Annotated in this window: 42 protein-coding genes and 1 riboswitch (1 of these 43 cut by a window edge); of the genes, 32 read left to right on the top strand and 10 right to left on the bottom strand. The window is 46.1% G+C overall.

Annotated elements, in window-relative coordinates:
- Positions 1-151: 151 nt before the first annotated feature.
- Together ACWYU8_RS19085 and ACWYU8_RS19080 are read right to left on the bottom strand one after the other, a co-directional pair.
- Positions 152-313: a transposase gene (locus ACWYU8_RS19085; RefSeq protein WP_457521350.1), complete on the bottom strand. Its 162-nt coding sequence runs from the start codon at positions 311-313 to the stop codon at positions 152-154.
- Between the two features lie 239 nt (positions 314-552).
- Positions 553-1,911, bottom strand: coding sequence for a cation:proton antiporter (locus ACWYU8_RS19080; protein ID WP_457521348.1), 1,359 nt, complete (start codon positions 1,909-1,911; stop codon positions 553-555).
- A 192-nt stretch (positions 1,912-2,103) separates the two neighbouring features.
- Between ACWYU8_RS19080 and metH the strand changes: the two genes are divergently transcribed.
- Complete coding sequence (gene metH, locus ACWYU8_RS19075) at positions 2,104-5,784, top strand: methionine synthase (RefSeq protein ID WP_457521347.1); 3,681 nt, start codon at positions 2,104-2,106, stop codon at positions 5,782-5,784.
- 67 nt (positions 5,785-5,851) lie between these two features.
- Here the strand turns inward: metH and lysC are convergent, their stop codons facing one another.
- Positions 5,852-7,204 carry a lysine-sensitive aspartokinase 3 gene (gene lysC, locus ACWYU8_RS19070; protein WP_457521346.1) on the bottom strand — a complete coding sequence of 451 codons (1,353 nt, stop codon included), beginning with the start codon at positions 7,202-7,204 and terminating at the stop codon, positions 5,852-5,854.
- A 99-nt stretch (positions 7,205-7,303) separates the two neighbouring features.
- Positions 7,304-7,482: riboswitch (Lysine riboswitch) on the bottom strand.
- 227 nt (positions 7,483-7,709) lie between these two features.
- On the opposite strand from lysC, the gene ACWYU8_RS19065 reads away from it, so the two are divergent.
- A complete protein-coding gene (locus tag ACWYU8_RS19065; protein ID WP_457521345.1) occupies positions 7,710-8,831 on the top strand; it encodes a pyridoxal-phosphate-dependent aminotransferase family protein in 1,122 nt (373 codons plus the stop codon).
- 55 nt (positions 8,832-8,886) lie between these two features.
- Here the strand turns inward: ACWYU8_RS19065 and ACWYU8_RS19060 are convergent, their stop codons facing one another.
- The 4 genes from ACWYU8_RS19060 to ACWYU8_RS19045 all read right to left on the bottom strand — a co-directional run bounded on the left by ACWYU8_RS19060 (position 8,887) and on the right by ACWYU8_RS19045 (position 15,389).
- A complete protein-coding gene (locus ACWYU8_RS19060; protein ID WP_457521343.1) occupies positions 8,887-10,665 on the bottom strand; it encodes a PglL family O-oligosaccharyltransferase in 1,779 nt (592 codons plus the stop codon).
- Between the two features lie 67 nt (positions 10,666-10,732).
- Positions 10,733-13,555: an excinuclease ABC subunit UvrA gene (uvrA, locus tag ACWYU8_RS19055; protein ID WP_457521341.1), complete on the bottom strand. Its 2,823-nt coding sequence runs from the start codon at positions 13,553-13,555 to the stop codon at positions 10,733-10,735.
- Positions 13,556-13,703: 148 nt separating this feature from the next.
- Positions 13,704-14,576, bottom strand: coding sequence for a UTP--glucose-1-phosphate uridylyltransferase GalU (gene galU, locus ACWYU8_RS19050; protein ID WP_457521339.1), 873 nt, complete (start codon positions 14,574-14,576; stop codon positions 13,704-13,706).
- 168 nt (positions 14,577-14,744) lie between these two features.
- Entirely contained in the window at positions 14,745-15,389 is a 645-nt protein-coding gene (locus ACWYU8_RS19045; protein ID WP_457521337.1) for a LuxR C-terminal-related transcriptional regulator, read from the bottom strand.
- A gap of 276 nt (positions 15,390-15,665) precedes the next feature.
- Here ACWYU8_RS19045 and ACWYU8_RS19040 point away from each other — a divergent pair, with 276 nt between their 5' ends.
- The 26 genes from ACWYU8_RS19040 (at position 15,666) to tldD (ending at position 46,709) form a co-directional block, all read left to right on the top strand.
- Positions 15,666-16,196, top strand: coding sequence for a single-stranded DNA-binding protein (locus ACWYU8_RS19040; RefSeq protein ID WP_457521336.1), 531 nt, complete (start codon positions 15,666-15,668; stop codon positions 16,194-16,196).
- A 238-nt stretch (positions 16,197-16,434) separates the two neighbouring features.
- Positions 16,435-18,444, top strand: coding sequence for an RNase E specificity factor CsrD (csrD, locus tag ACWYU8_RS19035; RefSeq protein WP_457521334.1), 2,010 nt, complete (start codon positions 16,435-16,437; stop codon positions 18,442-18,444).
- Positions 18,445-18,465: 21 nt separating this feature from the next.
- Positions 18,466-19,911 carry an MSHA biogenesis protein MshI gene (locus tag ACWYU8_RS19030; RefSeq protein WP_457521332.1) on the top strand — a complete coding sequence of 482 codons (1,446 nt, stop codon included), beginning with the start codon at positions 18,466-18,468 and terminating at the stop codon, positions 19,909-19,911.
- Positions 19,908-20,558, top strand: coding sequence for a type II secretion system protein GspM (gspM, locus tag ACWYU8_RS19025; RefSeq protein ID WP_457521330.1), 651 nt, complete (start codon positions 19,908-19,910; stop codon positions 20,556-20,558). The genes ACWYU8_RS19030 and gspM overlap by 4 nt, the downstream gene beginning before the upstream one ends.
- Entirely contained in the window at positions 20,551-20,883 is a 333-nt protein-coding gene (locus ACWYU8_RS19020) for an MSHA biogenesis protein MshK (RefSeq protein WP_457521328.1), read from the top strand. The genes gspM and ACWYU8_RS19020 overlap by 8 nt, the downstream gene beginning before the upstream one ends.
- Before the next feature lie 22 nt (positions 20,884-20,905).
- A complete protein-coding gene (mshL, locus tag ACWYU8_RS19015; protein WP_457521326.1) occupies positions 20,906-22,540 on the top strand; it encodes a pilus (MSHA type) biogenesis protein MshL in 1,635 nt (544 codons plus the stop codon).
- A 44-nt stretch (positions 22,541-22,584) separates the two neighbouring features.
- Positions 22,585-23,430: an ExeA family protein gene (locus ACWYU8_RS19010; protein ID WP_457521324.1), complete on the top strand. Its 846-nt coding sequence runs from the start codon at positions 22,585-22,587 to the stop codon at positions 23,428-23,430.
- On the top strand, positions 23,427-24,506 hold the full coding sequence (locus ACWYU8_RS19005; protein ID WP_457521322.1) for a tetratricopeptide repeat protein: 1,080 nt from the start codon (positions 23,427-23,429) through the stop codon (positions 24,504-24,506). The genes ACWYU8_RS19010 and ACWYU8_RS19005 overlap by 4 nt, the downstream gene beginning before the upstream one ends.
- Entirely contained in the window at positions 24,503-26,227 is a 1,725-nt protein-coding gene (locus ACWYU8_RS19000) for a GspE/PulE family protein (protein ID WP_457521320.1), read from the top strand. The genes ACWYU8_RS19005 and ACWYU8_RS19000 overlap by 4 nt, the downstream gene beginning before the upstream one ends.
- An 8-nt stretch (positions 26,228-26,235) precedes the next feature.
- Positions 26,236-27,459, top strand: a complete 1,224-nt coding sequence (locus ACWYU8_RS18995; protein ID WP_457521319.1) for a type II secretion system F family protein — start codon at positions 26,236-26,238, stop codon at positions 27,457-27,459.
- 3 nt (positions 27,460-27,462) lie between these two features.
- Complete coding sequence (locus tag ACWYU8_RS18990; protein WP_457521317.1) at positions 27,463-27,921, top strand: MSHA biogenesis protein MshF; 459 nt, start codon at positions 27,463-27,465, stop codon at positions 27,919-27,921.
- Between the two features lie 246 nt (positions 27,922-28,167).
- Positions 28,168-28,677, top strand: a complete 510-nt coding sequence (locus ACWYU8_RS18985) for a type II secretion system protein (RefSeq protein WP_457521315.1) — start codon at positions 28,168-28,170, stop codon at positions 28,675-28,677.
- Positions 28,678-28,749: 72 nt separating this feature from the next.
- Positions 28,750-28,983 carry a type II secretion system protein gene (locus tag ACWYU8_RS18980; protein WP_457521313.1) on the top strand — a complete coding sequence of 78 codons (234 nt, stop codon included), beginning with the start codon at positions 28,750-28,752 and terminating at the stop codon, positions 28,981-28,983.
- A gap of 107 nt (positions 28,984-29,090) precedes the next feature.
- The gene (locus ACWYU8_RS18975; RefSeq protein WP_457521311.1) at positions 29,091-29,591 is read left to right on the top strand and encodes a pilus assembly FimT family protein; all 501 of its coding nucleotides are present in this window, start codon (positions 29,091-29,093) and stop codon (positions 29,589-29,591) included.
- Entirely contained in the window at positions 29,588-30,154 is a 567-nt protein-coding gene (locus ACWYU8_RS18970) for a type IV pilus modification PilV family protein (RefSeq protein WP_457521310.1), read from the top strand. Before ACWYU8_RS18975 ends, ACWYU8_RS18970 begins: the two co-directional genes overlap by 4 nt.
- Positions 30,154-30,867 (top strand): PilW family protein, encoded by a 714-nt coding sequence (locus ACWYU8_RS18965; protein WP_457521308.1) that lies wholly within the window; start codon positions 30,154-30,156, stop codon positions 30,865-30,867. Before ACWYU8_RS18970 ends, ACWYU8_RS18965 begins: the two co-directional genes overlap by 1 nt.
- Positions 30,857-31,291 carry an MSHA biogenesis protein MshP gene (locus ACWYU8_RS18960; RefSeq protein ID WP_457521306.1) on the top strand — a complete coding sequence of 145 codons (435 nt, stop codon included), beginning with the start codon at positions 30,857-30,859 and terminating at the stop codon, positions 31,289-31,291. Before ACWYU8_RS18965 ends, ACWYU8_RS18960 begins: the two co-directional genes overlap by 11 nt.
- 7 nt (positions 31,292-31,298) lie before the next feature.
- Positions 31,299-35,717: a DUF6701 domain-containing protein gene (locus ACWYU8_RS18955; protein WP_457521304.1), complete on the top strand. Its 4,419-nt coding sequence runs from the start codon at positions 31,299-31,301 to the stop codon at positions 35,715-35,717.
- A gap of 152 nt (positions 35,718-35,869) precedes the next feature.
- The gene (locus ACWYU8_RS18950) at positions 35,870-36,913 is read left to right on the top strand and encodes a rod shape-determining protein (protein ID WP_014233099.1); all 1,044 of its coding nucleotides are present in this window, start codon (positions 35,870-35,872) and stop codon (positions 36,911-36,913) included.
- A gap of 147 nt (positions 36,914-37,060) precedes the next feature.
- Positions 37,061-37,963, top strand: a complete 903-nt coding sequence (gene mreC, locus ACWYU8_RS18945; protein ID WP_457521302.1) for a rod shape-determining protein MreC — start codon at positions 37,061-37,063, stop codon at positions 37,961-37,963.
- Positions 37,953-38,441 carry a rod shape-determining protein MreD gene (mreD, locus tag ACWYU8_RS18940; protein ID WP_457521300.1) on the top strand — a complete coding sequence of 163 codons (489 nt, stop codon included), beginning with the start codon at positions 37,953-37,955 and terminating at the stop codon, positions 38,439-38,441. The genes mreC and mreD overlap by 11 nt, the downstream gene beginning before the upstream one ends.
- A gap of 4 nt (positions 38,442-38,445) precedes the next feature.
- Complete coding sequence (locus ACWYU8_RS18935; RefSeq protein ID WP_457521298.1) at positions 38,446-39,015, top strand: Maf family protein; 570 nt, start codon at positions 38,446-38,448, stop codon at positions 39,013-39,015.
- Positions 39,016-39,033: 18 nt separating this feature from the next.
- Positions 39,034-40,503 (top strand): ribonuclease G, encoded by a 1,470-nt coding sequence (rng, locus tag ACWYU8_RS18930; RefSeq protein ID WP_457521296.1) that lies wholly within the window; start codon positions 39,034-39,036, stop codon positions 40,501-40,503.
- A gap of 11 nt (positions 40,504-40,514) precedes the next feature.
- The gene (locus ACWYU8_RS18925; RefSeq protein WP_457521294.1) at positions 40,515-44,393 is read left to right on the top strand and encodes a YhdP family protein; all 3,879 of its coding nucleotides are present in this window, start codon (positions 40,515-40,517) and stop codon (positions 44,391-44,393) included.
- A gap of 37 nt (positions 44,394-44,430) precedes the next feature.
- Positions 44,431-45,252, top strand: coding sequence for a carbon-nitrogen hydrolase family protein (locus ACWYU8_RS18920; RefSeq protein WP_457521293.1), 822 nt, complete (start codon positions 44,431-44,433; stop codon positions 45,250-45,252).
- Between the two features lie 11 nt (positions 45,253-45,263).
- Entirely contained in the window at positions 45,264-46,709 is a 1,446-nt protein-coding gene (tldD, locus tag ACWYU8_RS18915) for a metalloprotease TldD (protein ID WP_457521291.1), read from the top strand.
- Between the two features lie 292 nt (positions 46,710-47,001).
- On the opposite strand, the gene ACWYU8_RS18910 is transcribed toward tldD, so the two are convergent.
- Positions 47,002-48,378 (bottom strand): PhoH family protein, encoded by a 1,377-nt coding sequence (locus tag ACWYU8_RS18910; RefSeq protein ID WP_457521289.1) that lies wholly within the window; start codon positions 48,376-48,378, stop codon positions 47,002-47,004.
- 565 nt (positions 48,379-48,943) lie between these two features.
- Here ACWYU8_RS18910 and rapA point away from each other — a divergent pair.
- The gene (rapA, locus tag ACWYU8_RS18905) at positions 48,944-51,853 is read left to right on the top strand and encodes an RNA polymerase-associated protein RapA (RefSeq protein ID WP_457521288.1); all 2,910 of its coding nucleotides are present in this window, start codon (positions 48,944-48,946) and stop codon (positions 51,851-51,853) included.
- Positions 51,854-51,930: 77 nt separating this feature from the next.
- Here the strand turns inward: rapA and ACWYU8_RS18900 are convergent, their stop codons facing one another.
- Positions 51,931-53,199 (bottom strand): NRAMP family divalent metal transporter, encoded by a 1,269-nt coding sequence (locus ACWYU8_RS18900; protein WP_457521286.1) that lies wholly within the window; start codon positions 53,197-53,199, stop codon positions 51,931-51,933.
- Between the two features lie 389 nt (positions 53,200-53,588).
- Here ACWYU8_RS18900 and rluA point away from each other — a divergent pair, with 389 nt between their 5' ends.
- Positions 53,589-54,341 (top strand): bifunctional tRNA pseudouridine(32) synthase/23S rRNA pseudouridine(746) synthase RluA, encoded by a 753-nt coding sequence (gene rluA, locus ACWYU8_RS18895; protein ID WP_457521284.1) that lies wholly within the window; start codon positions 53,589-53,591, stop codon positions 54,339-54,341.
- 33 nt (positions 54,342-54,374) lie between these two features.
- Entirely contained in the window at positions 54,375-55,337 is a 963-nt protein-coding gene (locus ACWYU8_RS18890) for a D-2-hydroxyacid dehydrogenase (RefSeq protein ID WP_457521282.1), read from the top strand.
- A 56-nt stretch (positions 55,338-55,393) separates the two neighbouring features.
- Here ACWYU8_RS18890 and yjgA read toward each other — a convergent pair whose 3' ends face one another.
- Positions 55,394-55,921, bottom strand: coding sequence for a ribosome biogenesis factor YjgA (yjgA, locus tag ACWYU8_RS18885; protein WP_457521281.1), 528 nt, complete (start codon positions 55,919-55,921; stop codon positions 55,394-55,396).
- Between the two features lie 110 nt (positions 55,922-56,031).
- On the opposite strand from yjgA, the gene pmbA reads away from it, so the two are divergent.
- Positions 56,032-57,229: the 5' portion of a metalloprotease PmbA gene (gene pmbA, locus ACWYU8_RS18880; RefSeq protein ID WP_457521280.1), read on the top strand. 146 nt of this gene lie beyond the right edge of the window; the window shows 1,198 of its 1,344 coding nt (coding positions 1-1,198); the start codon lies at positions 56,032-56,034; its stop codon lies beyond the right edge, outside the window.

The raw sequence follows: 57,229 nt of genomic DNA, 5'->3' as shown, positions 1-57,229 counted from the left end.
GGAGAATAAAAGCAGAGTTATCTCACTCTGCTTTAGGGACTGGACAAGATTGACCACTTAATTAATGTAATTGGTATAATACCAATCTGGAAAATTAACTGGTCAGGTCTATCCATCTTCTCGAACACATCTTGGTGACTCTGATGGAACATTAAGCCCTACATACTTTGGAGATAATGTCTTCGTGATCCGCAAAAGACTGATTCGCCAGATAGTGTTGTCTTAACCAACTCCATACTTGTTCTATTGGATTCAACTCTGGGGAATAGGACGGTAGTGTGATAACACTGAGGTTCTGAAAGTCATTGGCAATATCTTCTGTCTGCCATCCATAATTATGACGGCATGGTATCCTTTTTCAGTGGTCGCCGATATTTTCTTTAAGTGCTTGATTATGATGTCTTTATTGACCAGCGGGACAACGATATCCTCACCAATTCCCCTACTCGGGACAAGACTTTCAAGGTTGATTCAATATCCCGCTTAAAAGTTTAGGGAATTTTACGTATAAAAAAAGCAGCCAATTTGGCTGCTTTCTAAAGAACTAAATAATTAAGACTCAAGCTGTTCTTTTTGCTCGTGAGGCTCATTCTGCTCTTTTATTTCGGAGGAAGATAAAGCGTTACGCTCTTCTTCCATCTTTTTTTCTTCTGCTTTAGCTTTTTCAATCATTGGAGTAATTGTTGAGCCTTGAATCAAAATAGAGAATACAACGACCGCGTAAGTCATCACCAGGATGATCTCTTTTACATCAATGAGCTTGTCCTGAACAACCCAAATTCCAGATGGAATGGAAAGTGCCATTGCCAGCGCAAGACCTCCACGAAGGCCACCCCAAGTTAGGATTTTCACTGACCAACGGTTATATTTTCTGTAACGCTTAAAGCCGATGTAGGAGATAAATACACTTAGGTAACGAGATGCAAGTACCAGTGGTACCGCTATTGCCATCATCATCCAGTCTTCTGGGTGGAATTTAAATAGCAGCATCGACATACCAATTAACAGGAATAGTACGCCATTCAGGAACTCATCGACCAACTCCCAAAAGTGGTCCAGGTGATCTTCACTCTCTTTAGAGAAGCCGATAAAGCGTGTCCAGTTGCCAATCATAATTCCAGAAACAACCATCGCTAATGGACCTGATACGTGAATGTACTCTGCAAATGCGTAACCAGCGGTAGGTACGCCAATGGTAAGCAGTAGCTCCATTGAGTGATCATCCGTTGCACTAATTAAGTAGTGGAAGAGCAGGCCAAGTAAGAAACCGTAGAAAATACCGCCAATCGCTTCTTGTATAAATAACATGGTTACGCTTCCTACTGTAGGAGCTTCCGTACCAAACGCGATGGTGAATAAGGTGACAAAAATAACCAGACCGAAGCCATCATTGAACAACGATTCGCCTTCGATTTGTGTCGAGATACGTTTTGGAGCGTTTAACTTTTTAACAATAGCAAGCACTGCTATCGGGTCAGTTGGCGAAATTAATGCGCCAAATAACAAGCAGTAAACTAAGTCAAATTGAATGCCGATCAACGAGCAGATTCCGTAAAGGACAAAGCCGATAAAGAAAGTCGAAAATAGAGTGGCTCCAAGTGCTAATACCGTAATTTCCCACTTTTGATCTTTAAGGTTTGGGAGTTTAATACCCAGGCCACCGGCAAAAAGCAGAAATCCCAGAATACCTTTGAGCAAGAAGTTTTCGAAGTTGATGCTGGTTACTGTCTCTGTGGCTATTTCTGTGAGATGAAACCAGTTATTTTGACCTGCAATTAGAATGAGGAGTGAAAGTACCATTGAGCCAGCGGTAATGGCGATGGTGGTTTGCATCTTCCCGATCTTACTGTTTACAAAGGCTATTAGCATCGCAGCAGCGGAGAGAAAACATAAAGTATGATAGACCGACATTAGAACACTCTGTTTGTAACATTTTATGAATGGAATTTTCGGCTGATGCTGCTCAAATAGCAAACATTTTTTCGCGATTATTTGATAAGTTAAGAGGTCGATAAAATAATCATGATTTCCATATTTAGACGTCTAGACTCCTGAAGTTTGTGTGATAGGATGGACTCATAGTTAAAGGAACGAGGCTGTGCTGTGGGAAGTAATGTAAGACAACAGATTGAAGCTCAATTGAAGCAACGTATTCTTCTGATCGATGGTGGTATGGGAACCATGATCCAGGGATACAAACTTGAAGAGCAAGATTATCGAGGAGAACGCTTTGCAGATTGGCAATGCGATCTAAAGGGTAATAACGACTTGTTGGTGTTGAGTCAGCCTCAATTGATAAAGGAAATACATGGCGCTTATCTTGAAGCTGGTGCGGATATTCTAGAAACCAACACCTTTAATGCAACGACTATTGCGATGGCTGACTATGAGATGGAAAGCCTTAGCGAAGAGATAAATTTTGCCGCTGCCAAGTTGGCACGTGAAGTCGCCGATGAATGGACGGCAAAAACGCCAGATAAGCCACGTTATGTAGCTGGCGTACTTGGACCGACAAACCGTACCTGTTCAATCTCTCCAGATGTAAATGACCCTGGTTACCGCAACGTCAGTTTTGATCAGTTGGTTGAAGCCTACTCAGAGTCGACTCGAGCTCTGATTAAAGGTGGTTCAGACCTTATCCTCATCGAAACTATTTTTGATACCTTAAACGCTAAAGCGTGTGCTTTCGCAGTTGATTCGGTCTTTGAAGAACTGGGTATCGCTCTACCTGTCATGATCTCTGGCACCATCACTGATGCTTCTGGCCGTACTTTGTCAGGACAAACAACCGAAGCGTTCTACAACTCATTGCGTCATGTGAAGCCCATTTCTTTTGGCCTGAACTGTGCTCTCGGTCCAGACGAACTACGACCATATGTTGAGGAATTGTCCCGCATATCAGAATCTTTTGTATCTGCTCACCCTAATGCTGGGTTACCGAATGCATTTGGTGAATATGATTTGTCCCCTGAGGATATGGCTAAGCATGTAAAAGAGTGGGCTGAAAGTGGTTTCTTGAACCTGATCGGTGGCTGTTGTGGTACCACGCCTGATCACATTCGTCATATGGCAAAGGTAGTTGCAGAGGTGAAACCTCGTGAGTTACCTGATTTACCAGTCGCTTGTCGCTTGTCTGGCCTCGAGCCACTGACTATCGATAAAGATTCGTTATTTATTAACGTTGGTGAACGTACAAACGTCACTGGTTCTGCTCGCTTTAAGCGCTTAATCAAAGAAGAGCTATACGATGAAGCGCTCGATGTTGCCCGTCAGCAAGTTGAAAGCGGCGCTCAAATCATCGATATCAACATGGATGAAGGCATGCTTGATGCTCAGGCATGTATGGTTCGCTTCTTGAACCTGTGTGCTTCTGAGCCTGAAATCTCCAAAGTGCCGATCATGGTGGACTCTTCCAAGTGGGAAGTCATTGAAGCTGGCCTGAAGTGTATTCAGGGCAAAGGCATCGTGAACTCGATTTCTCTCAAAGAAGGGAAAGAGAAGTTTGTTGAGCAGGCTAAACTGATTCGCCGTTATGGTGCTGCGGTTATCGTCATGGCATTCGACGAAGTTGGTCAGGCGGATACCCGTGAGCGCAAAATTGAAATTTGTACCAATGCTTACCGTATTTTGGTTGATGAAGTAGGCTTCCCGCCAGAAGACGTTATTTTCGACCCGAATATCTTTGCGATTGCTACCGGTATCGAAGAGCATAACAACTATGCTGTTGACTTTATTGATGCGGTTGGTGACATCAAACGTAACTTACCACACGCGATGATATCGGGCGGTGTTTCTAACGTTTCCTTCTCTTTCCGTGGCAATAACTACGTTCGTGAAGCGATTCATGCTGTATTCCTTTACCACTGTTTTAAAAATGGTATGGATATGGGGATCGTCAACGCTGGGCAGCTGGAAATCTATGACAACGTACCTGAAAAGTTGCGTGAAGCGGTTGAAGATGTCGTACTGAACCGTCGTGATGATGGCACAGAAAGGCTGTTGGATATCGCAGCGGAGTATGCAGATAAAGGCGTTGGTAAAGAAGAAGATGCCGCAGCACTTGAATGGCGTACATGGCCGGTTGCAAAGCGTTTAGAACACGCGTTAGTCAAAGGGATTACCGAGTTTATCGTTGAAGATACAGAAGAAGCTCGCGTTAATGCCTCTAAACCACTAGAAGTGATTGAAGGTCCGTTAATGGACGGTATGAACGTGGTCGGCGACTTGTTTGGGGAAGGGAAAATGTTCCTGCCTCAAGTGGTTAAGTCAGCGCGCGTTATGAAACAAGCTGTGGCCCATTTAGAACCATTTATCGATGCTGAAAAACAGGTCGGTCAGACAAACGGTAAGATCTTACTCGCAACGGTGAAAGGCGATGTACACGATATCGGGAAAAATATCGTCGGTGTCGTTCTGCAATGTAACAACTACGAGATCATCGATCTTGGTGTTATGGTGCCGTGTGAAAAGATCCTAAAAGTCGCCAAAGAAGAGAACGTCGACATTATTGGTCTGTCGGGTTTGATTACCCCATCTTTGGATGAAATGGTTCATGTGGCTAAAGAGATGGAGCGTCTTGATTTTAATCTTCCGCTTCTGATCGGTGGCGCTACCACTTCGAAAGCGCATACTGCAGTTAAGATCGAACAGAATTATAAACATCCGGTTGTTTACGTGAACAACGCGTCACGAGCGGTAGGTGTTTGTACCTCCCTGTTGTCTGATGAACGCCGTCCTGCTTTCGTCGAAAAGTTGGATGAGGATTATGAGCGAGTACGTGATCAGCACAATCGTAAAAAGCCTAGAACCAAGCCGGTCACTCTTGAGGAAGCTCGTGCCAATAAAGTAGCTATCGATTGGGATACGTATACTCCTCCTGCTCCAAAGCAGCCGGGGATTCATATCTTTGATGATTTTGATGTCGCGACTTTACGTGAGTACATCGACTGGACGCCATTCTTTATGACCTGGTCACTGGTTGGTAAATATCCAACGATTTTCAAGCATGAAGAAGTTGGTGAAGAGGCTCAACGTTTGTTCCATGATGCGAATGAGCTACTTGATCGTGTCGAGAGTGAAGGTTTGATGCAAGCGCGAGGCATGTGTGGTCTGTTCCCTGCTGCGAGTGTGGGTGATGACATCGAAGTGTACACAGATGAATCGCGCACTGAAGTTGCTAAAGTTCTGCGTAACCTTCGTCAACAGACAGAAAAACCGAAAGGCTTTAACTACTGCCTGTCCGATTACATTGCACCAAAGGAATCCGGTAAGCTTGACTGGGTTGGCGCGTTTGCAGTAACAGGTGGTATTGGTGAGCGTGAACTGGCAGATGAGTACAAGGCTAAAGGTGATGATTACAACGCGATTATGATCCAAGCTGTGGCTGATCGTCTGGCGGAAGCGTTTGCAGAATATCTGCACCAGCATGTACGTAAAGAGATCTGGGGTTATGCTGAGGATGAGAACTTATCCAACGATGACCTTATCCGTGAAAAGTACCAAGGTATTAGACCTGCACCAGGCTACCCGGCATGTCCTGAGCATACGGAAAAAGGGCCGTTATGGGAGCTTCTCAATGTCGAAGAGAACATTGGCATGTCATTAACTTCTAGTTACGCGATGTATCCAGGAGCTTCTGTATCGGGTTGGTATTTCTCTCATCCGGATTCTCGTTACTTTGCGATCGCACAGATTCAGGAAGATCAGCTCGAAAGCTATGCTCAGCGTAAAGGCTGGGATAGGCTAGAAGCAGAAAAATGGTTAGGCCCGAACATTAACGGCTAAACCATCGAAAACAAAGGGCTGCCATTTTGGCAGCCCTTTGTTTTTCTGTATGTCGATAAAATCGATATTATCGCTCAAACAATTCTTCGTGCAGCTTTTGAATCGCTTGTTGTGATTCTGATTTATGCAGAAGGAAACACAAGTTATGTGGGCTAGCTCCGTAGCAAATCATTCGCAGGTTAAAGTCTTCCAGCGTGCCGAAGACTTGCTTCGCATAGCCTTTCGTACCACTCATGTTGTTACCGATAAGAGCGACTAAACATAGGTCGTGCTCGACTTCTACTTTACACAGCTCCTCCAGCTCTTCTCGAGCCGCTTGAGGTAATTTTGGTGCGCCACCAGCGGTATCGGTTTGATCTAGAGTTAACGAGACACTGATCTCTGACGTAGTAATCAGGTCGACCGAAATTTTGTGTTTAGCCAGAATTTCGAACACTTTAGCCAGAAAGCCGTAGGCGTGGAACATGTTTGCACTACGCAGAGTGACCATCGTTTGGTTGCAACGCAAAGCGAGAGCGCGGTAAAGCGGAGAGCTTTCCACTTTATGGCGTATCCAGGTGCCACCTGCTTCTGGATCTTTTGAGGATCCCACAAAGACCGGGATATCATGACGCAGTGCCGGAACCAATGTCGAAGGATGGAGGATCTTAGCACCAAAGTTCGCCATTTCTGACGCTTCGCTAAAGCTGATTTCAGGGATTGGAGACGCTTTCGGCGCAATACGCGGATCAGTCGTGTAGATGCCAGGGACATCCGTCCAAATCTCTAAGCCAGAAGCTTTAACACCTTCAGCAATAAGCGCAGCACTGTAGTCACTACCACCACGACCCAATGTGGTTGTATTACCTTCCTCATCCGAACCGATAAAGCCCTGAGTCACAACCACAGACTGTTTACATACCGGAACGAGTTTCTCTTGAGCTAGCTGATAGATAGCTTCGACATCAGGTTCTGCTCGGCCGAAGTTGTTATCGGTTCTCAGCACTTCACGAATATCGAAACGCACCGCATTAATGCCTCGTTCTCTCATAAGCTGAGCCAGAATATGGGTAGACATTAGTTCACCACATGCTACCAAGTGGTCAGTCAGCTTAGTGCTTGCTTGAATTGATGCCGCTTCAGCAAGGCTGGTTACGGTATCCAGAATCGCGTATACCTCAGCGGTAGCTTCGGCAGCATCTCTTAACTGATCTAAGATGGCATCATGAATTTCTGCTAACTTTCGTAGCAACTCGGCACGCTGCTCCTGATCCTGAACACCATTGGCAAGTTCTACCAATAGATTTGTTACACCAGAACAAGCGCTGCTAACGACAAGACGAGTATTTGGGTTGTTTTCAATAATGGCGGCACAACGGCTCATTGCCTCGAAATTGGCAACACTGGTTCCACCGAATTTTGCTACGTTAAGTGCGCTCACTGCGTTCTCCCACGACTTCCTAAAAAAAATATATCCGATATTTAGTGAGGAAAGGAACAGAGCAAAAAGAGAGGTATTTGAAATGTACTTGAAATATGTACCCTCAGAAGCTCTTCATCAGACAGTGCTGATGACAGTTGATGGGACTCAACCCAGGTCAACCGACAAGCCAAAACCTGCAATTTTGACTTACCTCGGCACTACTCCCCCTCAATAATTTGTTTTGGAATTGCGGTTCCACAAATCATCTACCTGGGTAGTGCTCCTCTTCCACATAAAGCACGAACATTGAACGGGTTTGAGGCCTCAATGTCAATCAATATTTAAGCTAATCTTATATTTTTTATTAACGAATTTGTGATAGTGGTTCGAACTCAATACTTACCGCTAATTGCCGGGGAGTACAAAATCCATTAGTGTGAGTTCTCCAATTCCCGAGACTTAATCCAAATTCTAAAAATAATCATCCTCGCTCGGGTGAAATAACGTTAAACAAGGAGCTGTCATGCCGATCCAAAGTTTTATCCCACCTCACCGTATCCTCATGGGACCTGGTCCTTCAGATATTTACCCTCAAGTACTGCAAGCCTTGAGCCGCCCAACCGTTGGTCACCTGGACCCTCTGTTTATCGCCATGATGGATGAGCTGAAACAGTTGTTGAAATACGCATTCCAGACAGAAAATGACTTTACTATCGCGGTTTCTGCCCCAGGCAGTGCTGGGATGGAAGCGTGTTTTGTAAACCTGATTGAAAAAGGGGACAAAGTCATCGTATGCCGAAATGGTGTTTTTGGTGAGCGTATGCGTGAAAACGTCGTCCGTGCTGGTGGTGAAGCCGTGGTTGTTGACGATGAGTGGGGAACGCCAGTTTCTGTCGATAAAGTTGAGCAAGCCCTGCAACAGCATCCAGATACCAAAATTTTAGCTTTCGTTCACGCAGAAACGTCAACCGGTGCCGTCAGCGACGCTCAAGCTCTGGGTAAATTAGCGAAACAGTACAACGCGTTATCCATTGTAGATGCGGTTACATCATTAGGCGGCGTGCCGCTAAAAGTCGATGAGTGGCAATTGGATGCAGTGTACTCTGGCAGTCAGAAATGTTTGTCTTGTGTACCTGGCTTGTCTCCAGTCACGTTTTCACAGGCGGCGATTGATCGAATTCAATCCAGAACCACGCCAGTGCAAAGCTGGTTCCTAGACCAGAGCTTAGTTTTAGGTTACTGGAGTGGAGAAGGAAAGCGCAGTTATCACCATACCGCACCAGTAAATAGCCTGTATTCTCTGCATGAAGCATTATTGATTCTGAAAAATGAAGGCCTGGAAAATGCGTGGGCTCGTCACCAACTTATGCATGAAAAACTAAAAGAGGGCCTACAAAAACTTGGTTTTGAGTTTGTCGTTGAAGAAGCGTACCGCCTACCTCAATTAAATGCGGTTTATGTACCAGAAGGTATTGATGAAGCGAAAGTTCGCGCGCATCTATTAGAAACGTATAACCTGGAAATTGGTGCTGGGCTTGGCGCATTGGCTGGAAAGGCGTGGCGTATTGGCTTGATGGGTTACGGTGCTCGTCCTGAAAATGTTGCTCTTTGTCTGAAAGCACTGGAAGAATCGCTGACCGAATAGTGTAGTCAGAAACTACAGTGAAAAAGCGAAGGATATCCTTCGCTTTTTTGTTTGATTATTCTGCTTCTGGCAGTGCAGATGACGCGGGTTGTGCTCTTGATGGCGGCTGATAATTCACTTGAGTAAAATCTATCCGAGGGAATAAGAACTGCGCTTCGGCACGGATTTGCTCTGCTTTACTGCTGTCATCTAACCCCTGATAGGCAAGGATCAAATTATTATAGAAAGCCGGACGCGGCTTATCTTTAATAATTTTCAGCGACCAGTCGATGTAAGGTTGAATTAAGCTTGGATCCTGTTTATGTAAGCCTATATTCAGGAAGTTGCTATATACATCCCAGTCAAACCTGTCTTGCCACGCCACTGGGTTACTGACTTGATTCAGTATGTCCGGGTTACTTGGGCGTGTTGTTTCAAATTTCGTCAGTATGTAGTTGGTATGTAAGGCACTCAGCATATAAAACGTAAATACAGCAGGCAGAGCTAAGCTAGTAACACGTAGTAAGCTTTTCGTGATCTTCGTAAAACCGACTTGGCGGTAACGCGCGACTCTTTGATCTACCCAATAAAGTAGAATGATAAAAATTATCCAGTGCACTAAAGAGTGGTAAAACGGATATTCAAGCTGAGAATGCAAGACGATAGGGATAAACAAGGCCAGCAAAGCTAAACGTGTCCCACGCTTTGCCTGATAGAGTCTGCGCAGCACTAATATCATGGCTAAAATGATACCTAAGACAGGCAACAGTCCACCTTCGACGCCCCAATACAACAACTCATTGTGAGGGTGATCCATTGCTGGTAATCCAGCTGGATACTTTTCGTTTAATGCATGCTGACGAGCGGTATAGAGGATGTATTCAGACTCAAACTTTCCGTATCCATATCCCGTGAATGGCTTTTCAATCACCATATCTAAGGCTTGAGGAAAAGTGTAAGCGCGAGGAGACTCCATATTCACTTTCTCGGCTGCTAAGCCATTACCATCAGGAAAAGCGATGAACATGACAACGACAGAAAGCACCAGTCCTGTTGCCAGAGAAATCACCCAGTGAATAAAGCGTTTTCTGGTGTTGTAGCGGTACATATATGGGATCACCAACAGTACTGCAAACAGAGAGGCTAGCCAGCCTGTGCGAGAAGCAAGCGCGACGATTAAAGGCAAGGTCAATACAGGCACGGCATAGAGTAAATATATGTCACTCAGTTTTCGATGGTATTTATAGGGCTGACGCGCCAGCAAGTAGCTGGCAATCACAAGCCCAGTCGCGAGAAAACTGGCCATTACATTGGGTTGTTGGAATATGCCATAAGGGCTGTTGGCAATTGTGTTGTAACCGAAAGGGTTATCAGGCTTCAGATAGAGGTATTGTATCAGACCGAAAATAGATTCTATAACCACTGCCAAGACAATAAACCACAAGATTCTTTGACGGTGCTTATTACTAAAATGGAATTGTTGCAGGACAACGAAAAACAGCAAGCCACACCAGAGCCCAATCAGTTTATTAGCGGCCAGGCTAGTATTCGCATTGGGATAAAATACCGGTACGGTCATGATGCCGACGCAGATAAACAGCCCGATGGTTAGTTTGGAGTACCTCAAGGCTTGATTACGCGCGATCTGATAGCAACCAATCCCGAGCGCAAAGCTGAAGGCTATCCACGTTGTCGCATTGAATGACAGAGCTAATCCTGAACCACCTGGATTGGGCATAAAAAAGTGCATCGCCAGTACAAATAGTACAGCCAACGCGATAAGAAACTTGCGATTGAGAGGAACCTGAACTTTTTCCGGTGAAAGCTTAGTTCCACTTACATGTATAGTAGCCATAGACATTGCTTTGTTTTGAATGAAAAAAGACCAGCAATGGCTGGTCTTGGTACTTTACCTGTTTTTTTTACTTCAACATAGAACTAAGGAAGCGTGCTGTGTGTGATCCTTCGATCTGGGACACATCTTCAGGTGTGCCCTGAGCGATTATCTCACCTCCACCTTGTCCGCCTTCCGGACCTAAATCGATAACCCAGTCTGCCGTTTTTATGACATCCAGATTGTGTTCGATGACGACAACAGTATTGCCGTGATCACGCAGACGATGTAAGACCGTCAGTAATTGTTGAATATCATGGAAGTGCAGACCCGTGGTTGGTTCATCCAAAATATAGAGCGTTTTACCTGTATCGCGCTTTGACAGTTCTCTTGCTAATTTCACCCGCTGCGCTTCGCCTCCAGACAAGGTTGTCGCGGCCTGCCCAAGGCGAATGTAAGACAAACCCACATCCATTAATGTTTGCAATTTACGCGCAATGGCTGGTACGGGCTCAAAGAACTCGCGCGAGTCTTCCACCGTCATTTCCAGTACTTCATCAATGGTCTTGCCTTTGTAACGCACTTCCAATGTTTCACGGTTATAACGCTTGCCTTTACACACATCACACGGAACATAAACATCGGGTAAGAAATGCATTTCAACTTTAATGACACCATCACCCTGACACGCTTCGCAGCGACCACCACGCACGTTGAAACTGAAACGTCCCGGTTTGTAACCGCGTGAACGCGACTCCTGTGTGCCAGAAAACAATTCACGGATCGGAGTAAAGATACCAGTGTATGTGGCAGGATTAGAGCGAGGTGTTCTGCCGATTGGACTTTGATCGATGTCGATGACTTTATCAAAGTGCTCTAAGCCTTTGATCGACTTATAAGGCGATGGATGCGCTGTTGTGGCGCCATTCAGCTGGGTATGAGCAATTTTGAAGAAAGTATCATTAATCAGGGTCGACTTACCCGAGCCAGAAACGCCGGTAATGCAACTAAACAGGCCAACAGGAACGGACAAGTTGACGTTTTTCAGGTTGTTACCCGTTGCGCCGATAAGCTCGACGGTTTTCTTTGGATCGCGCGGAGTACGCTCTTTTGGCACCGCTATCTCTTTGGCGCCACTTAAGTACTGACCCGTCAGAGAATTTGGGTTCGCAATGATCTCTGCCATTGTGCCTTCCGCTACGACGTTACCGCCGTGCACACCAGCGCCTGGGCCAATATCAATTACATGGTCTGCACAACGAATCGCATCTTCATCATGTTCGACGACCAACACGGTATTACCCAGATCACGCAGGTGAGTCAGGGTTTTCAGCAGGCGCTCATTATCACGCTGGTGGAGTCCAATAGAAGGCTCATCCAGCACATACATCACTCCGACCAGACCCGCGCCAATTTGGCTTGCCAAGCGGATACGTTGTGCCTCACCACCAGACAAGGTTTCTGCACTGCGGGATAAGTTAAGGTAGTTCAATCCCACGTTTACAAGGAACTGCAGACGGTCGTTGATTTCTTTCATCACCTTTTCTGCAATTTGTGCCCGCTGACCTTCCAGTTTTAGCGTATCAAAGAAGGCGAGGGCATCGGCGATGCTGAGCTCTACAATTTCAGGTAAGGTGGTGTCAGCGATAAACACGTTACGCGCTTCGAGACGCAGACGTGTACCACTGCAACTTGAGCAGGATTTGGTCGAAATATATTTGGCGAGTTCTTCGCGAACAGAGTTTGATTCGGTATCCCGATAGCGACGCTCAAGCGTGTTCAGTATCCCTTCAAATGGGTGACGTTTAACGCGAATATCACCGCGATCATTGATGTATTTAAACTCAATTTCTGTGCGGCCGGATCCTTTTAATATGACTTCTTGTGTTTTTTTCGGCAGAGAATTAAACGGTACATGAAGATCAAAGCCATAATGCTCAGCCAAAGAAGTGAGCATTTGGAAGTAATAATAGTTCTTTTGATCCCAGCCACGAATCGCCCCTTGAGCCAGACTGAGTGAATCGTCCTGAATGACCCGGCTTGGATCAAAATATTGTTGTACACCGAGTCCATCACAGGTGCCACACGCGCCTGCCGGATTATTGAATGAGAACAGTCTAGGTTCCAACTCTTGCATACTGTAGCCACACTTAGGGCACGCAAAATTGGCTGAAAAGATAATTTCTTCGCCGTCACTGTCCATTGGCGCTATGACGGCAATGCCACCTGAAAGCTCCAGAGTCGTCTCGAAAGATTCCGCTAAGCGTTGCTGTAGATCCGGGCGAACTTTAAAACGATCAACGACGACTTCAATGGTGTGTTTTTTGTGTAATTCTAGTGTTGGTGGATCAGAAAGATCGCAGGTTTCGCCGTCAATACGAGCACGGATAAAGCCTTGAGCAGCAAGATTTTCTAAGGTCTTTACGTGTTCGCCTTTACGCTCCTTAACGATGGGTGCCAGTAGCATCATCTTACTGCCTTCTGGCAACTCCAGAACTTTGTCCACCATCTGGCTTATCGTTTGAGCAGCAAGAGGAGTATGGTGGGTAGGGCAGCGAGGTTCCCCGACGCGGGCGTAAAGCAGACGCAGGTAGTCGTAGACTTCAGTAATTGTCCCTACCGTTGAACGTGGGTTATGAGAAGTCGACTTTTGTTCGATAGAGATCGCTGGAGATAAACCCTCGATATGATCGACATCGGGCTTTTCCATAAGAGACAAAAACTGACGCGCGTAAGCGGAGAGAGACTCAACATAGCGTCGTTGGCCTTCTGCATACAAAGTGTCGAAAGCGAGAGAAGACTTACCAGAACCACTTAATCCAGTAATGACCGTCAGTTTATCGCGAGGGATGGTAAGGTTAATGTTTTTAAGGTTATGGGTTCGGGCACCGCGAACTTCTATTTTATCCATCGTTTTTGCTCTATGTATAACCAAGTTCGGCAAGTATTACATAGTGTGAGAAATGTGCAAACAAATACTGGACAAAAAAACAGTAAACAAAAGCCCGACTTGCGACCGGGCCATATATAGTTATGACTAATCAATGAGTTTGAAAAGTTTAGACTTCTCTTTTTGTTGCGTGCTTACCTAGTTCAGACTTTTTCTCATCTTTGAGGTATAGGTTTTCGAAACAGTAATTCGTGGCTTCGATGTAACCTTCTACGCTACCGCAGTCAAAACGTTTGCCTTTAAATTTGTATGCGAGCACGCAACCCGCTTTGGCTTGCTTCAACAGGGCATCGGTAATTTGGATCTCGCCACCTTTACCAGGCTCTGTGTTTTCGATTAATTCAAAAATATCTGGAGTAAGAATGTAGCGGCCAATGATAGCTAGATTGCTTGGAGCAGTACCTGGCTCAGGCTTTTCCACCATGTCATCAACACGGTAGATATTATCTTTGATCATTTCGCCAGAAATAACACCGTATTTGTGGGTTTCTTCTACTGGGACTTCTTGCACTGCCACGATTGAACAGCGGAACTGCTTGAACAGAGCGACCATTTGCGCCAAAACGCCGTCGCCTTCACTTACACACAAGTCGTCAGCCAAAACCACGGCAAATGGTTCGTCACCAATCAGTTCACGGCCAGTCAGAATCGCGTGTCCAAGTCCTTTCATTTCTCGTTGACGAATGTAGGTAAAGTTCGCTGATTCAATGATTTCACGAATGTCTACTAGCAGCTCTTCTTTGTTGGTGCCGCTGATTTGGTGTTCCAGTTCGTAGTTTTTGTCAAAGTGATCCATGATTGAGTGTTTGCCACGACCTGTCACAATACACATGCCGTTCATTCCGGCCTGGATTGCTTCTTCAACACCGTACTCAATCAAAGGCTTATTCACTACTGGCATCATCTCTTTTGGCATAGACTTGGTCGCAGGTAGGAAGCGCGTACCATAGCCCGCAGCAGGGAACAGACATTTTTTTATCATTGGGGAAATTTCCTTTCTCGTCAGTATCATCAAGAGTTTGCGCATCACTTTAACACGAGAGATGTGTATGAATCATGATTAAAGTAGGAAAAAGTGTGAGCTGAAGAGTTGAAAAAGACTGAGCCACCAGGATTTAGGGGCATTTGCGGCACATGACGTTGTGATGAATTAAGACATCAAGTTCTGATCGGCCCACGCAATGGCTTGTACCCGGTTCTTCACGGAAAGCTTTTTGAATATTTGGTAGAGATGCGACTTAATCGTAAATTCGCTAACAAACAACTCCTCTGCCATTTGACTGTTCGATGCCCCATTCTGAAGACAGCGTAACACTTGCAGCTCCCGAATAGTAAGATCAACCGTGGCTGGAGCGGTATGGGTGTTGATCACATTCCGGTAATAGTGCAAAAGCTGACTAGATACATTTCGTGGCAGCCAGCTTTGCCCATTAATAATATTTTTTAGCCCTTCGCCAACTTGTCTCAGTGAATCTTCGGCATAAAACACGCCTTTGAGTTGGCCAAAAGAGAGTAGCTCATCGGTGGTAAGGCGCTTTGGAACATTAAAAATAACAGTTTCAAAATTTTTCCATATCAAAGGTAAATTCTTAATAGATTGAACAAGTGATTTATGTTCCATGAAATCAATGATTAGGATCTTATTGCGATGTTCAGGCTTGGACTCCATTAAAGCATCCGTCGAGATCACGGGAATATTCATATCGATGTACTTTTCCAGTGCGATTACCTTCTTCGCTGCGTTCTCTTCCATGCTAATCAGGAATAGCTTTCGGGTGTAGGCTGATTTTTTCACTAGCTCCAATCTCTCTAACTTCACTGAAGGCGGTAAATTGGCATTAAAGGCGCGTTAGAGCTATATGTTTGGTGAAGAAATGCGTTCAGATTCAAAGGAAGCCCGATTTTGTCTGCAATACGAATCAAAAATGCTACACCGAGAAGTTGAATAGATATTTTGGTTCTAGACAAGGGCTAGATAGAACACAATAGTATTAGACTTTAATCAGATCATTAAAGCGTGCTATTCTAGTGCGCTAAAATTTTATATATCCAGAGTGAAACGGAGCAGATCATGGCCAGCCGTGGAATTAACAAAGTTATTTTGGTGGGGAATCTAGGTAACGACCCTGAAATTCGTTATATGCCGAACGGCGGTGCAGTAGCAAACATCACTATTGCGACCTCTGATTCATGGCGTGATAAAGCGACTGGCGAACAGCGCGAAAAAACTGAGTGGCACCGAGTTGTGCTGTTTGGCAAACTTGCTGAAGTCGCTGGTGAGTACCTGCGCAAAGGTTCTCAGGTTTACATTGAAGGGCAGCTTCAAACCCGTAAATGGCAAAATCAGCAGGGTCAGGATCAGTACACTACCGAGGTTGTCGTTCAGGGCTTTAATGGCGTAATGCAAATGCTAGGTGGCCGAGCTCAAGGTGGCGCTGGCGCTCCTGCAATGGGTGGCCAACAGCAGCCACAGCAAGGCGGTTGGGGTCAACCTCAGCAACCTGCTCAGCCGCAACAATACAGTGCACCTAAGCAACAGCAGGCTCCTCAGCAGCAGTATAATGAGCCACCAATGGATTTTGACGACGACATTCCGTTTTGACGGTTACCTGATGGACACCAAAAGGCCGCGAACATCGCGGCTTTTTTCGTTCTTAAATTTGATTTGAAAAAGCTCGAGTTTTTTTATTTGTGGCCGATAACTAACACTTTAGTAGCGCAAGTAATGATGACATACTCGTGCTTCTCACAATCTGACTAATCAGATTGTTTCTTAAACACGGTTCAAGTATAAAGATTTCAATAAGGTATATAGTGAATAGAAAAGGAATTCAGCATTCATGAGGTATACCCCAACTCTGAAGTTAAGCACTCGGCTGGTGGCCTTTGTCACCATGATCGTCATATGCGCAATGTTTATCTTATTTGTCGGCGCAACCCTTTCCTTTAAAAAACTTGGGCAGGAATACCTTACCCATTATTTAGAAGGGATCGTTGAGGTGGTCGACAAGGAGATGGAAGATCCTGATGCGGCATACTCAATGCAACGCTGGATGCCAAAGATGCTGCAGGCCAGCAACATTGTTGAAATGACATTAACGACCAATAATGCGGTCGTATATCGTTTTAAAGATACGTCCCATCAAATGGATGAATCCGTCTTGTTTGAGAAAGAGTTCCCACTTACTCACAATCAAGATTACGTTATCTATTTCAAAGCTATTCCCCCTTATCTGGGTTATGGCTACTCCATGCAAGCACTCTGGTCTATTACGCTGGCCGTTATTCTTATCATTTTCTGTTTAGTGCGTGGTGTGGCTTGGCTGAAGGAGCAGTTGGCCGGTTCAGAAATGCTCGAAGAGCGTGGCCGAATGATATTGGCCGGTCGCGTTGAACAGTACGCCAAGGGAGATGAATCCGAATGGCCATATACTGCCAGTGAAGCGCTCGATGTACTCATCGAAGAGTTGCAGGACGCGCGTCAGGAGCGCAGCCGATTCGATACCTTCATCCGTACTCAAACATTCCTAGACAAATTAACCGGTACGGCAAACCGCGTGCTATTTGATAGCAAATTAGAGTCCGCGTTGTTAGAAAGTGGCGCACGAGGTGCGGTGTTACTTGTGCGTATTCACGACTGGAAGTTGGCTAAAGAGGACCTGGACAAGCAAGTTGCTGATGAGTTTATTGTCGAAGTTGGCAGCCTGTTATCTAACCTGGTTCAGCGCTATCCGGACGTGGTCTTTTCTCGTTATTACGATTCTGATTTTGCGCTGTTTTTACCTCATCAAGATGCTAAAGGTGTGGCTAACCTTGCCTCGCAGTGTATTCGCCAAATGGAGAAACTCTCGCCTCCAGAACCTTTGGACCCAGACAACTGGTGCCATATCGGGATCACGATGTTTAAAGAAGGTGAGAGACATAGCCAGATTATTGATGAAGCAGAAACAGCACTGCGTAGTGCTCAGTTGCAAAACAACAATAACTGGAGCCGGTTTAAGAAATGGAACCACGATGAAGAGGTACGGGGCAGCGTCAGGTGGCGTACCCTATTTGATTCGGTATTAACCTCGGAAAACGTGCTGCTATACGCACAACCAGTGCGTGCCATTAGTGATGCATCGAATAAGCCACCATTATACGAAGCTGTGACATGCCGGATTCGCGATCCAGAAAACGGGATAGTTAAAGCGTCACGGTTTATTTCTTCTGTCAGACAGGTTGGTTATGAAGCCCAAATGGATAGGGCGGTTCTCAATAAGTTCTTAAAGCATTACAAGGAGCATTCTGATAACACCACTTGTTACGCGTTAAACTTGCACGTGCCCCCGTTTTCTAGTCGGGAGTATTTCAAGTGGATACGCTATGAATTGTTACAGTTGACCCGGGATCAAAGGAAGTGTCTCATTTTTGAGTTTGTGGAAGCACAATTTGTAAGACATTTAGACTTTATGCGCCCAGTCGCTAAAATGCTCACCGGTTTAGGGTGCCAACTTATGATAGGGCAAGCGGGACGCACCATCGTCAGCAGCCATTATTTAAAAGAGGTGGATATACGCTACCTTAAGCTTCATCGCAGTTTAGTTACAAAAATTGACCAACGTCATGAAAATCAACTGTTTGTTCGCAGTATGCTGGGCGCAGCAGCAAGCAGCAAAACCCAAATCATAGCCGTGGGTATTGAAAACAGGCATGAGTTAAACACACTACTTGAGTTAGGTGTTTACGGTGGCCAAGGGCGCTATTTCTCAGCCGAGCGACAGTTCCTTCCCCGCCCGCAGATGACGCAGGCTACTCAGTCAGAACCGCAAATTAAGCCGGGGAGACGAAATCGCTGGCGGAAAAAATAAAATAAAATAAAGATAATATTCATGAATGTTAAAGCAGTATTTGACAAGTTTATGCGACCACCCAGCAGTGGTCGCACTTGCTTTTTGGTTATTCAGCCAGATGCAGTCTATTTATCAAAATCAGTTAACAGTACCCGACCATCTCAGTTTCAAATCTCTGAATCAAATTGGGAACGTGCGGTTGAACAAGCATTAAGTGTTGCAGCAAGCGCTTATGATTCACTGACGGTTGTACTGTCTCACAACTATTACCAGATGTACCAAATCGACAAACCATCCATGCCTCGTCATGAATGGCAGGCAGCATTGCCATTTTTGTTGAAAGAGCTTATCTCTGAGCGCGCCATCGATATCGTCGCAGATGCGGTGGAACTTCCGAGTTCTAACAAAGTTCAAGCGTATGTTTTATCAAGAAAAATGCTTGATAAAATAGTGCTACTTGCTAATCAGGCGCAGCTGCCGTTAGCCACCATTGTTCCTGAAGACGCTGTCTGGGAGCACACCGCTGGCGAACTTGGCAACTTCTTATTGTTGCAGAGAAGCGTCCGAGGCCACTTCCGTATCAGTGCTTTTGTCGAGCGTACGATTTCTTTCCATCGTTCGATTCGCAGCGTGACTTCGCCACTCACCGGGGTTCCATCCAGTGAGCTACAAATGGACAGCTTGTCACTGGAGTTGCAACGTTCTATCGACTATCTGTCTTCACAATTGCGCCATGTGCAACTGCATCAACTGAAAGTGTGTTGTGATGAAGAAGATGAGCAAGAGTTAGTTCAGTCTCTGAATTACCGTTTGAGCACCAAAGTTTCGGCGTTGTTAGCGGAAGAGCATGAGCTATCCGGGTATGTACTCGCCAATACGGCGGCAGCGTCGGGTGCGCTGAGAGTCAATCTGTATCCGGATTACTTAAAGCCGAAAAAAGAGCTACTGACCTTAAAAAATACCGTCATTTGTTGGGGTGTGTCAGCGGCAGCGATTCTGATGTCTTATGGTTATGTTACCTGGCAGAGTCAGGGCTTAGAAGATGAAATTGCGATTGTAAAAAGCAAGGGCAGTATCATGAAATCTGAGCTAGAACGCTACCAGATTAAGTTGCGTAAGTATCAGCCTGACACCAACAAAATAGCCGCGAAAGCACGTCTGGATAGTGAAATAAAAGCCAAGCGAGATTCATTAAAAGCGGTAGGTAAGTATGATGATTCTCAGCGCATTGGATACTCTAGTGTGATGCGTTCGCTGGCCAAATTAGGCAATAACGAGATCTCGTTATCTGAAATTCGCATTGGACACAATACGTTAGACTTGCAAGGTTTAGCTAAAGCGCCAAGTTCAGTACCAGGTTGGGTTAATCAGTTTAAAAATGAAATCAGCCTTGTTGGTCGCACATTTGATGATGTGAAGATCGCCCGTAATGACCAAGGTATTGTGACGTTTGAATTGAAAGCTCGCGAGGATAAGAAGCAATGAACGAGTTATGGCTTTCTCTGGAAGAGCGCTTTGGTGAAATGAGTGCGCGTGAAAAAGTGCTGGTCGTCTTGTGTGGCTTAGTGACCGTGGTGATGTTGTTATTCACCTTGGTGCTTGAACCTAAGCTCAATAAGATCAGCGGTCATGAAAAGCAGCTGAGTAATTTAAAGCAAAGCAATCAACAAACTGAAATCGATATCTTGCGTATCCAGGCTCAGTTGAAGAAAGATCCTAATGCGCAAATAGATTTGGACATATCAAACCTGCTTGCCGAAAGTCAGCGTCTTTCAGAGCAGTTGTCTGAGATCATTGAACATCTGATTACGCCTTCCCAAATGGCGGGGCTGCTCGAAAAAGTGTTAGAGCAGCAAAGTGGTATCCATCTGCTTTCGTTGCAGACATTGCCATCTGAGCCGATTACGGAAGATAAAGATGCATCGCAATATTCAGGGTACTACGTGCATCCAGTGCGCATGGAATTAACGGGTGACTATTTTGCGATTGCGAACTACCTGAGTAAGTTAGAGAGCCTGCCAGCCAGTTATTACTGGCGTAGTTTTAGTTACAAAGTTGAAGAATACCCTAAGGCTAAATTAGTTCTGGAAGTGTATACATTAGGTTCTCGTGAGGAGTTTATCGGTGGTTAAGAAACTCGTTGTCTCACTTGTCGTTATGTTTGGTGCCGGAGCCTCCTGGGCCAATCAGGATCCAACGGCTCCTCTTGGTTGGCAAAAGCCTGTAACAAACGTATCGGTAGAGAAGAAAGTAAATAAATATCAATTACCTACAATAAATAGTATTGTGTGCGTGAATGATGAACAGTGTCATGCGGTAATGAATAATAAGCTTGTCGAAAAGGGTGAGCTATTTCATGGATATCGTATCGCAGGCATCAACAGTGAATTTGTCACTTTAAAGCGTGGTAACCGCCAGTGGGAGCTTGCGCTTTTTGATGTAAACCTAAAAAAATAAAAAAACCAGAGTCTAATCAGATATGCACAAATTAGTTGTAGGGATCGTTGTTTTCTCTTTAATGGGATGTTCGATGGGGCATCGTGATCCTGTTGAAGTAAAACAAGCTCTCAATGAGTCTATTAATCAATCGAACAGCCGTGTTTTAGAGGATATCCCGTCTTCTGTAGAAGCGGATTTAATGCCAAACCTTGATCCGATCTCTTCCCCGGATCAAGCGACATCCAAGCGTTTTCGTATTCAGGCAAATGAGGTTGAGGCGAGAAGTTTCTTTGCTTCACTTGTTAAAGGTACGGAATACAGCGTTGCGATTCACCCTGCAGTACAGGGCAATATTACGGTGAACTTGTCTGACGTAACGTTAGACGAGGTACTCAATGTTGTACAAAATATGTATGGCTACGATGTAATTAAATCAGGCAAAGTGATTCAGGTGTATCCTGCGGGCATGCGCACCGTTACTATTCCAGTTGATTATCTTCAGTTTAAGCGTTCGGGCCGCTCTCTGACTAGCATCAGTACTGGCTCGGTCACGTCTGCGGGAACGTCTAATTCTGGCGGAAGTTCAGACAACTCTGATTCGTCGAATGACAACAATAGTAATGACAACTCGAGCTATCCAACTGGTGGCACTCGAATTGAGACGGTGACCGAAAGTGATTTCTGGCCAATGCTGGAACAAGCTGTCACAAACCTGATTGGATCGGGTAAGGGGCAAAGTGTTGTTGTCACACCTCAGGCGGGCGTGATTACAGTACGCGCATTCCCTGATGACATTCGTCAAGTTCGTGAGTTTTTGGGCGTTTCTCAAGAGCGCATGCAACGCCAGGTGATTCTTGAAGCAAAAATTCTCGAAGTGACCCTGAGTGACGGCTATCAGCAGGGCATTAACTGGTCTAACTTATCAGCGTCGATTGGCAACTCAGGTAGCATCATTGTTGATCGCCCTGGATCGACATTACCTGCCCTGGATGCGATTAGTACCTTGCTTGGTGGCCAGACAAACGTCACCATTTCTGATGGTAACTTCGATGCGGTACTGAGTTTTATGTCAACTCAGGGCGATTTGAATGTACTTTCGAGTCCTCGTGTTACCGCAGCCAATAACCAAAAGTCAGTGATTAAAGTCGGTACTGACCAATATTTTGTGACTGAGCTATCCAGCAGTGTCGGCAGCAGCGACAACTCTAATGCGGTGCCTGAAGTTGAGTTAACGCCGTTTTTCTCAGGCATCTCACTGGATGTGACGCCGCAAATTGATGATAAAGGTAACGTCTTCCTACACGTGCATCCTGCTGTTATTGAAGTCGAAGAAGAGACCAAATTACTCAACCTCGGTGGTGACTTCGAAGACATTCAGTTGCCATTGGCGAAAAGCTCGATTCGTGAGTCTGATTCTGTTATCCGTGCCAAAGACGGCGATGTCGTCGTGATTGGCGGTTTGATGAAGCAGCAAAAATCAGAGCAAGTCTCTAAAGTGCCTTTCTTCGGTGATATTCCTGCGCTGGGCCACTTATTCCGCAATGTGAATAACGTGACACAAAAAACTGAGCTGGTGATTTTGCTCAAACCGACCGTGGTTGGTGTGAACTCTTGGCAAAAAGAGCTTGAGCGCTCTCGTGATTTGCTCCAGGAGTGGTTCCCTGATGCGCAGTAGGCGTTGTGAGCCGCTAATTTTTTCAGAGCGTTTGTAATTCTAGTATGTACTTATCGCATTTTGGATTCCGGGTTCAGCCTTTTTCCCTAACCCCCAATACAGAGATGTTTTTGGGGTTAATCCCTCACTATGAAGCGATCCAAACCATTCTGGCAGCAGTGCAGATGGGAGAGGGGGTAATCAAGGTGACTGGCGAGGTTGGTACCGGAAAAACCATGGTCTGCCGCAAGCTGATTGAACAGATTGAATCACAAGTTGAATTGGTCTACTTGCCCAATCCTGTCCTGAATGGTGAGCAGTTGCAGTTGGCTGTCGCTCGCGAATTGGGAATAGACGATGACGATCCGTTGCGCATCGTTTCACTAATTCAAGAGCACTTAATTCGCCTTCACTCTGCGGGAAAGAAAACGGTACTGATTGTGGATGAAGCACAGGCTCTCTCTCCTCAAGCGTTGGAGACACTGCGCTTGTTCGGCAACTTAGAAACCAAGCAAGATAAACTGATTCAGCTTGTGTTGTTTGGTCAGCCGGAGCTTGATGAAAGATTAGCAACTCACGAACTGAGACAGTTTCGCCAGCGTATTACGTTCAGCTGCGAGTTACGTCCACTCTCAATCGATGAGGGTGTTGCCTACATAAATAATCGTTTGGATAAAGCAGGAAATGGCGCGCAAATATTCTCATTAGAGCAGAAAAAAGCAATTTGGCGTTCGGCGATGGGCATCCCAAGGCTGATGAATCAAATTAGCCATAAAGCCCTGTTAGCGGCGTTTAATGAACGTTGTACCTTACTGAAAAATCACCATGTTTATGAGGCAATGCACGATACGTTCGATGCCCGTAAACCAAAATTTAAAACACCCGTATTTTGGGGATGGAGTCAACCTTGAGTGCCATCAATAAAGCATTATCCGAAATTGCAGAAAAAACATCGCCTTCCGAATTAACCAGAGCCGAGATTCCGAAAGTATCTCGCAGTAAACCCTGGCTTTGGCTGGTGGCGGGCTTTTCGCTAAGTATGGCTGTTGGTGGCTGGGCGGTATCTCTCGGCCCTGCCTCTTCTGGTGAAATGGCGCAATATCCGTCAAGCGTTGCTCAACAAGCTCAAACTACCGGGCTTGATCCAGCAGTCTATTCGCCGACCAGTAAACTCACGCCAGAGACAAGCCGTCAGGTATACACAAAACCGACTCAAAAACAGCTGGTTGAAGAAAGAGTGGTGTTAGAAACATCCGTGCCGCAAGTCGATACTTTCACCCCGCGATCGGAAATCCGTTCAGTTGTGGAAGAACCGATTCTTGTCGCTCGAGTATCGAATGCATCAAGTGCACAGTCAAACTTAGTCGCCGACAGTTCGATGAGTATCGAGCAAGTTGAACTGACTCACCATCAACTGGCAGTTAAAGCACTTGGACGAGCAGAAAAAGCACTAGATGCCAATGACATGCAAACCGCGCTTTCTGCTTACAGTGAAGCATTGCGTTTTGAACCAGTGAATGCAGACACACGCCAAAAACTGGCAGCACTGTATTTTGGCAAGGGTGACACGCGTAAAGCGTATGAAATTATTCAGGAAGGGATCTCTTTAGATACCAACAATCAACCCCTTCGACTGGCTTTATCTAAGTTACTGGTCAAAGCTAATCAACCTGAAGCCGCGCTGAGTCCGTTAGTCCATTTGCCACTTGCGCCAAGTCGCGATTATCTGGCGATGCGTGCAGCTCTGGCACAAAAACAGAAGCAAAATGAAATTGCGCTGGAAAGCTATCAATTGCTTATTCAGCAAGATCCGGAAAACGCACGCTGGTGGTTAGGTTTGGGTATCCAACAGGAGCGAGCGCTTCAGTTTAGCGCTGCGATCAACACTTATAACCAAGCGCTGGGGAAAGTGGGGATCTCGAACCAATCACAGGCGTTTATTCGCGATCGATTGGCAGTGCTTAAGCAACTGGAGAAGGCGCAATGAAAATTAAGTTGAGAAAACGCTTAGGTGATCTTCTGGTTGAAGAAGGCATTGTTGCAGAAGAACAAATTCAACAAGCGTTAACTTCGCAGCGTAGTACGGGCCAGAAACTGGGTGATGCACTGATTGACCTTGGTTTCATCACCGAGAAGCAGATGCTTAATTTTCTATCGCAACAGCTTGGTTTGCCCCTGATTGATCTTGGCCGTGCTCCGGTTGATCCTGATGCCGTTCCGCTGCTGCCTGAGGTTCATGCTCGTCGTCTGCGTGCGATGGTGGTTGCCCGTAATGGACACACACTGCGTGTTGCGATGAGTGACCCTGCTGACTTGTTTACGCAGGAATCTCTTATGAATCTGCTGGGTGAATACAGCCTCGAGTTTATCATTGCGTCAGAGCGTCAGCTTATCGACAGTTTCGACCGCTACTACCGCCGTACCAAAGAAATTGCTTCGTTTGCCGAGCAGTTGCAGGCTGAGCATCAGGATGTACAGGCTTTTGACTATGGTATCGATGAAACTGACAGTGAGGAAGTGACGGTCGTCAAACTGGTCAACTCGATGTTTGAAGACGCGGTGCAAGTTGGCGCTTCAGATATTCATATTGAGCCTGATGACAAAGTGCTGCGCTTGCGTCAGCGTATTGATGGTGTCTTGCACGAAACCCTGCTTAACGAAGTCAACATTGCTTCCGCGCTGGTTCTGCGTCTTAAGTTAATGGCTCATCTGGACATCTCTGAAAAACGTTTGCCGCAGGATGGCCGTTTTAATATCAAAGTACGCGGACAGTCGATTGATATCCGGATGTCGACCATGCCAACTCAATATGGTGAGTCGGTGGTAATGCGCTTGCTTAATCAGTCCGCCGGATTACGTCCTCTGGAAGAGTCGGGCTTGCCTGCGGAACTACTTACGCGTTTGCGTCGCCAGCTTTCTCGTCCTCACGGGATGATTCTGGTCACCGGGCCGACAGGTTCAGGTAAAACCACCACGCTTTATGGGGCGCTGAGCGAACTCAATGATCCTGGTAAGAAAATCATCACAGCAGAAGACCCGGTGGAGTATCGCTTACCGCGTATTACACAGGTTCAGATCAACAGCCGCATCGACCTGACATTCTCTCGCGTGTTACGTACGTTCTTGCGTCAGGACCCTGACATCATTCTGGTGGGTGAGATGCGTGACCAGGAAACGGTGGAAATTGGTTTGCGTGCCGCTCTGACTGGTCACTTAGTACTGAGCACACTTCACACCAATGATGCTATTGACAGTGCACTGCGCATGATTGATATGGGCGCGCCGGGTTATCTGGTTGCCAGCGCGGTTCGAGCCGTGGTTGCTCAGCGTCTCGTTCGTCGTGTTTGTCCAGACTGCAAAACCGAAGATATCCTGGACGAATCCCGTCAGCAGTGGTTAGCGGGACGTTTCCCGAATCAAGTCGGAGTAAGGTTCCATAAAGGAAGTGGTTGTCAAAACTGTAACCTGACCGGTTATCGTGGCCGAATTGGTGTGTTTGAAATGCTCGAATTAGAGCACGAGATGATGGATAAGCTGCGTTCCAATGATGCAGTCGGCTTTGCTCAGGCCGCCCGTCTCTCGGAAAATTACAAACCATTACTGGCTTCGGCAATGGAGCTGGCGCTGCAAGGCACCATAAGCCTGGATGAAGTCATGTCCCTTGGTGAAGGGGATGCTTCCGGTAAAACTGATCCAATTTTTATGTAGGTAAGTGAATGCCAACTTTTCGTTATCAAGGCCGTACTCTGGAAGGTTCGTCAACCAGTGGAAGAATAGAAGCCGTCAATTCTGAATCTGCTGCTGAAGCACTGATGAATAAAGGGGTGATCCCGCTAAACATCCGTTTGGAGAAAGAGGCGATAAAAACCCAGTTTAGTTTATCTAAGCTGTTGGTGCCGGCTATCCCGCTGGAAGTGATCATTCTTTTCTCTCGTCAATTGTTCAGTTTGACCAAAGCGGGCGTGCCATTGCTGCGCTCTATGCGAGGACTGCTGCAAAACTGTGAAAACAAGCAGCTCAAAGAAGCACTAGAGGATGTGGTCTCTGAACTGGGGAACGGGCGGAGTCTGTCATCTGCCATGCAGCAACACAGTAAAGTCTTTAGCCCATTGTTTGTTTCAATGATCAATGTCGGTGAGAATACCGGTCGACTCGATCAGGCGTTGCTGCAACTGTCCAATTACTATGAGCAGGAGCTGGAAACCCGCAAGCGAATCAAAGCTGCGATGCGTTATCCCACCTTTGTGATTGTCTTTATTACTATCGCGATGTTTATTTTAAATATTCTGGTGATACCTGAGTTTGCCTCGATGTTCACGCGGTTTGGGGTTGATTTGCCTCTGCCAACGCGCGTCTTGATCGCAACGTCCAACTTTTTTGTTAATTACTGGATGCTACTGATTATTCTGATGTTCGGAGCGTTTATGGTCTTCAAGGCTTGGATAGCGACGGCGGATGGGCGGGAAGCTTTTGACCGCTTCCGTTTACGCTTACCTATCGTTGGCGGCATTGTTAATCGTGCTCAGCTATCACGTTTTTCACGCACTTTCGCTCTCATGTTGAAGTCCGGCGTGCCTCTTAACCAATCCCTCACGCTTGCTGGGGAAGCGTTAGGAAACCGGTATTTAGAAAACCGAATTCTGGAGATGAAATCCGCTATCGAAGCTGGCAGCACAATGTCGGTGACGGCTATCAACAGCAAGATCTTTACTCCATTGGTTATCCAGATGATTGCTGTGGGTGAGGAGACAGGTCGTATTGATGAGCTTCTGCTTGAAGTGTCAGACTATTATGACCGTGAAGTCGATTACGATCTGAAAACACTGACAGCGAGAATTGAACCGTTACTTTTGGTGATTGTTGCAGGCATGGTAATGGTACTTGCCCTAGGTATTTTCCTGCCAATGTGGGGAATGCTGGACATCATCAAAGGCGGCTAATGCGTGGTTGAAAATCAAAACCGGGCACGACTGATTCTGTGTGGTTTGGGCGTCACTGTATTTTTGGGGCTGGTGGTTAAGTCCCACTCTGTCATCGGGGAAGCTCAGGCTACAGGTGCCAAAATGGCGAAGGTCTGGATGTTGAACAGTGTTGAGCGTTACCGTCACGCTTGGTTGGTTCAAGGTGAGCCTGATTTTATGGAAATGGATGGTTTTCACCTCCGGATGACGGAGTACGGATTGGTGTCTCCGTTTACTGCTGAAGGGAAGCTGGATTGCGCATATTGGCTGGCGGTGCATTACCCACAACGTAAGATAATGGCCAGTAAACTAGCTGAAATACGCGGAATGAGCAAAAGTAGCCATTATGTATGCAATTTCCACTACAAAAGTGGTCAAAATATAGCCATTAGTTCGGGTGCTAATAAATTGATAGTAAATGTCAATTTATCGACGGAGTGATATTTTTGGCACTTAAGTGCTACACATGGAGTATAAACTCGGTATAATGATGATATTTTAATAAGTAAATAGTTGTAATTCAAAGTAAACTCAAAGATATTGGGCGCATTGAATCTACAACCAAAACATGACGAATAGTCAGTCTTCTCAGACGGAAAAACAGTTTTCATTGCATCCAACTTGATTGGGTGAACGAATTGATACTTTGCAGTCTCACTGCATGCTTAAACATAGAGAGAGTAAATAATGAAAAGACAAGGTGGTTTCACCCTTATCGAACTAGTCGTGGTTATCGTAATTCTGGGTATTCTGGCAGTAACGGCAGCACCACGTTTCTTAAACCTGCAAGATGATGCACGTGAAGCTTCACTTGATGGCCTGTCAGGAGCTATTAAAGGTGCTGTGGGTATCGTATACGGCAAGGCTGCGATTCAAGGGGTTGAGAGTTCAACAACAGCAATAGGTGTTGCTCTAGACAATAATGTTAACGTTAGTACTAAATTTGGTTACCCAGTAGCAACTGCCGCAGAGCTTGTGAAAGTTGTGGATGGTATTGGCGCATCAGCAAGTAATGAAGATTTCGTGCAAATCCAAACTGGTGGTGCTGAATCTAGCAATGATCAGTGGATCACTTTTGGTATTGCTAGCTACACTGGTCGATGTGTTAAATACACGATGGCTAATGGCAGTGCTCCAGCAGTTGTAGAAGTAACTGAGACTACTACAGAGTGTACAGCTCCTGTAACAGGCGGTTAATTTCTAAGAGTTGCAAAGGCCAGCTAGTCTGGCCTTTATCTCTTCACTTTGATGAATCCCGGAATACTTTATATGCGTAAAACATCAGGTCTTAGTGCAATTGAGTTTATGGTTGTACTGATAATCTTAGGTGTGATCGGCTATGTGGTATTACCAAGATTTATCAGCTTCGAACCTGAGACTTACCAGAACAAATGGGAAGAAACCAAACAACAGGCGGAGCAGGTTTCTGAAACGCTGAGTAATAAAGAGACCTATGACCGGATTGAACAAGAGCTTGGGCGTTCACAGCGTGACACTGATTAATTGGTCGTGATTTGGATTGCGGTGATGCCGGATTCAACACCGTATCAATCGACCATTCTGCTCTGCTTATCGTATTGTTTAGTTTGTATGAAACCTAAGGTTGGGTAATGAAAATTCGCAGCTCTGCATTAGGGTTTACTTTGATGGAGTTGATCTTAGTGATCGTTCTCCTCTCCATTCTTTCTCTTTTCGCCGCTAGCCGTTTTATCGGCAAGAGCAGTTTCTCTGCATTCGCGCTTCAGGAACGCGTTATTTCTGTCATTCGTCAGGTTCAGGTCAACCGGATGCAGTCGAATATTGATGAAGCGAGCTTAGGTGATGACTTTCGTTTACAGGTATCTAACACCTGTATTGGCTCTGTTGCTGCTTGCGCATTGGGTGATGTTCAACGAGATACCCGAAGCGATATTGTTTTTGACCCGTCTGCCAGGTTTTCCATTACGAATGACTTGAGCAACCCCATCAATTTCAACTTGTTAGGCAATCCAATGGATTCCGCAAGTGGCGGTGTTTCTATTCTGATTGAAGATAGAAACGGCCAAAGCCGATGTCGTGTTGCAATCAATAGCCAAGGTTATGTATATGCGCCAGAAGGGGCATGCCTATGAAAAAGATCAAGGGCATGACACTCATTGAAATGATCATCGCGATGGTGTTAATGGGCATTGCGATGGTGGCATTTACCTCTTTTCTGGTGCCTCAAATACGTGATTCAGCGATTCCTCATTACCAAACCCGCACCGCTGCGCTGGCGCAAAGTTTTATGTCGCAAATTCTTGCGCGTGGATTTGATCACAACAGTGACTTTGATGGGGGATTCATCCGCTGCGGTGAGGATTCGGTGAGTTGTACTGAACCTGATTTTCTTGGCACTGATAGCGACGAGTCAATACCTGCTGACTTTAACGATGTGGATGATTACATCGGCTGTTGGAGTACACCGAGCACAGCATCGCAATGTACAGGGATGGCAAAAGGCAATCTTCAAGACGTACTCGGTTCTGATAGCGGAGAGCAATACAAGAACTTCCGGGTCGAAATTGACGTTGTTTATGATGATCCTTCAGGTATTCAACCAACGGGCATCACCAATTATAAAAAAGTGACGCTCACTATTTTTGCCGGAACTACTCAGCCCCTTACCTTGACTGCTATTAAGGGGAACTACTGATGAATTCGCGCGGTTTCACCTTGATCGAAATGGTGGTGACGATAGTCATTGGCAGCATCATCATGCTTGGTATTGCAGGCTACGTTCAGCTCGGTATGAAAGGTTATGCGGACACCATCGACCGCCAGCGTATTCAGACACAAGCGCAATTTTTATTAGAGAAAATGACGCGTGAAATTCGCCATGCGGTGCCAAATAGTTTTCATGTTCCCGTTGGGGCCTCAAATTGCTTAGGGTTTATACCAATAGAATATTCTGGCTTCTATACGCTGGCAGGTAATGATGTGGAATTTTTACTAGGCAATGACGCAAGCAGAAGCGAAATTCCGCCAAATCGTAGAATGGTCATTAATCCGAGCCGCTATGAAGACTTGAGTGCCTCTTCAGCGCAAAGCCTGGACGTAAGTGGTATGACGAAAAGTGAGGGCAGATTCGTTGTCAGTGGGGCGGCAAGTTCGATTGGGGGCTCTTCGATCTCCAGCCGTCATTATATTTTTCAGGACAACTCTGAGGTTCGGTATTGTTTCGACAACAATCGAGTCACTCGCAATGACATCACTGTGGCTGAAAATATCGACACTTCAACAAGCAGGATGCATTACCTTGAGCCGACACTGCAGCGCGGTGGTCTGGTTCATATCAACTTAGCGTTTTTGCAGGATGGAGAACGTAGTGTGTACCAACAAGATGTGCAGGTGCTCAATGTCCCGTAAAAGAAACGCACGAGGAAATGTACTGATCGTTGTGCTGTTCGTCATCATCGTGATGGGCTATTTGGCGGCTTCTCTTATGCGAGTCAGTTGGTCGAACCAAAGCGGATTAACGCGAGAATTTTTAGGGGCGAAAGCGTGGTTTATTGCTCAGTCTGCAAATGAATGGGCATTGACGCAGTTGTACCCGTTAAACACACCAAAGCCGGATGTTGCAATGTCATGTGCAAATGTCGTCAGTGGTGCAATTCCAAATGTAATAGTAGATAAAAGCTGTCGACTTAACGCGATGAGTTGTTCGAGCATTGGTACTTTTAGTACGGGTACCTCCGACGCCGAATCTTTATATCGGGTGCAAGCTACGGCCATTTGCGGTTCTGGAGTGTCACAGGTTCAGCGCCGACAAGAGATTTGGGTTAAGGAGTAAATAAAAAATGAATAAATGGCTCAAATTCGCAGCAGTCCTCTTTGCCGTTAGCGTTTCGAATACCGTTCTTGCGAAGCAGATTAAATCGGGGGCGGAATGTGAGGTTTTTGGCAATAAAAACTTTTCTGTGAGTTTTACTGTCGAGGGCGGGAGTTCTGCTTATCAGTCGGTATATTTTCAGCACAATGGAGCTCATCCTGATGACGTTGCCTGGTATACACATCAGTCAAGAGCTGACTCTTGGGATAAACATTATCATTTTAATGAGCAATCTCTGCTGAAAGACAAAACTTACGAAGTCGAGATTTTTCATAATCCCTCTAATAACTTATCGAAATACTATCGACGAATTAAAGGTCAGTCAGATTGGCATTTAGTTGCAACGATGAATAAAGACATGAAAAACGGTAAGTTGCTTGTGCAAACCGAGGGATATGATATCTCCAATGTTCGTTGTGATGCCGATGCTACTGAGCCAGTGACTAATTGGTTGGTACCTGACAATGTCTGCGAATCGTTTCCTGAGCCAATTCAAGGATGGAAGCAGGCAGAGAGTAAACTCATCGTGACTAACTCGGAAGTGAGAGCGTTAGGTTGGTCCTCTGAGTATCTTGCGGATAGTCAAAATAGGTACACGCAAGAAGCCAACGGCCAAAGTTGGCAAACACTAAGAATAGGTTTTGATTCAGGAGATCAAGCTTGGCAACTTTATCAGAACTCAAATTCAAAGGTTTGTGACGAAAAGATGGGATGTTTACCGGACGATGCCAAGTCAGGAGGTGGTGACGGTCTTGTTGAAACACGCAAAGCGAACAAACCTACGCCAATTACAAAATCTTTTAGTTCTGGTCGCGATCTGGTTATTCGCATGCAAAACACTGATGCGAACTTCTATGAAAAAGTGTGCTCGTCAGGTTCGGATGCGTGTTCGTTCAGTGAGACTGATGGCAAGGTTGTTATTCGCCTGAAACGTGATCTGAAGAGCTTGGATATTAATGGCTATAACACCAATAAGACGGTAGATCTACAGTTGGATGGGCAACGAACCATTGAAGAATTTGTTTATGACTCAGGCTATGATCTATCCCTTTACTTCAGTGACAATGCGAAACTCACAGTAAAAACATTTAAAAATATAGGCTCAAACCCGAAACTTATTTTCGGCAGTAATGTGACATTTAATGTTGTCGGTACGAACCAACCTGTTGGATCTAACTTGAGTACGGACTTTAAACTTGAGGATGCCTATTTTGATTATCGAACCGCTCAAGAAGAACTCATTTTACCTGTGATTTATGGGCCACAGGCGAGCTTTCATTTTAAGACGGCATCAGGTCAAGTATTCAAAGGCTTTATTCTGGCTAAGAGTATCGTGCTCGATACCAGTGAGCACATTTACGGCGCGGTCACCAGTCTATGGTTAGACATGAGAGGTTCAACTAAAGTTGTAAAGCCTAATTACCCTGAAGCGTGTTGGATGCCTCCTCAGCCACAGCAATGTTCATTATTGCCGGAAGAAAATTTCAATTCAGGTTCACTGTCAAACTGGTCAGTCATGGGTTTTGGTACCAGTGACGAGCCCCATGTCACTGATGGACGTTTCATTTTAAACTCCAATAAGAAATATCAGGCCACTGCTTCCGCGTACAATTATACATTTCCAGCAGACAAAAATTATTTAGAGATTGAGTTTGATCACTATGCTTACGGCGGGAATGGTGCCGATGGGGTTGCGTTAGTGATTTCTGACGCGAGTGTCCCTCCTAAGACTGGCGCATTTGGTGGCCCTCTTGGATACGGGATGAAGCTTAAGAGTTATCCAAATTCGGATGTGTCCGAAGATGCGGAAGGCTTCGCTGGTGGTTGGCTAGCTGTTGGTATTGATGAGTACGGCAACTTCAGGCGAGAAGGTGGTGAAAAAGTTACGTTATCTGCTATTTCAGATAACGTCGTGGTGCGTGGTTCTGGTGCTAGAGATAGCAATGGTAAGTGGCTAAAAGGCTACCCGTTTATTACTGAGAAAAAGTACAGCGGTTCTTTGGATAACCGAAGAGATAAACTGCATCGTTATAAAGTGGTTCTAAACTCACGTAACTCCGATACTGTGACGTTAGCTGTATTTCGAAAAGTAGGAAAAAATGGCGGATGGGATCGAGTCATCGATGAGTTTGACGTTTTAGATAAAGGCGGCTTTAGCTATAAACCAGAAAACTTCCGCCTATCGGTAACGGCTTCAACAGGTTATGACACGAACACGCATGCGGTCGATAACTTCCAAGTTTGTGCGGATGAATATCAAAAAATCACGAACGGTGTACATCACTTCGAGTTTGACTATTCTGGCTCTGGCAGCACTTGTCAAACTTCTGATGTAACACTTCGCGCATGTATGAATGAGAGTTGCACGGAACAGTACCCTCGAGATACTTATAACGACGGGAGTTCAACACCGCTCTCCGTGACGCTGCTTCCATCAGTTGGGAACAACGTTGCTAACTGGGTTGATGGCACAATTGTTAAGTTTGAAAATGAAACGCAACTGGAGCTTCAAGGTTCAAGAGCAGGGCAAGTTACACTAGGTGTGGCTCAAAGTTCTGTTCCACAGTTTGGTTTTGAAGGGGCACGTTGTCGCATCAACGGTGGGCCATTATCTGCGGCTAACTGCAATGTAACTTTTTCTCAAAGCGTTCTTGCTGTGAATGTGAGTGATGTTGTGGCTAGCCGACAGACAGATGGGGGAGACTATCTGTCATTTTGCTCAACTCGTTCGGAAGAAAATGGTGAGTCTCGTGGTGTAAATATGTCCATTGATTATGAGGTAGCACCAGTGGACCGTTCGCAACCAGTTTCGATTACTTATCAGAAAAAGGTTGGAGATAATGCTCCGCAATGGAGCTCATCGATCGACTTGACGAAGAGTAGCGTGTATTTGCCAAATGTTTACTTTGACGGAAATGGCAAAGCGTTCTTTAAGCTTAAATATGCTGAAGCTGGTCAAGTGAAACTGAAGGCGAGTGTTGACGGTGTTAATGACTCTGAAGGCTTTGGTAGCTTTGTCAGCTTCCCTGCTCGACTTGAATTAAGCGCAATAAGTGGCAACAAAAATGGCGCATGCATCAATAGTGAGTCCGGTTGCTTAAGCGGTTTTGTTGCTGCGGGTGAGGTTTTTGATTTGACGGTTACTGCGTATCAGGATGATGGGTCAGTAGCCGAAAACTATCAAGAGAACAGTATTGCAATCAGCAATAGCGTTAAGTATCCGTTGACAGGTTCGACAGCCAATCTTCTGAATGATGAGTTACCTGAGACGAGTAACTGGTCTCGCGGTAGCGTTAAGCTGGATCAAGCTGTGTCTGAAGTCGGCGCGTTTGAATTTAGCGCGAAAGCTCCTGTTGCAATAGACGAAAATGGTGATGAGCTGGGTAAATCTCTGTACCTTGGTAGTAAAGCCTTTAAAATCCAAGACGGCAAGTTAACGGTAGGTCGTTTCTATCCTGAACATTTTGTAGTGACAGATACAAATTGGGACTACGCTGATAATCAAGGTGAGTCTGCTTACATGGGACAAAACTTTGAATCAGTGGCTTTTGAAGTTACGGCGTACAACGCTAACGGTCAACAAACACAAAACTATGGTGATTTTGCTGACGCATTGAAAGCCGATTTCTATTTATCTGGCGAGTACTCTGAGAGGCTCAATATCCTCGATTCTGATTTGACGAGTAAAAATTGGTCTGGGGCTGTATGGCGTAAAACTTGGGATAACTCCGTTAATTGGAGTAAGACAATTAAGGTCGATGGTCCATTTAACTCGAAAGTTGCTTCAGATAGTTCAACAAAATCATCAATCGCATTGTGTCTGAATAATAATGCTGGGGCTAAAACGGCACATATTGATCCTACTTTGTTCCTAGATGAAGGCTTTGATGGCAGTAAACCCCGAAGTGTATATCAACAGCTGTTGTCTCAACCTGACGTACGCTTTGGGCGCGTTGCACTCGATGATATCGGTGGAAACCAAGGGGCGACAGCGCATGTGCCTCTGCGAGTTGAATATTGGAATGGTAGGCGATTTATTGCGAACGCCGATGACAACCAAACGGACGTGAGAGGTGTCACAGCGGCGGAGTTACATATTTGGCCGACAGGTGACGGAGCAAATCCAAAACCGGTCACTTTGGCGGCTGGTGGCAAAGTGGCGTCAGGCACTTCTCGTTCTGTTACTGCAATGCAAGCAGAATCTTACCGCCAACAAACTCGCGTTTGGCTAGACTTAGAGGATTCAGCAAATCGCTTACCTTGGCTGAAATACGATTGGAACAATGATGGCCGTGAAGAAAACCCATCTTCAGTGATCACCTTCGGTATTCATCGTGGTAATGATCGAGTGATTTATCGTGGTGAGCCGGGATTAACCGGGCATTAACAAACTCCTTTTTTTGACCTTAAGTTAGGAAACTGCAAGAAATTGGGGCTTTCCACTCATGTTTGTGTACCAATGCCTTGCTGTAAAAGCGAGGCATTGGTACATTTAGGACAATTTTTGTCTTTAATATTTTTGCAGGATGAACGAAGAGTATGTTTAAGAAACTTCGTGGCATGTTTTCTAACGATTTATCGATCGATTTAGGTACAGCCAACACTCTAATTTACGTAAAGGGGCAAGGTATTGTCCTTGATGAACCTTCTGTAGTTGCTATTCGTCAAGATCGTGTAGGTTCTGCAAAGAGCGTTGCTGCAGTTGGTCATGCCGCAAAGCAAATGCTTGGTCGTACACCCGGTAACATTTCTGCTATTCGTCCGATGAAAGACGGCGTAATTGCTGACTTCTACGTGACTGAAAAAATGCTGCAACACTTCATTAAGCAAGTGCACGATAACAGCATTTTAAAACCAAGCCCACGTGTACTAGTTTGTGTTCCTTGTGGTTCTACTCAAGTTGAACGCCGTGCGATTCGTGAATCTGCTCTAGGTGCGGGCGCTCGTGAAGTTTACCTAATCGATGAGCCGATGGCGGCAGCAATCGGTGCAGGTCTGCGTGTCTCTGAACCGACGGGTTCAATGGTGGTCGATATCGGTGGTGGTACGACTGAAGTTGCGGTTATCTCTCTAAACGGTGTGGTTTACTCCTCTTCTGTTCGTATCGGTGGTGACCGCTTTGATGAAGCCGTTATCAATTATGTGCGCCGTAACTACGGTAGCTTAATTGGTGAAGCGACAGCAGAAAAGATCAAACACGAGATCGGTTCAGCCTACCCAGGTGATGAAGTTCTAGAGATTGAAGTTCGCGGCCGTAACCTTGCAGAAGGTGTGCCTCGTAGCTTCAGCCTGAACTCAAACGAGATCCTGGAAGCGCTACAAGAACCGCTATCTGGCATAGTATCTGCGGTAATGGTTGCACTGGAGCAGTGCCCACCAGAACTGGCTTCTGATATTTCTGAGAATGGTATGGTTCTGACTGGTGGTGGTGCACTACTGAAAGATCTCGATCGTCTACTGATGGAAGAAACGGGTATCCCAGTTGTTATCGCAGAGGATCCACTGACATGTGTGGCTCGTGGTGGCGGTAAAGCACTAGAAATGATCGACATGCACGGTGGCGATCTATTTTCTGAAGAATAAAAGTTTAGGTGAAGCTCAAAATGAGCTTCACCTTCATTTCTGCTCTCTGTAATTCAAACATGCTCCATACCTGAAACTATTCTATGAAAGATTTTAGGTTGCCAATTTAGGCTCAATAACTATGGAAGCAATCAGGTCAAAAACAAGATGAAACCGATCTTTGGCAGAGGCCCGTCTCTGCAATTACGTCTGTTTTTAGCTGTCATCGTGTCGGCGAGCTTAATGCTGGCTGATAGTCGTCTGGACACGTTTTCCAACGTCCGATATTTATTGAACAGTATGGTTGCGCCGATTCAGTATGCGGCGAACTTACCGCGCAGTATGTTCGATGGTGTATTCGAGCGTTTTAACACACGTCAGACGTTGGTTGAAGACAACCGTAATTTAAAGCGAGAAGTGCTACGCCAGAAAAGCGAGCTGATCTTGCTTGACCAGTATAAAGAAGAAAACCAGCGTTTACGTAAGCTCTTAGGCTCTTCATTCGTCCGGGATGAAAAGAAAGTCGTGACAGAAGTGATGGCCGTCGATACGTCACCTTATCGCCATCAAGTGGTGATTGATAAAGGTCAGATCGATGGTGTTTACGTAGGTCAGCCCGTTATCAACGAAAAAGGCATTGTCGGTCAGGTCACGTTTGTTGCCGCGCATAATGCTCGCGTATTGTTGCTGACGGATGCCAAGAATGCGATTCCTGTTCAGGTGATCCGTAATGATATCCGGGTGATTGCATCGGGTAATGGTGAAATAGACGAAATCCAACTGGAACATATTCCGACCAGTACTGATATCCAGGTGGGTGATCTGTTGGTCACATCGGGACTGGGTGGTATTTACCCGGAAGGTTATCCGGTAGCCAATGTCACGAAAGTGGATCACGACACTCGTCAGGAATTCGCTGCGATCAAAGCCGAACCTGTGGTTGAGTTTGATCGTCTGAGATACTTGCTACTTATCTGGCCGAATGAAGATCGTCAGCACAAAGTATTGCAGTCCAACGTGGATGAAGAAGAAGAGCAAGAAGAACAACAAGAGGTAATTGATGGCCAGTAATGTATTTCGTAGCCGAATGGTTATTGGCGTTAGTTTCTTTATTGCGCTGGTGCTACAGACGATTCCCTGGCCGGGAATGCTAGAACTATTTCGTCCGTCGTGGCTGTTTTTGGTGACCTGCTACTGGGTATTAGCGTTACCAAACCGAGTCAATGTCGGTACTGCTTTAATTTTGGGTTTGGTGTGGGACATATTGGTCGGTTCGACGTTGGGCATTCGGGGAATGATGATGTCGATAGTCATCTATCTGGTTGCGCTGAATTTCTTACTGATCCGAAACATGGCGTTATGGCAACAGTCGATTTTGATTGCCTTTTTTACCGTGCTACTGGAACTGTTGGTATTCTTTGGAGAATATTTGAACCAGGACGTAGTATTTAACCCATTATCTCTGTGGACCGCGGCAATAAACTGTATACTTTGGCCATGGATGTTTTTACTAATGCGACGAGTGCGTCGAGCTTGGCACGTCAGGTAATAGTGTGAAAGCAGGCTTATCACTCGTACTCGCTTCGGGCTCTCCAAGAAGAAAAGAGTTGCTTGCTCAATTGGGTTACGACTTTGACATCGTCTTACCTGATGTTGAAGAGGCCAAACAGGCCAATGAGCAGGCGCGTGACTACGTACTGCGTCTTTCTTTGGAAAAAGCTCAGGCAGGCTTAGCTATGGCTAAGCCTGATTCCGTTGTATTGGGCTCTGACACGGTTGTGGTATGCGACGATCAGGTGTTGGAGAAACCCCAAAATTTTGAAGATGCGAAACGTATGCTCACCCGTTTATCCGGACGTCGCCATCAGGTGATGACCGCGGTAAGTGTCGTTTCATCACAACAACAACAGTCAGTAGTAGTCATCACTGACGTATGGTTCAAGCCATTGACGCCCCAAGAAATCGAACAATATTGGCAGTCGGGAGAACCATGCGATAAAGCTGGAAGTTATGGTATTCAGGGACTCGGAGGGCGCTTTGTCACCCGAATCGAAGGCAGTTATCACGCTGTAGTAGGCTTACCTTTGTTCGAAACCGATCAGCTAATTCAAGAATTTTTATAATTATTTTGAGGTGTGCACATGAGTGCTGAATTGCTGCTAAACGTGACCCCGAGTGAAACTCGAGTGGCCATGATTGAAGGTGGAGTACTGCAAGAAGTTCATATCGAGCGCGAATCCCGTCGCGGTATCGTAGGCAATATATACAAAGGCAAAGTCAGTCGCGTACTGCCAGGTATGCAGGCGGCTTTTGTTGATATCGGTTTAGACAAAGCGGCGTTTCTGCATGCGTCTGATATCGTACCGCATACAGAGTGCGTCGCTGAAAACGAAAAACAGCAGTTTCAGGTCCGCGATATTTCTGAGTTGGTTCGTCAGGGCCAGGATATCGTCGTGCAAGTGGTTAAAGATCCGCTTGGTACAAAAGGTGCACGTTTAACTACTGATATTACACTCCCTTCCCGTTATCTGGTTTTCATGCCGGGAGCAAGCCACGTCGGTGTATCTCAACGTATTGAAAGTGAACGTGAACGTGAGCGTTTGAAGAAAGTCGTCAATCAATACTGTGATGAACATGGTGGCTTCATTATCCGTACCGCGGCAGAAGGTGCCGATGAGAAAGAGCTTTCTCAGGATGCGGCATTTTTAAAACGCTTATGGCTGAAAGTCATGGAACGTCGTTCTAAATACAAAACACGTTCTACGCTTTATGGTGAACTGGGGCTCGCTCAGCGTATATTGCGTGATTTTGTCGGAACGGAACTGGATAAGATTTTGGTCGATTCACGTCTGGAATACGACAACCTGCAAGAATTCACTTCTGAATATGTACCAGAACTCACCGATAAACTTGAGCTGTATGAAGGTGATAAACCTATCTTCGATATGTACGATACGGAGAACGAAATCCAGCGTTCATTGGAGCGTAAGGTTGAGCTTAAGTCTGGTGGCTATCTGATCATCGACCAAACAGAAGCGATGACGACGATTGATATCAATACGGGCGCGTTTGTTGGTCGTCGCAATTTAGAAGAGACGATCTTCAACACTAATATTGAAGCCACTCAGGCAATTGCACGTCAGCTGCGCTTGCGCAATCTCGGCGGCATCATCATTATCGACTTTATCGATATGTCATCAGAAGAGCATCGTAAGCGAGTACTCACGTCACTGGAAACCGCATTATCTAAAGACAGGGTCAAAACCAACATTAACGGCTTTACTCAGCTGGGTCTGGTTGAGATGACCCGTAAACGCACGCGTGAAAGTATTGAACATATTCTCTGTTCTGGTTGTCCTACTTGTGAAGGTCGCGGAACGGTTAAAACGGTAGAAACCGTATGTTTCGAGATTCTGCGTGAGATTACTCGAGTCAACCGGGCATACGATGCAGACAACTTTGTTGTTTACGCTTCTCCGTTCGTTGCAGAAGCGCTTCTTGGTGATGAATCACATGCGTTGGCAGAACTCGAGGTCTTTATTGGTAAGCAAGTTCGAATTCAGGCTGAGCCCCTGTACATTCAGGAACAGTTTGACGTCGTAATGATGTAATTGGGACATTTGTGAATTCTGGTTTTAACCGTTTGGGGCGTTTTTGTGCGTGGAGCTTAGCCACTGTTTTAGTTGTCGTCGCCATTGTTGTGACGACACTTCGCGTTGCATTACCACAACTTGACCATTTCCAGGATGAGATCAAAACCTGGGTCAGACAAAGTTCAGGTTTTGACTTTTCTATCTCCAGCGTTGCTGGTTCATGGCGAAACAGCCATCCATCGATTAACTTAATCGGCCTGAAAGCCAAGCTACCTAATAATCAGGACGTGCGCTTTGCGGTGGATGAGATTCAAATTGAATTTGATTTAATTCAGTCTTTCCTTCAGTTCAAACCGGTTGTGGCGGACCTGACTATCCACAATTTGGCGCTGGATATTCGCAGCGTGAGCATTTTGCCCGATGCCGAAACTCAACATCCTGTCCTGACGGCAGAAAAGAGTGAAGTGAAGCTTATCGACCAGTTAGACTCACTTCTGCTGCGTCAGTTTGAAGACTTCACCATCACAGATTCACGTATCTGGTATAAATCCGTTTCTGGGGAAACCAGACGACTGGATATCGATCAACTTCGTTGGAGCAATCAGGGGAAGCGGCACTTAGCAGAAGGTACGGTCAGTATTTCAGATGCTAATATTAATTCTCTGTTAGTCAATGCTAACTTCAGAGACCATGGCTCATTGCGTGATGTCTCGGGAGAGTTTTATATCAGCGCACAAGACGTCTCTGTCGCACCCTGGCTGACCAGTTATATGCAGAGCGAGTCAGGTGTAGAGTCGGGCAAAGTGAGCCTGAACACCTGGTTAACCCTGAAGCACAGCCAGCCCAGAGATGCTTATGTTGAGTTACAGCCTTCTGAGTTAGTCTGGAATGAAAATGGCAGTCATCAACTATTCATCGAATCTGGTTTCTTTAAACTGTTACCAGATAAAGAAGGCTGGAAAGTGAATGGTCACTCACTTCAACTCCGAACAGATGATAAATCCTGGCCAGAACTGGATGTGGCGTTTGATTGGCAGCCTTCCGGGTGGATGCTCAATCTGTCTCAAATTGATATTGAGTCTGTCACGCCGCTGATCAAGCTTGCCCCAGAGTCTGAATCAACCAGTGACCTCATCAGCCAGTTACAACCTAAAGGGCTAGTGGAAGACATCCGCCTATCGATGACTGGCGGCTTAGACACGTTGCGTTATTCCGCTGAACTGGATGAACTAGGCTTAACACAGTGGAAGTTACTACCCGGTTTTCATCATGTTCAGGGCACCGTATCTGGAGATGTGAATCAGGCCCAAGCGAAGGTAACGGTTATTGACGATGTCTTGCCTTATGGCGATGTGTTTCAGGCACCACTGAATATTAAGCAAGGCGAAGTTGATATCGTATGGCAGAAAGATGACCAAGGCTGGCGCTTGTGGGCAGATAAGGTGACTGCTGCAACGCCGGATCTACAGGTGTTGGGTGCTTTTCGCCTGGACTTCCCGAAAGATAGCAGCCCATTCTTGTCATTTTATGCCGAAGCGGATCTTTACAATGCAGGTGAAACCTGGCGTTACTTACCAACCTTAGCTTTAGGGCAAGATCTCACCGATTATCTCTCTACCGCGATTCAAGGCGGTAAAGTCAATACTGCAAAGCTATTGTGGTACGGAGAACTTGGTGACTTTCCATATCAAGAACACAATGGCATGTTTCAGGCGTGGGTTGGGCTAAAAGACGCGAAATTCAGTTTTGATACCGCATGGCCAACCATCACTGATTTACAGCTGGATTTGTTGTTTGAAAATGATGCCATGTACCTGGATTCAAAATCAGCAACACTGGACGGTGTTACCGCTAAGCGAATCACGGGCCGAATTCCGCAATTGGCTCCGGACGGACATATTGAAATTGAAGCCAAAGCCAGTGCGCCGGGTAACGAAGTCCGTGACTATATGATGGCAACGCCATTGGTGGATTCAGTTGGCGCGGCATTGACCGCTTTACAAGTCAGTGGTCCGGTTTATTCCGAGTTCCAGCTTAATATTCCTTTTCATGCAGGAACAGAGGCAAGAGCGTGGGGCTATGCCGATCTAGAAGATAATCGAGTCGATATAGAGTCTCCACCAATGACGCTGGAAAAGGCGACAGGGCGGATTAATTTTGATAACGATGTGGTAACGACTTCGGGTCTCGCAGCTGAGTTATTAACACAACCGATCTCTCTGGATTTTCGTGGTGAAAGCTCAGATCAAGGCTATGACGTTACTATCGATACTTTGGGTGATTGGGACGTTGAACCACTCAAACCTTACCTTGGAGAACGTTGGCTGAACCTAGTTTCTGGTCATGCGCCATGGCAAATGGATATCGATTTGCAGCTCAATGATGTTGGATTTACTTATCAGGTTGATGTGTTAGCTGAGCTCAATCGTCTGGCAAGTCAGTATCCATATCCTCTGGCGAAAAAAGAGGGTAAATCAGGGCAGGCGAAGTTGCAGGCCTCTGGCAATCAGGAAAGTATCTCGGCTCGCTTAGAAATCCCAAATGCAAAATATCAGACTGAGATTGATATCTCCGGTGAGGCCCCGGTCTTAACGGCCACTCACCTGACGCTTGGGCAGGGCGGATTCAGAATGAGCCCAATTACGGGGCATGATGCTTCCATTCAGCTCGACGAAATTGATCTGGATAAATGGCTTGAACTGGCAAAAGTGCCAACCAGTGATGCACGTTCTGTGCTCTCTAATATGAAAACGCCGACTATCCCTTTGCCATCTCGTATCGAACTCAATGCGCAGAGTGTCAAGCTTGGCAAGATTGAATTTCACGACGTTGATTTCAGTGCCAGCAAAAAGAACTTAAGCTGGCAGATGCAGGTGAACAGCCAAGAAGTGAAAGGAAAAGCGAATTACCTTACGCCTGACAATTTGTCGGTGTCACTGGATCGTCTTCATTTGTACATCCCGGACTATGAGAAAATAGCAAAAGAGCGGACCTCTATTTTTGCTCGTGAAGATCAAAGTGCACCGCTAATCACTGATTTTGACCGTCAGTTTCATGCTGAGATGCCAAACTTAAGCTTGAAGATTGATGATTTTTGGCTGCAAGGTTACAAAGTTGGCAAAGTGAACGTTGACTTACAGCGTCATGGTGACCGTATGGAGTGGAAAAATATCACCTTCAGTAGCGGGAAAAACCGTATTGATATGAGCGGCTGGTGGGATCTGAATAATGAACACAGCCATTCTAATCTGATCATGAAAATTAAGGGTGATAACAACACGGATCTTATGGAGCGTTTTGGCATAACTTCTGGTATTCAGCAGGCTCCCTTCGAGATTAATGCCAACATGGAATGGGACGGTGCCCCTTGGTCTATGAAGACTCAAACATTACAAGGTGATGTATCAACAGAGTTCGGAAAAGGGGTGATCAGTGAAGTAAGCGGTGCCGCGCGTCTGCTAGGTTTATTCAGTCTTGATTCTATTATTCGCAAGATGCAGCTCGATTTTACCGACGTGTTTGATAAAGGCATGGCTTTCAATTCGATCACTGGCACGGGCAAAATTCAGGATGGTGTGTTTATCACCAATGATATAGTGATGGATGCGCTGGCGGGGGAAATGCAAATTCGTGGTATCGCAAATGTCAGCAGTAGAATGGTAGACGCTGAAGTAAAGTTCACTCCGGATATTACCTCTGGGATACCAATGTTGACAGCATTCGCGGTAGCGCCTCAGACGGCCTTGTATGTTCTGGCTATCTCCACCGTGATTTCACCAGTGGTTGAGGTCTTTACTCAAGTTAATTACGAAGTAAAAGGGCCTCTTGATTCGCCGACAGTAAAAGAAATATCACGCAGTAAGGGTGAATATAAACTGCCTGAAAAGCTGCGAGAGCAGACCAAATAATCACGCTTATTTAATCAAGGTAAGGAAAAGGTAGCACATGGAACGTGTTGGTATCATTCAAATGACTTCGGGACCAGATATCGAAGAAAATCTGGCGTTTATCGACGAGCAGTGTGCTTTGGCAGCAAAGCAGGGTGTAAAACTCGTGCTAACGCCGGAAAATTGTGTGTTGTTTGCCAGCCGTGAAGAGTACCATCAACATGCTGAGCCGCTCGGCAGTGGCGCGATTCAACAGCGTCTGGCTGATATCGCCAAACATCACCAACTGACTCTGATTGTGGGCAGTATGCCTATTCAAGCCGCTCGGGGTGTCACGACCACTACACTGGTTCTACCGCCTCATGGTAAGTGTATTGCCCACTATGACAAACTACACATGTTTGACGTTGAAGTAGCAGACGGGCATGGTAGTTACCGTGAATCCGATACATTTACGGCGGGCAATCAAATTGTTGTCGCAGAAACAGATATCGGCAGTATTGGCCTGAGTATTTGCTATGACGTGCGTTTTCCTGAATTATACAAAGAGCTGCGTTTGGCGGGGGCTGAGGTTATTGTCGTCCCCGCAGCCTTTACGGCGGTTACCGGTGAAGCTCACTGGGAAATATTGTTACGCGCTCGCGCTATAGAAACCCAGTGCTGGGTTCTGGCCAGTAACCAAACCGGCACACATCCTGGTGGTCGTAAAACATGGGGGCATTCCATGGTTATTGACCCGTGGGGGCGGATACATAAACAACTTCAAGGCCAGGTAGGATTGTTGGTGGCTGAGATAGATTTGTCACAAAGCCAGCAAGTAAGGCAGAATATGCCGCTGACTCAACACAGTCGCTTTCAAAATGAATTGAGACGGAAATAAAAGAGCTAACTATGAGCACAAACCAAATAGAACAGGCACTCATCGCCCAAAACGGTCTGACAGAGCAAGACATTGCTGACACATTAGCGAGTATTGCAACACGCCAGATCGATTATGCGGACATTTACTTTCAGTCCAGCTGGCATGAGTCTCTGGTTCTGGAAGACAGCATCATCAAAGACGGCTCTTTTAATATTGATTGCGGTGTCGGCGTTCGTGCGGTGACCGGCGAAAAAACTGGTTTTGCTTATTCAGACCAGATTAATCTCGAAGGTCTTAAGCAAAGTGCTATCGCAGCGCGCGGCATTGCCCAGCAAGGACAAAATGGTAAGGTTCAGGCATTTCAACGCACTGATAACCAAACTTATTATGCGGCGGTTAACCCACTGGCTGGCTGGGAAAAGCAGCAAAAAACTGAATTGCTCAAATCGCTCGATGCCTATATCCGCACGAAAGAACCGCTGATCAAAGAAGTATCTATCAGCATAAGTGGTGTGCACGAACAAATGTTAGTTGCAGCGACGGACGGTACGTACGCTGGAGATATCCGCCCGTTAGTGCGCCTTTCTATTAGTGTATTAGCTCAGAAAGGTGATCGCCGTGAACGCGGTAGTGCTGGTGGCGGTGGTCGTTTTGGTTACGATTTCTTCCTTTCTGAAACGGATGGAGTGAAGCAGGCGTTCCATTATGCTGACGAAGCGATTCGCATGGCTTTGGTTAATCTAGAAGCAGAAGCGGCACCTGCTGGTATGATGCCTGTAGTGCTTGGCTCTGGCTGGCCGGGTGTTTTGCTGCACGAAGCGGTAGGCCACGGTCTGGAAGGTGATTTCAACCGCAAGGAGTCGTCGGTATTCTCAGGCAAAATGGGGCAGCAAGTTACCTCACCGCTTTGTACTATTGTCGACGATGGCACTCTAAAAGATCTGCGTGGTTCATTGAACGTGGATGATGAAGGTGTGAATGGTCAGTACAATACACTGATCGAAAATGGTGTGTTGAAAGGCTACATGCAAGACAAGCTGAACGCGCGCCTGATGGGTGTGAAGCCTACAGGTAACGGCCGCCGTGAGTCTTACGCGCACCTGCCAATGCCGCGCATGACCAACACTTACATGTTGCCGGGTCAACACACGCCTGAAGAGATTATCTCGACAGTGAAGAAGGGGTTGTATGCGCCAAACTTTGGTGGTGGTCAGGTCGATATTACTTCAGGTAAATTTGTGTTTTCAGCTTCAGAAGCTTACTTGATTGAAGACGGTAAAATTACGCGTCCGGTGAAAGGTGCAACACTGATTGGTTCAGGTATTGAGGCAATGCAGCAAGTTTCAATGGTTGGTAATGATCTTAGCATCGACAAAGGCGTGGGCGTGTGTGGTAAAGCAGGACAAAGTGTCCCTGTCGGTGTTGGTCAGCCTACGTTGAAGCTTGACTCACTGACGGTTGGTGGGACGGAATAGACAAGGTTCGAGGCTGATAAGGTTCTAGGATCCTAGGTTCTAGGTCCTAGATGGTGCTTATTGGGATTACAGATTACAGATTACGGGGAACGGAATATAGACTCGATTCCTTCGCGTACTCTTTATTCCGTGAGCGAAGCGCTCCGTATTCAACTTATTTAATCGTCATTCCAGAGAACCAAAGCATCAACGATCAATCCTAGGACCTAGTCACCTAGAGCCTAGGATCTTTCTTAAGCGAAGTGTCCAGTTTTTCCTAGGCCCTAGTCTCCCAGAACCTAGGATCTTCAGTTTACATATTCTCTTCAGCAAACTCTGCCAGACGGCTACGAACCACGCCGTTAAGGTGAATGTTTGCACTGCCTTCAAAGTTCTTAAAGCGTTCAACCATGTAGGTCAAGCCTGAAGTCACAGGTGTGAGGTAGTGAGAGTCAATCTGCGCCAGGTTACCGGAACAGACAATCTTAGTGCCTTCGCCACAGCGGGTGATGATGGTCTTGATTTGCGAAGCGGTTAAGTTCTGACACTCATCGAGAAGCACGAACGCATTTTGAATCGAACGGCCGCGCATAAAGTTAATCGACTTAAACTGAATGTTGGCTTTATCGCAAATGTACTTCATTGAGCCTTCTGTACAGTGATCATTTTTATGCAGCGCTTCCAGCGTATCGGTGACCGCCGCCAACCACGGCATCATTTTCTCCTCTTCAGTGCCAGGCAGGAAACCAATGGATTCGCCAATATCTGGTGTATTGCGCGTTACGATGATTTTATCGAACATCTTCTTCTCGATGGTCTGCTCAAGTGCTGCTGCCATGGCTAACAGTGTTTTACCACTACCTGCCGCACCCGTGAGAATCACTAAGTCAATATCAGGGTCGAGCAATGCATCTAGGGCCATCGCCTGATAGATGTTTTTCGGGGTAATATCCCAGGCGCGACGATGCATCATACGTTCACGGCTGAGATCAAGTAACGTTAGCTTATCGTCATCGATGGTTTCAACGCGGGCTGCAAAGTCGCTATCTTCATCAATCACATACTGGTTAAGGAATGTTGGGTCAAACGGTTCTCGGCTCAGTTTATGGTAGGTTTTTCCGCCCAGAGCATAGCTGTCGACCTCGTCAATACCACTCCAGAAATCCCCTTCACGTAGCTGAAAGCCTTTGGTTAGGTATTGAACATCATCAATCAGTTGGTCTGTTCGGTAATCTTCAACATAGCGTACGCCAGCTCCTTTGGCACGAAGACGCATGTTGATGTCTTTAGTCACCAGCACCACTTCACGTGGGGCACGTTTGTTTTGCAGATAAAGCACTGCATTGAGAATGCGGTTGTCACCGGCTTTGTCGGCGAAGGCTTTGACGGTTTCCTGCAATTCAAAATCCGCCAAAATGGAAATAGAACCTTGTTCTGGGCTGTCTTTCGATACCGGAATGCCTTCTGAAATTTCATCTGGCGTGGCATCTTTAAACATGTCTTCCAGCGCACGAATTGCAACACGTGCATCTCGTGCAACATCACGTTTGCTGTCTTTAATTCGGTCGAGCTCTTCCAAAACGGTCATAGGTATGACGACATCGTGTTCTTTGAAAGAGAATATAGCGAAGGGTTCGTGAAGAAGGATATTGGTATCAAGTACAAACAGTTTCCGATCGGTATCGCCCATAGCGTCTCCTTGCCAAAAAAGTGGCTTTGCTTGCGAATTGTTCTGCCATGTAAAGTGTGAAATGGCCTAACTCTGATTGCTTGCAATAGAGGTTGTCGGACTATCGTCGGTTAGTGCGCAACCGAGTAGCAAGACAACTTATGCAAACCCGTGTTGATCCTAATCGTGTACCTATGCGTCTAATTTACATGCGATGGTATATGCAATGAATTTAAACGCTCCTAATCAAAAGTATACGTAATATTTGCCTGTGGCAACTTAATAATTGCCACGAGTTTTTTACAATTTGATTGCAGCATAAATTTGGGAAAAAAAGTTTCCGCTTGGCGCGGTTTCGGCGTGACCTAAATCACAGCTTAAAGTAATATTAGCGACCTTTTCTGGGCACAAGCGAAGGCCAATTTATCATGTTGAGCGGGCTTAAAATGGTTCAGCTAATAAGTGGCATGACAAGTTCGATAGGCGTAGCAGAAGCCAGAATCAGATCTAAACTATTATCCATGCCATGGGCATGAGTAGACCAACAGAAATACGAATCAAGAATTAATAACGAGGTAGTCAATTCATGACATTTGCTTTGGGGCAGCGCTGGATTAGCGATACGGAAAGCGATTTAGGTTTAGGTACAGTAGTCGCGATGGATGCTCGTACTGTGACATTGATGTTCGCAGCATCAGAAGAAAACCGAGTTTACGCACGTAATGATGCACCTGTTACCCGAGTCACGTTTAACGTTGGTGATGTTATCGATTGCCAGGAAGGTTGGTCTCTGAAAGTCGAAGAAGTGCTGGAAGATGAAGGTCTGTATACCTACTTCGGTACTCGTGAAGACACACAAGAAACGGCGGTGGTGCTGCGTGAAATCTTCCTGAGCAACCACATTCGTTTCAACAAACCTCAAGATAAGTTGTACGCGGGTCAAATCGACCGTATGGACAACTTTGTTCTGCGTTACCGTGCGTTAACCAATCAGTTTGAACAACATAAGAGCCCAATGCGTGGTCTTTGCGGTATGCGTGCGGGCTTGATCCCTCACCAGCTTTATATTGCCCATGAAGTTGGGCGTCGCCACGCACCACGTGTGCTATTGGCGGATGAAGTAGGTCTGGGTAAAACCATCGAAGCGGGCATGATCATTCACCAACAGGTATTGTCAGGTCGTGCCGAACGTATTCTGATCGTGGTGCCAGAAACCCTGCAACACCAATGGCTGGTTGAAATGATGCGTCGCTTCAACCTTCACTTCTCCATCTTTGATGAAGAGCGCTGTATCGAAGCATTCGCGGATGCAGAAAACCCATTTGATACCCAGCAATATGTATTGTGTTCATTGGATTTCCTACGTAAGAGCCGTAAGCGTTTTGAGCAAGCTCTGGAAGGTGAGTGGGATCTGTTGGTTGTCGATGAGGCACACCATCTAGAGTGGAGTCAGGACAAGCCAAGCCGTGAATACCAGGTCGTTGAAGGCTTGGCGGAACGTACACCAGGCGTATTGCTACTCACCGCGACGCCTGAACAGTTAGGTCGAGAGAGCCACTTCGCTCGTCTGCGCCTGCTTGATTCAGATCGTTTCTACGATTACGAAGCGTTTGTTGAGGAAGAAGAGCAATACGCTCCGGTTGCCGATGCGATTACGGCACTGTTCTCTGGCGAAAAACTGCCTGATGAAGCTAAAAACCAGATCACGGAATTGTTGTCTGAGCAGGATGTTGAGCCACTGTTCCGTATTATCGAAAGCGACAGTGACGAAGAGTCGAAAGCGTCGGCACGTCAGGAGCTTATCGACAACCTGATGGATCGTCATGGTACTGGCCGTGTTCTGTTCCGTAACACACGTGCTGCAATCAAGGGCTTCCCGGTGCGTAATGTGCACTTAATGCCGATGGATATTCCGCAGCAGTACAGCACGTCAATGCGTGTAGCCGGTATGATTGGCGGCAAGATGAGCTCTGAAGCGCGTGCGATGAAAAACCTTTACCCAGAAGAAATCTTCCAGGAGTTTGAAGGTGATGATTCAAGCTGGTGGCAATTCGACTCGCGCGTGAACTGGCTACTTGAAAAAGTAAAAGAGAAACGCAGTGATAAGATTCTGGTGATTGCTTCTCGCGCGAGTACGGCTTTGCAACTAGAGCAGGCATTGCGTGAACGTGAAGGCATCCGTGCGACAGTTTTCCACGAAGGCATGTCAATTATTGAGCGTGATAAAGCAGCCGCTTACTTCGCGCAAGAAGAGGGCGGCGCACAGGTTCTTATCTGTAGCGAAATCGGCTCAGAAGGTCGTAACTTCCAGTTTGCTAACCAGTTAGTGATGTTCGATTTGCCGTTCAACCCTGATTTGCTTGAACAGCGTATTGGCCGTTTAGACCGTATCGGCCAAAACCGCGACATCGATATTCATGTCCCTTACCTGAAGGGGACTTCGCAAGCGATTCTTGCACGTTGGTTCGACGAAGGTTTGAATGCGTTTGCTGAGACCTGTCCGACTGGCCGTGCGGTTTACGATAAGTACTCAGATGCTTTGATTGAGATTCTGGCATCCGGTGACACCAGTGAACTGGATGACATCATTGAAGAATCAGCGAAAATGAACAAACAGCTGAAGTCTCAATTAGAACAAGGTCGTGACCGTCTATTGGAAATGCACTCAAACGGTGGCGAGAAAGCGCTGCAAATTGTTGAGAAAATTTCCTCAACCGATGGCGATACCAATCTGGTCACGTTTGCTCTGTCACTGTTCGATACGATTGGTTTGAATCAGGATGACAAAGGTGAAAACGCACTGGTTGTGACGCCGTCTGAACACATGATGGTGCCAAGTTACCCTGGTCTTCCTTATGAAGGCGCAACCATCACGTTTGATCGTGAAACCGCACTGTCTCGCGAAGACATGCACTTTATCAGTTGGGAGCATCCAATGATTCAGGGTGGTATCGATCTTCTGATGAGTGAAGGTGTCGGTACATCAGCGGTTTCGTTGCTGAAAAATAAAGCGCTGCCTGTAGGAACCATTTTGCTTGAGTTAATTTACGCTGTGGATGCACAGGCACCAAAACGCAGTGGTATTGCTCGCTTCCTGCCGAGAACGCCAATCCGTCTGATGATGGATGCGCGTGGTAACGACTTATCTTCGCAAGTTGAGTTTGAAAGCTTCAACCGTCAGCTTAGTCCGGTAAACCGCCACCTTGGCAGCAAGCTTGTAACGTCAGTGCAAAAAGAGGTGCACCGTCTGATCGAGTCAGGTGATGTGCTTATTGAACAGAAAGTGGCAGAGGTGCGCAAACAGGCTCAGCAAGATATGCAGCAAAGTCTGAATTCAGAGCTTGAACGTCTACAAGCGCTGAAAGCGGTTAACCCGAACATTCGTGATGAAGAGATTGAAGCGATTGACGAGCAGATCAAGGAGCTAACGGGTTACATCAACCAAGCTCAGGTTCAGCTTGATTCACTGCGTCTGATTGTGGTTAGCCACAACTAATCAGCAGCATTCCAACCAATTAGAAAAGGCCTTCAATGAAGGCCTTTTCTTAATCAAAAAATTTTAACTGGTATGAATTACATCAACCATTTCCACCAAATAAACAGCCCCAGGAAGCTAAACAGGTAAATCAAACCAGCAATTGATAGCCACTTCAGTTTACGTCCTACTGCCAATGGTTTAGGCAAATCTGTCTTACTCACCAATATGTAGTTCAGTAGCGCAAAGAATGGTGTAGTCATGAACGCCAGAATCATCGCAAAGTTCAGCATTGGCAAAAGTGCCGAAGCCCAGAAGATCACAATACCTAATGCAACTAGAGAAACCACCAACATGATGGCCGACGTTACTTTAGGGTTGGCGTCTGGTTGTGAGCGCAGCAGACGTTGAGAATCAGAAATAACACGCGAGTAGCCATCAATCACGGTAATTGTACTGCCGAAAATACAGAAGAACGCAATCACTGCAATCAGGTAACGAGACCATTCACCAATGGTTGACGCATACAAGCCGACAAGCTGGTGGGAAAAGCCCACACCAGAACTTTTTAGCTCAACACCTGAGCCATGCAGCATCAGCGATCCCAGTGCTAAAAAGACAATCGCAAGAATCGCGGTACCGATGTAGCCGACGTTGAAATCAAACAGCGCAGAACGAGGAGTCACTTCTTGCACACTGGCTTGACGCTTTAACCAAGCAGAGGTTAAACACGAAATTTCTATCGGGGCAGGCATCCAGCCCATCGTCACAACGATAAAACCAATAGCAGCAATAGTCCAAGGTGAAGGTGGCTCGAAGTTCGCCACTTGCTCTACTGGGTTACCAAACGCGATAGCGACGGCGAGCAGAGTTGCAATCGTCAGTACTGACATGATGACTTTAGATAGAGTATCTAGTGCTTTGTAGTGACCAGCAAAAAGAATGAGCAGACACGTCGCAATGACAATCATGCTCAGCGACGCCATGGATAACGAAAATGGAATGAAGTAACCGAGCAGGCTGGCACTGAACATCAACAGAGCAGCGGTATTTATAATCGCAGATACAACGCTTAAGAACAGAAATACCCAAAGGTAATGGCGCCCTAACTTAGAGTAACCTTCAACCAGAGTATTGCCTGTCCCCATTGTGTATTGCACGCCCGCACGGAAAAATGGGTATTTAAAAAAGTTAACCAGCAGGATTAGAGCCGCGAGTTGCCAGCCATAAATCGCACCAGCTTTGGTTGATGCAACAAGGTGGGAGCCACCAACGGCTGCCGAGGCCATAAGAATGCCGGGACCAAGTGAGCGAAATAGTGTGGATAATTTGGATGGGGGTGGCGGTGTTGATATGGCAGAATCCATGCTTCGTGTCCTTGTTTTTTTATTTTTCCCAAGTGAACTTGGGTGAGCACCTCACAGCATTATTTCGGAAAATGGAGAAGTAATGACGTTAAGCGCAGCAGTAATGTTTTGCAAATGATGTGTTTGAACCTGAATGTATTTATTTTTGTATGTTTAATGTTGAGGTTTCAAGGATATGAAGCCTCAGGAATAGCAGGTTTTCACTAGCACTCTATAAACTTATTGCTTATCTTGTCAAACTAAATTTACATGCTGGTATTTCCTACTTTTGTTGTGGTTATTGACTTTTGTTTTGTTTTTAATTTGTTAGGTTGAAATTTCAAATTGAATGCGTTTTTGACGAGGTCTCGCTATAATCGCGGCGTTTTTATTTTCTAGAGATTCCGCCAATGGCAATGCTTGAATATACGCCTCCCACAGACCCTTGGATTGACATCGTTTTTGAGGATGAACATATCTTGGCTGTGAACAAGCCATCTGGTCTGTTATCCGTACCGGGACGTCTTGCCGAGCATCACGACAGTATGTGGAGCCGACTACAAGAACAATATCCTGATATTCAAGTGGTACATCGTTTAGATATGTCTACTTCGGGGCTGATGGTCTTTGCGAAGAATAAGCGTGCGGAAAGTGCATTAAAAAAGCAGTTCCAGTTTCGTCTAACGCATAAGATCTACTATGCCCGTGTTTGGGGGCATATTGAGCAACAAGAAGGTGAAATCGATTTGCCTTTAATCTGTGACTGGCCAAACCGCCCATTACAGAAAGTTTGTTTTGACGATGGCAAACCATCAAAGACACTCTACCAGGTTGCTAAGTTAGAAGAACATTCAAATGGTGCGAAGACGACGATCGTGCGTCTGCTACCCATTACAGGTCGTTCTCATCAGTTGCGAGTTCACATGCAAGCACTTGGCCATCCCATTGTTGGTGATGAGTTCTACGCAACGGACGAGGCGAAAGCATTTTCAGAGCGTCTCGAACTGCACGCAGCAGAATTGAGCTTTTACCATCCTAAAAGTCATTGGTTGCGCAGTATTTTTGTACCTTGTGACTTTTACCCGCAAGCGGAAGAGATGATCTTTGACTATTTCGACCCAGAGCGTAAATTACCAGATTACAAAACACTGCCACGCCCATAAATTTCTTCTAAGGCAGTGAAAAAAGGAGCCTTTATGTCACTGCCTAAAGTGGTCTTTCTGGACCGAGCAACCATCCCTGCCCATATTCAGATGCCGAGTCCTAACTTTGAGCATGAGTGGGTGGAGTATGGTCTCACTTCACCTGAGCAAGTCGTTGAGCGACTGACTGATGCTGATATTGTCATCAGTAATAAAGTCATTCTTGATCAGCAAGTGCTGAGTCAATTACCTAAACTACGCATGGTGGCCGTAGCCGCAACTGGCTTCAACAACGTTGATGTGGATTACTGCGCAAACCACAATATTGCTGTTGCGAATGTGCAAGGTTATGCGACGCGTTCTGTCCCTGAACATGTGATTGCTATGTTGTTCGCATTGCGCCGCAATCTGTTTGGTTACCACCAGGATATCGCAGCAGGTGAATGGCAACGAAACAAGCAGTTCTGTTTTTTTACTCATTCCATTGGTGATATTGGTGGCAGCACATTAGGTGTGATTGGCAGCGGTACATTAGGCCAGGCGACCGCTCAATTAGCGCAAGCTCTTGGAATGACGGTGCTGTTTGCTGAGCGCAAGGGAGCGACAAACTGCCGACCGGGTTATATTCCATTTGAAGATGTTCTAAAGCAATCGGATGCGATTTCGCTGCATTGTCCATTGAACGAGCATACACGTAATCTGATTGGTCAGGCTGAATTACAACAAATGAAGCCAACTGCGGTGCTAATCAACACGGGACGTGGTGGTCTGGTTGATGAATCAGCAGTGGTTGATGCGCTGAAAAATGGAGAGATTTCTGCAGCGGGGTTCGATGTATTCACTCAAGAGCCAGCAGATGAAACAAACCCTCTAATTGCGAACATGTCGATGCCGAATCTCCTGCTGACGCCTCATGTTGCTTGGGGCAGTGATTCTGCTATACAGCGCTTGGTCGAAATTTTGATTGAAAATATTAATGCGTTTGAGCGCGGAGAACGTGTGAACCGTTTAGTCTAAAAAGTAAGAATAAAAAAGCAGACGATGATGTCTGCTTTTATCGTTTTTGCCACGAATTACATTTCTTCTTCGTTCAGCGCTTTAAGGATTTGGAAAATCTCGCGGTATGCTTTTGCTGGTTTTCCTGACGATTTCTCTTTCGCAGCCTGACGAGCAAGCTGGCGAAGGCGTTGACGATCCGCTTCAGGATAAAGTTCCACTACGTCATCAATCGCTTTATCACCTTCTGCTACTACGCGATCACGCAATATCTCCAGCTTGTGAAAGACGGCCGTTAATTGAGAGTGCTTGTTACGAATTTTATCCAGTGCTGCCTGGATTGGCTCTGGGTCTTCATAACGCATCAACTTTCCGATACGTTGCAATTGGCGACGACGCGCTTCGTTTTTAAAGCGTTGTGCATCCGCAATTGCTTCTCGCAGATCTTCGCTCAATGGAACCTTCTCCAGAACTGACGGCTTTAGGCCTACAAGCTCTTCGCCCAGTTTTTGCAGCTCTTCCATGTCTCGCTTCATCTCGGATTTACTTACCCAGATGATCTCTTCTTCTGGTTCCCATGGCGCTTTTTGATTCTTACGTGCCATTTCTGTTGCCTGTGTTTTGATTAATATTATGACTATTTTAACAAGAATCGTGGGGAGAAAGCGAAATTCTTGTTATTCTATTGTACATCGAATTCAAGATGTGAAAGACAATGGATATTAAACAGCAGGTTGCTGAGCAACGTACCGAGCTAGAACAAGCTGTGGAGAGAGCGTTAAAGCTTGCCGCAGCGAAATCAGATGCCGCAGAAGTCGCTATTACTAAAAGCACTGGATTAAGTGTTTCCACCCGAATGGGGGACGTAGAAAATGTTGAATTCAATAGCGATGGTGCACTTGGCATTACCGTTTACCGAGGTCAACGTAAAGGCAGTGCGTCCACATCTGATCTGAGTGAGGCCGCGATTGAACAAACCGTCATCGCTGCGTTGGACATTGCTAACTACACATCCGCAGACCCATTCGCAGGCCCTGCCGCGAAAGAGTACATGGTTGAATCGATCCCTGATTTGGATCTGTTCCACCCTGATGCCCCAGATCCTGATTATGCAGCGAAAGTCGCGATTGCGGCTGAAAAAGAAGCGCTTAGCTATGACGGTGCGATCAAACAAAGTGACGGTGCCAGTTACGATAGCCATTACGGTGTGAAGGTCTATGGTAACAGTCATGGCCTGCTGGCAAGCTACGCTTCAAGTCGTCACAGCACCAGTTGTTGTGTGATTGGTGTCGGCAAGAACGGTGAAATGGAGCGCGACTACAGCTACACCGTTGCACGCCACCGTGACGATCTCTGGAAGCCAGAGGTTGTTGGTCGTAAAGCTGCAGAGAACACCATCAACCGCTTGGACGCGCAGAGACTAAAAACGGGTCAATATCCGATTATGTTTGCCGCAGACGTTGCGACAGGCTTAATTGGCCACTTAGTGATGGCGATCAGCGGCGGCAACCTTTACCGCCAATCTTCATTCCTGCTGGACCATCTCGGTAAGCAAGTTCTGCCTGAATGGTTCAACATTTTTGAGCGCCCACATGTCCTGCGCGGATTGGCATCAAGTCCGTTTGACAGTGAAGGCGTCTACACACAAGACCGTGAAATCATTACTGATGGCGTGTTGGCGACGTATCTGTTGACTAGTTACGCGGCGCGTAAAATGAAAATGGAACCAACTGGCCATGCTGGTGGTATTCATAACTGGTATGTGAAATCGACGGGACAGAACTTTGAGCAGATGTTGAAAGAGCTTGGTACTGGCTTACTGGTGACTGAAGTGATGGGACAGGGCGTGAATGTCGTGACTGGTGATTACTCACGCGGTGCGGCTGGTTTCTGGGTCGAAAACGGTGAAATTC

The sequence above is a fragment of the Vibrio limimangrovi genome, assembly GCF_054064025.1.
Note: the sequence above shows the minus strand (reverse complement) of the source record. Positions and strands in the feature narration are given on the sequence as shown.

Bases quoted from the DNA above. Each gene is read 5' to 3' on its own strand.
- ACWYU8_RS19080 (WP_457521348.1), bottom strand. From the start codon at position 1,911: ATGTCGGTCTATCATACTTTATGTTTTCTCTCCGCTGCTGCGATGCTA.
- ACWYU8_RS19065 (WP_457521345.1), top strand. From the start codon at position 7,710: ATGCCGATCCAAAGTTTTATCCCACCTCACCGTATCCTCATGGGACCT.
- ACWYU8_RS19060 (WP_457521343.1), bottom strand. From the start codon at position 10,665: ATGGCTACTATACATGTAAGTGGAACTAAGCTTTCACCGGAAAAAGTT.
- uvrA (WP_457521341.1), bottom strand. From the start codon at position 13,555: ATGGATAAAATAGAAGTTCGCGGTGCCCGAACCCATAACCTTAAAAAC.
- galU (WP_457521339.1), bottom strand. From the start codon at position 14,576: ATGATAAAAAAATGTCTGTTCCCTGCTGCGGGCTATGGTACGCGCTTC.
- ACWYU8_RS19040 (WP_457521336.1), top strand. From the start codon at position 15,666: ATGGCCAGCCGTGGAATTAACAAAGTTATTTTGGTGGGGAATCTAGGT.
- csrD (WP_457521334.1), top strand. From the start codon at position 16,435: ATGAGGTATACCCCAACTCTGAAGTTAAGCACTCGGCTGGTGGCCTTT.
- ACWYU8_RS19030 (WP_457521332.1), top strand. From the start codon at position 18,466: ATGAATGTTAAAGCAGTATTTGACAAGTTTATGCGACCACCCAGCAGT.
- gspM (WP_457521330.1), top strand. From the start codon at position 19,908: ATGAACGAGTTATGGCTTTCTCTGGAAGAGCGCTTTGGTGAAATGAGT.
- mshL (WP_457521326.1), top strand. From the start codon at position 20,906: ATGCACAAATTAGTTGTAGGGATCGTTGTTTTCTCTTTAATGGGATGT.
- ACWYU8_RS19010 (WP_457521324.1), top strand. From the start codon at position 22,585: ATGTACTTATCGCATTTTGGATTCCGGGTTCAGCCTTTTTCCCTAACC.
- ACWYU8_RS19000 (WP_457521320.1), top strand. From the start codon at position 24,503: ATGAAAATTAAGTTGAGAAAACGCTTAGGTGATCTTCTGGTTGAAGAA.
- ACWYU8_RS18995 (WP_457521319.1), top strand. From the start codon at position 26,236: ATGCCAACTTTTCGTTATCAAGGCCGTACTCTGGAAGGTTCGTCAACC.
- ACWYU8_RS18985 (WP_457521315.1), top strand. From the start codon at position 28,168: ATGAAAAGACAAGGTGGTTTCACCCTTATCGAACTAGTCGTGGTTATC.
- ACWYU8_RS18980 (WP_457521313.1), top strand. From the start codon at position 28,750: ATGCGTAAAACATCAGGTCTTAGTGCAATTGAGTTTATGGTTGTACTG.
- ACWYU8_RS18975 (WP_457521311.1), top strand. From the start codon at position 29,091: ATGAAAATTCGCAGCTCTGCATTAGGGTTTACTTTGATGGAGTTGATC.
- ACWYU8_RS18970 (WP_457521310.1), top strand. From the start codon at position 29,588: ATGAAAAAGATCAAGGGCATGACACTCATTGAAATGATCATCGCGATG.
- ACWYU8_RS18965 (WP_457521308.1), top strand. From the start codon at position 30,154: ATGAATTCGCGCGGTTTCACCTTGATCGAAATGGTGGTGACGATAGTC.
- ACWYU8_RS18960 (WP_457521306.1), top strand. From the start codon at position 30,857: ATGTCCCGTAAAAGAAACGCACGAGGAAATGTACTGATCGTTGTGCTG.
- ACWYU8_RS18955 (WP_457521304.1), top strand. From the start codon at position 31,299: ATGAATAAATGGCTCAAATTCGCAGCAGTCCTCTTTGCCGTTAGCGTT.
- ACWYU8_RS18950 (WP_014233099.1), top strand. From the start codon at position 35,870: ATGTTTAAGAAACTTCGTGGCATGTTTTCTAACGATTTATCGATCGAT.
- mreC (WP_457521302.1), top strand. From the start codon at position 37,061: ATGAAACCGATCTTTGGCAGAGGCCCGTCTCTGCAATTACGTCTGTTT.
- mreD (WP_457521300.1), top strand. From the start codon at position 37,953: ATGGCCAGTAATGTATTTCGTAGCCGAATGGTTATTGGCGTTAGTTTC.
- rng (WP_457521296.1), top strand. From the start codon at position 39,034: ATGAGTGCTGAATTGCTGCTAAACGTGACCCCGAGTGAAACTCGAGTG.
- ACWYU8_RS18920 (WP_457521293.1), top strand. From the start codon at position 44,431: ATGGAACGTGTTGGTATCATTCAAATGACTTCGGGACCAGATATCGAA.
- tldD (WP_457521291.1), top strand. From the start codon at position 45,264: ATGAGCACAAACCAAATAGAACAGGCACTCATCGCCCAAAACGGTCTG.
- ACWYU8_RS18910 (WP_457521289.1), bottom strand. From the start codon at position 48,378: ATGGGCGATACCGATCGGAAACTGTTTGTACTTGATACCAATATCCTT.
- rapA (WP_457521288.1), top strand. From the start codon at position 48,944: ATGACATTTGCTTTGGGGCAGCGCTGGATTAGCGATACGGAAAGCGAT.
- ACWYU8_RS18900 (WP_457521286.1), bottom strand. From the start codon at position 53,199: ATGGATTCTGCCATATCAACACCGCCACCCCCATCCAAATTATCCACA.
- rluA (WP_457521284.1), top strand. From the start codon at position 53,589: ATGGCAATGCTTGAATATACGCCTCCCACAGACCCTTGGATTGACATC.
- ACWYU8_RS18890 (WP_457521282.1), top strand. From the start codon at position 54,375: ATGTCACTGCCTAAAGTGGTCTTTCTGGACCGAGCAACCATCCCTGCC.
- yjgA (WP_457521281.1), bottom strand. From the start codon at position 55,921: ATGGCACGTAAGAATCAAAAAGCGCCATGGGAACCAGAAGAAGAGATC.